This window comes from Streptomyces thermodiastaticus (assembly GCF_014656135.1).
Taxonomy (GTDB): domain Bacteria; phylum Actinomycetota; class Actinomycetes; order Streptomycetales; family Streptomycetaceae; genus Streptomyces; species Streptomyces thermodiastaticus.
In genome coordinates this window covers 228,959-285,620 of record NZ_BNBV01000002.1, presented here as the reverse complement: position 1 = coordinate 285,620, position 56,662 = coordinate 228,959, and the positions used below count along the sequence as shown (strand labels likewise).

Here is a 56,662-nt window from a genome sequence, read left to right as displayed (position 1 = left end):
GGGCAAGCTGGCCAAGGACCTCAACGAGGTCATCCGCTACACGCTGTGGTCCGTCTTCAAGCTGAAGGACGTGCTGCCCGATGACCGGGCGGGTTACGCCGACGAGGTCAAGGAGCTGTTCGACCAGCTCGCCGCCAAGGACGTGACCGTCCGCGGCACCTACGACATCTCGGGCATGCGCGCCGACGCCGACCTCATGATCTGGTGGCACTCCGCATCCAGCGACCAGCTGCAGGAGGCGTACAACCTCTTCCGCCGCACCAGGCTGGGCCGCGCGCTGGAGCCGGTGTGGTCGAACATGGCGCTGCACCGCCCTGCCGAGTTCAACCGCTCGCACATCCCGGCGTTCCTCGCCGAGGAAACGCCCCGCGCCTACGTCAGCGTCTACCCGTTCGTGCGCTCCTACGACTGGTACCTGCTGCCCGACGAGGACCGCCGCCGGATGCTCGCCGACCACGGCAAGATGGCCCGTGGTTTCCCGGACGTGCGCGCCAACACCGTCGCGTCGTTCGCCCTGGGCGACTACGAGTGGATCCTCGCCTTCGAGGCGGACGAGCTGCACCGCATCGTGGACCTCATGCGTCACCTGCGTGGTGCGGAGGCCCGCCGGCACGTGCGCGAGGAGGTGCCGTTCTTCACCGGGCGGCGCAAGGACATCGCCGAGCTGGTCGCCTCCCTGGCCTGAGCCGGGCTCTTTCGGGGCCGGCGCACGGACCGCGCCCGCGCCCCAGGGCTGCCCGCGCCGGTGCCGCGCTCCGGGCGGGCGGCCGGTCACTCGCGCCAGGGCTGGTCGCGGTGGGTGAAGGCCGCCCGCAGCTCCGGCTCGCCGATGGCGCGGATGCCGCGCACCGCGACCCGGGCCAGGTACGAGCGCTCGTCCCCGGCGTCCTTCGCCTGCCGGGACAGTGCGCTCAGCAGCGCCAGGCCGGCCGGGGACGCCCGGTGCCGGTACGGGGGCGCCTCGAACCGGGCGATGACCAGACAGCTCAGGGCGAGCGTCAGCGGCAGCGCGAACCACAGGGCGATCACCGGGCGCGACAGCCCGGTCGGTCCCGGCAGCAGCACGGCGGCCGCGCCGAGCACGGCGACCGCCCCCGCGGCGATCCGCACCCGGCGGATCCCCGCCGCGAGGGCCGACACCGTGCCCTCGGGGACGGCCAGGCCCGCGCGGACCAGACGGTCGGCGAGGCCGCGCACCACGTCCGCGGCGGCCGCGGCCGCCCTGAGCGGGGCGATCCGGGACTGTCCCCCGGGGCCGATCGCCCCGATCACCGATCGCTCCATCTCGTCCCGGCCGCGTGGATCGACGACCGTGGCCCAGCCGGTGTACGCCAGCAGCAGCCGGCGCTGACGCGCCATGGCCAGCAGGGTCACGTCCACGACCCGGACCGGGCCTCCGGACAGGAACGCCGCCTCGTACAGCGTCAGTTCGCGTATCTGCGCGGCCGCCGGGCCGCCCGTCTCCTCGGCGGCCGCACGGACGGCGGCCAGGCACAGTCCCGCGCATGCCGCACCGGCGACGACCCAGGCCGACAGCAGCAGAAGCACCCAGAACATGGTGTGTTTGTATGACTCTGGCGCCTGACATGCCACGCCTTTTCACATCCCGGACCGGCTCGGCCGGCAGACGCGCCGGCCGTCACCGGCGGACCCCGGCGAGGTGACCGTTGATCACGCCGCGCTCTGTTCGGTTCTGACGTCTCGAGCACGATCCGGGGCCGCGCAGTGCGTTCGGCCGATCGCTTCCGCAGCGAGCCGGCCGCCTCGCGGGATGCCTCCCGGGATGTCAGCGGCTCAGCGCCGCAGCAGGACCCGCCGGGCCGCGCGGGCCGCCCGGGCCGCCGGGGTGGGACGCCTCGGCGCGGGCCCCGACCGTTCCCGCCACCACGCGCGCAGCTTTCGGCGACAGGCCGCGTCCCGCGGCAGTCCGCCGTTCAGCAGCCACTCCACGAACTCCATGGCGTCACGGCGGTAGCCGCCCCGCATCGGATGCCCCTGGGCGTACGCGAGGAACGTCGCGCGGTACCCGCTCCCCAGGACGACCGGCAGTTCCGGCGCCACCTTGGCCACGGTGTCCGCCCGTTTGCCGGCCAGGGCCCGCGCCTGCACGCCCAGCCGTACCCGGTCGAAGCCCTCCGGTGCGGGGGTCCCGGCGACCAGCGCCGACAGCAGCGCGGTCTGGCCGAGCGCGAGCCGCTCCCGGGCGGGACGCGTGTCCGCGCCGGCCTGCCGTGCCCCCGGACGGCCGCCGCCCGACGCGGCGTCCTCCCTCCGGCCGGCGCTCCCTCGCGTGGTGCGGACCGCGCGGTGTGCGGCGCCCCTGCGTCCGGTGCCGCCCGCACCGCCCCGGCGCACCGCATCCCGGACGGCCGTCAGCTCGGCCTCCAGCTCGGCGGGGTCCGGGAAGTTGTCGTCGCGTTCCAGCAGCACTCCGGGCGGGCTGACCCGGGAGGCCAGGTCGGTGAGGAGGTCGAGGACCGGTCGCGGCACCGGGTGGGCGTGGCTGTCGTGCCAGACGCCGTCCCGTTCCACACCGCCCGCCACATGGACGTAGGCGATCGCCTCCAGGGGCAGCGCGTCCAGGGCCGCGGCGGGGTCCTCGCCCTGGTTGACGTGGTTGGTGTGCAGGTTGGCCACGTCGATCAGCAGCCGTACCCCGGTGCGGTCGGCCAGTTCGTACAGGAACTGTCCCTCGGTCATCTCCTCGCCGGGCCACGACAGCAGGGCGGCGATGTTCTCCACGGCGAGCGGCACCGGCAGCGCGTCCTGCGCGATCCGGATGTTCTCGCACAGCACGTCGAGGCTGTCGCGGGTGCGCGGCACGGGCAGCAGATGGCCGGCCTCCAAAGGGCCGGAGGCGGTGAGCGGTCCGCCCGCCCGCACGAACGCGATGTGCTCGGTCACCAGCGGCGCACCGAGGGCCTCGGCCCGTTCGGCGAGGGCACGCAGCCGGCCGGCGTCCGGCCGCTCGGCGCCGCCCAGCCCGAGCGAGACCCCGTGCGGGACGACGGTCACCCCGCGCTCGCGCAGCCGCAGCAGCGAGCCGGGCAGATGCACCGGACACACGTTCTCGGCCACGACCTCCACCCAGTCCACGCCGGGCATGCGCTCCACCGCGTCCGCGATCTGCGGTCGCCAGCCGATCCCCGTCCCCAGCCGCTGCATCGTGCCCTCGCTTCCCACGCCCCCGTGGCCGAGCGCGGACCCGCGACGGGCCCGCGGTATCGGGGTGATGACCCGGGCGCCGGCCGGTGAACCGCGCTGGGCGCATCCTCAGAGCAACATCTGAGGTTCGGGGCCGTCCCGTGTGGTCGCCGCAGCGGGAAGGGGCCTCGCAGGCGTGCTCGCCCGCAAGGCCCCTTGTGCTCGTCTGCCGGGCGGCTCAGTACAGGTCGGTGTACGTGTTCCAGCCGCTGCCCAGCTTCACGCGGGCCTTGAACTGCCCGTTCGCGTAGGAGGAGTAGCGCCACAGGACACCGCTGGAGTCGGCCGCGACCAGGTCGGCGCGGTTGTCGCCGTCCAGGTCACCGGGCGAGGCCATCGTGCTGTACTGCTGCCAGCCCTGGCCGAGCTCCACCCGGGCGGCGAACGGCGCCGAGGCCTTGCCGGTGCCGCGGTACAGGTACAGCGTGCCGGACGGGGTGCGGGCGACGATGTCGGTGCGTCCGTCACCGCTGAAGTCACCCGCGCCGACCAGCAGGTCGTAGGCGTTCCAGCCGCCGCCGATCTTGACGGGTGAGGCGAGGGACAGGCCGTCGCCGCTGCCCGGCACCAGGTACAGGTAGCCGGAGCCGTCGCGGGCGAGGAGGTCGCCCTTGCCGTCGCCGTTCAGGTCACCCGGGCCGAGGAACAGGGTGTACTTGCTCCAGCCGCTCGCCATGGACAGACCCGTGGCGGAGTTGTACAGAACCCCGTCGTACAGTTCGACCAGGTCGGCGTAGCTGTCGGTGTCCAGGGACGAGGCGAGGGCCAGGTCGGCACCGGCGAAGCCGCCGGTGGCGCTGGCCTGCTCGCGCGGTGTGAACTGGCCGTTGTTCATCACGCCGTACCAGAACAGCGTGCCCTTGGAGTCCCGCCCGAACAGCGAGTCCTTGCCGAACCGAGGGACGGCGCCGCTGCCCGCGAACAGGTCGACGAACTCGAAGCCCGAGCCGCTCAGCTGCCGGGCGAGGAAGTTCCCCGACCCGTTGGCCCGGTAGTAGTACAGGTCACCGGATGCGGTGCGGCCGAGCAGGTCGGCCAGGCCGTCGCCGTCCGCGTCGTGGGCCGCGACGATCTGGTTGTAGGTGTTCCAGCCGCTGCCGAGCTTGACCCGGGGCGCCAGCGGGGCGGTGGTGCTGCCCAGGCCGGCGTAGAAGTACAGGTCGCCGGCGGGAGTGCGGCCGACGACGTCGCCGATGCCGTCGCCGTTCATGTCGCCCATGCCGACCAGCTGGTCGAACATCGACCAGCCGCCGCCGACCAGGACCCGCGCGCGGAACGGGCTGGAGTCGTTGCCCGTCCCCTCGTACAGGTACAGCTCGCCGTCGTAGGTCCGGGCCAGCAGGTCCGGCCTGCCGTCGCCGGTCACGTCGCCGGGCGTGATGACCTTGTTGAACATCTGCCAGCCGGTGCCGTGCCAGACGCTCACCCCGGTGCCGTAGGTCCCCGTGCTGTGGTACATCGACAGGGTGCCCGTCGGGGTCAGGGTCAGGACCTCCGGCTCCGGGGTGGCGTCCAGGTTGCCGGGGGTGAGGATGTCCTTGGGCGTCGGGTCGGCGTAGTCGCCGTCCACCGTGTAGTCGCTGAACTCGCCGGTGCTGCTGAGCAAGGCGTAGGTGTTACCGTCCCAGCCGCGCAGAAGGATGTCGCTGGTGCCGTCGCCGTCGGCGTCGAAGTCCGGGTCGGCGGCGTTGCCTGCCTTGATCGAGCTGCGCACCCGGGGCGCGGACGGCGTCGGCAGGTCGAGCCGGGGCAGGGCGGAGGCCGAACGCTTCGGCACCTCCACCCGGGGTACCGGAGCGTCGGCGGCGAGCGCCGGGGTGCTGAGGAACATGCCCGCGGCCACCGCAAGGGCGGTGCAGCCGAGCAGACGCGGACGACGCGCCGTTCTGGGCATGCGTATGTTGACCATAGGCCCCCCTGTTCATGATGAGCGGGCGAGCTGATACCGTTTCAGCCGCCCGTGAGTGATCGGATTGTATGCCACCTGTGAGAGTTCTGTGCACGCAGATGTGCATGTGATCCGGAGACAGGGGGATGTCCGCGCCGCTCGCCTCCGCTGCCGCCCGCGGCCTGCCCGTTCGCGTGCCGGGGCGGACCGGTGCCGGCCCGCGGACGGACGGCTCAGCGCCCGGCCCGGCGGCCTCGCAGCGCCGGATGGTCGGCCACCACCGTGCACGAGCCGGGGGCGATCTCCGTGAAGCCGGCGTCGCGCACCAACGGCAGGGAGCCGTCGGCCAGTTCGCGCCACTGCTCAAGGCTTGCCGTGCGCACGGCCAGCGGGAAGCCGGCCTCGCGCCAGGCGGTGCGCTCCTGGTCGGTCAGATCCCACCAGGCCAGCTGGGCGCCGTGACCCGCCTGGGCCATCGCCTTGCCGGCGGACATGCTCAGGTCAGGGTTCAGCCACAGCACCGGCGTGTCCGGGCCGGGCTCGGCGGGCGGCTCCGGGTCGTCCAGTTCGGTGCCGGAGACCTGGAGCTTCGCCAGGTCCTTGGGCCAGCCGTCGAGCGGGACCGGCGGATAGACGCGTACCTCGGCGCTCTTGCCGGTGACCGTGATGCCGGGCAGCGCCTCGGCGCGCCGCCACTCCGCCCCGCGCACCCGCCGCACCACCTTGCGGATCCGTGCGTCCTGCCAGTCGCGCACGGCCTGCGCCCACTCGCCGGTTCCGGTGGCGCGCTCGTCGGAGAGCAGCACCAGCACCGCGCGGGCCGCGGTCTCCAGCGCGTCGGTGCGGGCCGGGGGACCGGCGCGCTCGATCCGTACCACCAGCGGCAGCACGAACTGCGGCGCCTGGTCCCGGGCGTCGGGCTCGGTGCGGAACGGACTCGTGGCGGCGGCGGTGCCACCGGCGGGAGAGGGGCTGTCGTACGTCACGACCCCCAGTGTGCCAACCGCGCCGCACACGGCAGGACCGCCCCCGGCGCACGCCCGAGGCGTGCGCCGCCCGAGGTCTTGCGGCGCCGGGCGCCGGCAGCGGAGACGAGTGTGCGCCAGTGTGCGGATCTCCGTGGCAGCGGGTGCGCCCGTCCGGTCACTGCATGCTGCCCTGCCGTACCTTGTGCCGGCGGTTCCCCGCCGCGTACGCAAGGAGGTTGATGCTCTCACGCCAGAGAAGGAGCTTGCGTGCACGATCGCGAGAAGACCGGCTCGCACACCGGGGCGGGCACCGGCCGCGCCCCTGCCCGTCGGCCCGCATCCGCCCCGCTCGAGCAGCACGGCCTGCTCGGTCTGCAGGCCGCTGCGGGCAATGCCGCGGTCGTCCAGATGCTCCGCGGCGCCGGCCGGCCCCGGGCGCGGGAACAGCACGAGCACGGTGCCGGCCGCGGCCACACGTCAGCCGTACAGACCGCGCCCGCGGACGGGAAAAGGAAGCCGCCGCCGGTACCGAAGAAACCCGACCGGCTGAGGGACGGCGGGACCGCGCGGACCTCCGGTGCCGAGCAGACCGTGCGGACCTCCGGTGCCGAGCAGGCCGCCTCGGCCGGGCAGACGCCGGCCGCCGCGGAGCCCGCGCGGGCGCAGTCCGACACCCCCGCGCACGGGTACACCCTCGCCGGACAGGCCGACCTGGTCTGCTACCGAGCCGACGGGCGTCCCCCCGAGGCCATCCGGCAGGCGAACGGGATGAGGTCCCGCGCCAACACGTCGGTCGCGGACGAGCTCGCCCTGTTCCTGCAGGACCCGAACGCCTACACCCAGGCCCATGTCAGAAGCCCCAAGCCGACCTTGGTCTCCACGGCGCTGGACGAGGAATGCGGCGGGTACGCCACCAACGACCGGCACGTCTACCGGATCCAGGTCAGCGGCTGGCACAGATTCGCTCCGCCGCCCGCGCGGAGCAGGATCCTGGCCAAGCCGACGGTCTACGCCAACAGCACGTCCCTGGAGACCGCGACCGCGGTCGTCATCGGACCTGTCGGCAGCACCCAGGAAATGGACTTCATCGGGGACATCCCCCTGGCCGCCATCACCGGCTGCCGTCGACCGGGGGAGAACGACTTCAGCCCGCTCTGACGTCCGCGACAGGGGCGGTGCCTGCGGGGTGGTGCCTGCGGGGTGGTGCCTGCGGAGGCGGTGCCCGCGCGGGCCGTCCGCTGGTCAAGGAGACCGGGGCGGAGAAAGGAGACCGGGGTGAAGGAGACGGCAGGCCGGGGTGAAGAGGACGGCAGGCCGGGGCTTCAGCCCGAGCAGGCCGTGCGCTGCGCCTCCTGCCACTCGCAGACGGGGCAGAGCGTGATGCCCTTGTACGACTCCGGGTACTCCGTCGGCTCCAGGCACAGCACGCACCGCGCGTACGGCGGACCCTCGGCCCGGGGCGGGCGGGCGGTGTCGATCAGGCAGTGGTCGCCGGTGGGCGCGTCGTCCTCGCTCATGACTCCAGGGTAGGACGGCCGCCTCAGGGGCCGTGGGTCATGCCGGACCGGCCGCCGCGATCATCTCGGAGATCCTCACGAAGCGGTAGCCCCGGGCGCGCAGCTGCGGCACCACCGCGCGCACCACCCGCTCGGTGGTCGGGGCGGCGCTGCGCGTGCAGTGCAGCACCACCACCGAGCCGGGCCGCACCCCGTCGAGCACCTGCCGGGCCACGGCGTCCGCGTCCGTCGCGAACGCGTCCCCGCCGACCACGTCCCACTGGACCGCGGTGAGCCCCAGCCGGCCCACCTCCCGCAGGGCCCGGTCGTCGTGGCAGCCGCCGGGGAAACGGAAGTACGGCATCGGGTGCGCGACGCCCGCCGCGCGGAACGCCGTGTACGCGCGCTCGACGTCCGCGCCCAGCCGGTCGGCGGAGAGCCGGGGCAGGCCGTAGCAGTCCGCGGTGAACGCGTAGTGGCTGTAGGAGTGGTTGGCCACTTCGAACAGCGGGTCCCGGCCGATGGAGCGCGCCTGGTCCGGGTACTGCTCGGCCCACCGACCCGTCATGAAGACGGTGGCCGGCACCTTCAGGGCGCGCAGGGCGGAGATGAGCCCTGGGTTGTCGAAGCGCTCGCCGGCGGCCGCGCGTCCGCCCTGGTCGGCGGTCATGTCGGCGTCGAAGGTGAACGCGACGATCATGCCCCTGTTCCGCGGCCCGTGGGTGAGGACGGGGGCGAGGCCGCCGGAAGCGGGGGAGAGCGTCGGCGGCGCCGGCGGACTGCCGGGGGAGGGGGAGTGCGGCGCGGATGCGGTGGTGGCATCGGGGACGGCGAACGCGTGATGGCCGAAGGTGGAGGTGGGGCGGGCGGCATCGCCGGAGGATGCGGTGGCCGGCCCGGAGGGGGAGACGGGCGCGGCGGGACGCGTGCCGCCGCAGGCGGCGAGGGCGGCGCTCAGGACACAGAGAGCGGCGATTCGTCGTACAAATCGGATCATCGAACGACATTAGGAATGCGGGCTGCTCCGGCGGGGACGGCGCGGCCGGGCTGTCACCCGCCCGGAGGCCGCCGGAGGGTGCGCCCGCCCGGCGGGCTCACTCCGGCGGAGTCACGGAGAGCGGCTCATTCCGGCCGGACAGCGGCTCTCTCCGAGGCGTCCCGGATATCGGCCGGCTCATGCCGGGGGCCCGGACAGCGGCTCACGACGGTGGTCTCCCCCGGCTGCCGATGGCTGCCGACGGGCCCCCGCCCTCACAGCTCCCGCCGCGGCAGCGGACGGGTCGCCGGGCCCTGCAGCAGGTCGCCGTCGGTGGAGAAGCGTGAGCCGTGGCAGGGGCACTCCCAGGTCCTCTCGGCCGCGTTGAACGCCACCAGACAGCCCAGGTGCGGGCAGCGGGCGGACAGCACGTGCAGAGCGCCCTCGTCGTCGCGGTGGACCGCGAGCCGGTCGGTGCCGGAGCGGATCACGGCGCCCTCGCCCGGCGGGATCGACTCCACGGGCGACGCGGGCCGCAACCGGTCGCCCACGAAGTGCCGGGCCACCTCCGCCTGGGTCTTCAGCAGCGCCGGCGCCTGGCGTACGGCCGTGCGCAGCCGCCGCGGGTCGTACAGCTCCTGCCAGGGGCAGTCCCGCCCGGTGATCAGCGCGGTGAGCAGACGGCCGGCCATGATGCCGCCGCTCATGCCCCAGCCGCCGAAACCGGTTGCCACGTACGTGTTCCGGGCCCCCGGGTGCAGCAGGCCCACCATCGGGACGGTGTCGGTGGGGTCGATGTCCTGGGTGGCCCAGGACAGGGTCAGGTCGACGCCGGGGAAGTGCTCGCGCGCCCACGCCGACAGGCGGTCGAAGCGGCCGGGTGTGTCCCCGGTGCCCGGCGTGAAGTGCTCACCGGTCACGATCAGCAGCCGCCGCCCGTCCTCGCCGTACGGCGCGGTCCGCACCGACCGGGTGTTCTCCTCGGGCGTGATGTACATGCCGTCCGGGTCCAGGCCGGCGTCGACCGGACCGGCGACGACCAGTTCCCGTCGCGGGGACAACCGGGTGAACAGCAACGCCCGGTCGAAGACCGGGTAGTGCGTGGCGACCACGACATGCCGGGCCCGCACGGTCGCCCCCGTCTGCGTCGTCACCCGGCACGGCTCGCCCTCCGCCAGCCCGTCCACCAGAGTCCCCTCGTACAGCTGCGCGCCGCGCTCCACCATGTCCGCGGTCAGCGCCAGCAGGAACCGGCGCGGATGGAACTGCGCCTGGTCGGCGACCCGAACCGCACCCGCGACCGGGAACGGCAGCGGGATCTCGGTGAGGAACTTCGCCGGCAGGCCCGCCTCCCGCGCGGCCTCGGCCTCGGCCCGCACCTCGTCCACCCGGCCCGGATCCCGCACATAGGTGTAGGCGCTGCGCCGCTCCCAGCCGCAGTCGATCTCCAGCTCGTCCATCAGCTCCTCGGCGCGCTCGATCGCCTCCGACTGCGAGCGGGCGTACAGCCGGGCCGCCTCCGCGTCGCGGGTGCGCCGCAGCGTGTCGTAGACCAGGGTGTGCAGCGCGGTCAGTTTGGCGGTGGTGTGCCCGGTGACGCCCTCGGCCACCCGGCGCGCCTCCAGAACGGCCACGCCCAGTCCCGCCCGGGTCAGCTCGTAGGCGGTGCACAAACCGGCGATGCCGGCGCCGATCACGGCCACGTCCACGTCCAGGTCCTGGGCGAGCGCGGGACGGGGCGGCGGTCCGGGAGCCGTCTCGACCCAGTACGAACCGCTGATGCGCTGCCGCACACGCTGCCGCGTGTGCCGCTGCTCCTGCTGCTGTTCGGTCATGCCCGCCGGGTACCCCGGCGGCACCGGCCCGATCGCGGACACACCGCACCCGCCGGGGCACACGCACGGACCGGGGCGAAGCCGTTCCTGCCGGCCCTGCCCCGGTCCGTGCTGTCGGGCCTGTCAGGTGCGCGGACAGTCCGCCGGGGAGGCGTGCGAGACCGCGTCGGCGGCGGCGCGGACCGGGGTGACGGAGACGGGATCGCAGGGCGGGCCGGGGTCGGCGCCGTCGGCCGGGGCCCCGCCCGCCGCGGACGGCGCGCTCGCCGGCGCGGACTCCTCCAGCCGCCGGGGCGGCTGCGGACGGCCGCGCTCCTCCGCCGGCTGCTGGGCCCTCTCCAGGAAGCGCAGCAGCTCCACCGGGAACGGCAGGACCAGCGTGGAGTTCTTCTCGGTCGCCACGGCCGTCACCGTCTGCAGCAGCCGCAGCTGCAGCGCCGCGGGGGTGTCGGCCATCTGCTGGGCGGCCTCGGCCAGCTTCCTGGACGCCTGCAGCTCGGCGTCGGCGTTGATGATCCGGGCCCGGCGCTCCCGGTCGGCCTCCGCCTGGCGGGCCATGGACCGCTTCATCGTGTCCGGCAGCGACACGTCCTTGATCTCCACCCGGTCGACATGCACACCCCACCCGACGGCCGGGCTGTCGATCATCAGCTCCAGGCCCTGGTTGAGCCTCTCCCGGTTGGACAGCAGGTCGTCCAGGTCGCTCTTGCCTATGATCGACCGCAGGGACGTCTGCGCCATCTGGGAGACGGCGAACCGGTAGTCCTCCACCTGGATGATCGCATTCGCCGCGTCGACGACCTTGAAGTAGACGACCGCGTCGACCCGCACCGTCACGTTGTCCTTGGTGATGCCCTCCTGGGCGGGCACGGGCAGCGTGACGATCTGCATGTTGACCTTGTTCATCCGGTCCACGAACGGGACGATCGTCGTGAAACCGGGGGGCCGCACACCGATGTACCGCCCGAGACGCAGGACCACCCCGCGTTCGTACTGCTTGACGACCCGCGCCGCCGCCGCGAGATACACCAGTCCCGCACAGCCCGCGGCGATCACGGCGGTCAGCACGTCCTGAAGCATGACGACTCCTCACAGTCGTCGGATGCGCCCCGAAGTGCGCCTGCTTCCCACCATAGGCCCGGCACGAGAAAGCGGTCGAGCCCTGGGACCGGGCCGCCGGGCGGAGAACGTGTGGGCCATCGGGTGAGGCGGTGCGTGCGGGCCACGGCGGGGCGGTCCGCCCGCCGCACACCGGCGGCGGGCGGGACGGTGCGGGCAGGGCCTACGGCGCCGGTTCCATGACCTTGACCGGCGTGGTGCCGGCGGCGCTGTGCCGCTCGGCCCAGTTCAGCAGGGCCGTGCGGCAGGCGTGGTCCAGGTGGTGCAGCCCGGACAGGTGCAGCTCCACGGGCCGGTCGCGGGGCAGCGCCTCCAGGCTGTCCAGGATGCGCGGCAGCCGCAGGAAGGTGGCGTTGCCCGTCAGATGGGCCTGGATCGGGCCCGCCCCCTTGTCGACGATCTCCAGCTGCACATGGGAGGCCTGCCAGGCGGTCTTGACCACCGACAGGGCCAGCCCGATCAGGACTCCTTCGAACATGTTCACCGCGACGATGGACACCGCCGTGACCACCAGGATCAGGGCCTCACCGCGGTGGCTGCGCCACAGCGCGGCCACCTGCCGGAAAGGGATCAGCTTCCACCCGGCGTGCAGCAGCACACCGGCGAGGGCGGGCAGCGGGATCAGCGCCAGCGCCTGCGGCAGCAGGGCCGCGAACAGCAGCAGCCACACGCCGTGCAGGAACCGGGAGGCCTTGGTACGGGCACCCGCCTGGACGTTGGCCGAGCTGCGGACGATCACCGCGGTCATCGGCAGCGCGCCCAGCAGGCCGCACACGGCGTTCCCCGCGCCCTGAGCCATCAGCTCCTGGTCGTAGCGGGTGCGCGGACCGTCGTGCAGCCGGTCCACGGCCGCCGCGCTGAACAGGCTCTCCGCGGAGGCGATCAGCGTGAAGGCGACGATCGTGCCGTAGAACGCCGGGTGCGCCAGCCCGCCGAAGGCGTCGGCGTCGGGCGGCTGGATCGCGTCGAGCAGCCCTTCCACCCGCACCGTCTCCACCGGCAGGTCGAGCAGGAGGGTGACGGGCGTGACCAGCAGCACCGCCGCCAGCGCGCCGGGCACGGCACGCACCTGCCGCGGCAGCCGCGGCCACAGTGCCAGGAGGGCGACCGTGACCGCGCCGACCGCGACCGAGGCCTGCGCCGTGGGGCTGCCTAGGACGTCGGCGACCGCCTTCGGCAGCCCCGCGATCTTGCCGAGGCCGGAGGCCGGGGCGGACAGACCGGCCGCCGCGTACATCTGGCCCGCCATGATCACCAGACCGATGCCGGCCAGCATGCCCTCGACCACGGAGACCGAGATGGCCCGGAACCAGCGGCCCAGCCGCAGGGCGCCCATGGCCAGCTGCAGCAGCCCGGTGCCCAGCACCAGGACGCCGAGCGCCGGCAGCCCGTAGCGGTCCACGGCCTCCATCACGAGCACCGTCAGACCGGCCGCCGGGCCGGAGACCTGCAGGCTGCTGCCGGGCAGCAGCCCGGCGACCATGCCGCCCACGATGCCGGTGACCAGCCCGAGCTCGGCCGGCACGCCGGAGGCGACGGCCACGCCGACGCACAGCGGCAGCGCGACGAGGAAGACGACGAACGAGGCGGCGACGTCACGCTTGAGGTGCGGGAACCTGGATATGGCGGTCGTCATGGCTGGGCTCACCGGACCGTGACGGTGCGGGACGGGGTGCCGGGAACGCACCGCCTCGGCGGGCTCGGGACCCAGGCGGGCCGGGACCGGTCCGCGGTGCGGCGCCCTGATCCGCGGGCGTGATCGACGAGTGGTCGCATACGGGTGTCTCCTCCTGGCACGCGCCGGCGCGTGCCGTCGTGCAGGTCGTGCGGAACTACGGATGGGAACCACGGCGCGCCCGGGGCCGGAGAACGCGAACGCGGATCCCCCGGACGAGGTGCCATGGCGGTGAGGGCGCTCGGCAGCGGAGCGCCGGCGGAATGCGGCTGTCAGAAGCCGTCGGGGGGTCTGCAGAAACGGGCGTACCCGGTGCCCGGCACGGCGGGCCGGGGGCGCGTCGTGGCCTGCGCCTGACCGGGCGTGTACGCGGTTGCGAAAAAAGCGGTCGGTGCGAAGAGACGCAGAGGGAAGGGCAGGGTGAGCACGGGCGCGAGAAGAGGCGCGAGTCGCGCCCTGGCGCGCGGACCTCGGCTCATGCGCTCCCCTTCCCTATCCGGCGCACCTCTACGGCGAACCAACAATTGGTCAAGGATTGGTCAAGCATGACGGTAGCGGCACTGAGCGATTTGCAGGGTCAACGATGTGTTGATGGGGTGAAGACGCCCGAAAAACGCCCCCGAATGGCGCGAACGCGCGCATGACGGACGCCGGATCGTCCGCCCGGTCGGACTCCTCGGCTGCCCGTACGGGCAGCAACGGAACGCACCGGTCCGCCGGGCCTTCGGACCTTCGCGGGTCAACCGCCCTCGGCGAGACTCTTCGCGTCGCGGGCGAGCGCGGTGAGACGGGATATCGCGCGGAAGTACTTCTTCCGGTATCCGCCGGTGAGCATCTCCTCGCTGAACAGCTGGTCGAAGGGGAGCCCGGAGGCCAGCACGGGCACCTCGCGGTCGTAGAGCCGGTCCGCGAGCACGACCAGACGCAGCGCCGTCGACTGGTCCGGCACGGGCCGCACCCCGGTCAGGCAGACGGCCGAGATTCCCTCGGTGAGCGCGCCGTAGCGGCTGGGGTGCACCGTGGCCAGATGGTCCAGCAGGTCGGAGAAGGAGTCGAGGGAGGCGTTGGCCGTGGTGTGCGCCGCCTTGGTCACCTGTTCGTCGGTGAACGGTGCCGGTGCCTCGGGCAGACCCCGGTGGCGGTAGTCCTCGCCGTCGATGCGCAGCGTGCGGAAGTGCGCGGACAGCCCCTGGATCTCGCGCAGGAAGTCGGCGGCGGCGAAACGGCCCTCGCCGAGCTTGCCCGGCAGCGTGTTGGAGGTGGCGGCCAGCGCCACGCCCGCGTCCACCAGCCGGCCCAGCAGGGTGGAGACGAGCACCGTGTCGCCGGGGTCGTCCAGCTCGAACTCGTCGATGCACAGCAGGCGGTGACCGGAGAGGGTCTCCACCGTCTTCTGGAAGCCGAGGGCGCCGACCAGGTTCGTCAGCTCCACGAACGTGCCGAACGCCTTGCGTGCGGGCTCGGCCGGGGCGGCGTGCCACAGGGAGGCCAGCAGGTGGGTCTTGCCGACGCCGTAACCGCCGTCGAGGTAGATGCCCCGGGGACCGGCGGCAGCCCTGGCGGCCTTGGCCCGGCCCTTGCCGAACCCGAAGAAACCGCGCCGGCCCGAGGGGGCGGCGTCCGCGCCGAGCCCGGCGGCGAAGTCCTCCAGCACACGCACCGCCTCGGCCTGACTGGGCTGGTTCGCGTCGGGAATGTACGTCGCGAAGCGCACCGCGTCGAAGCGCGGCGGCGGCACCAGCTCGGCGACGAGCCGGTCGGCGGGGACATGCGGCTCGCGGGCGCACAGGGACAGGGGACCGGCGCCGGTCAGGGGGCTCAGCCCGGAGGCGGCTGTGGAGGACGACACGATGGTCCATGGTAAGCGGCGTGGAACACTGCACGGCATGCGACGCCTGTTCCCTGTGACCGACGAAACAGCAGCCCACGCGGCGCCGGACACCCTTCAGGCCCCTGGTACCCGGCTGCCCGGCGCGCTCGACGACCGGGAGTGGTCCCTCGCCGAGCTGGCCGCCGCCTACGCCTACCCGGAGCCGCAGGTCACGGGCGGCCGGCCGTGGCTGCGCGCCAACATGGTGTCCACGCTGGACGGAGCGGCCCAGCACGAGGGCCGCTCGCAGCCCATCTCCAGCGCCGCCGACATGCGGATCTTCGGCACGCTGCGGGCGCTGGCGGACGTGGTCGTGGTCGGCGCGGAGACGGTGCGCCGGGAGGGATACCGGCCGGCCCGCGCCCGCACGGAGTTCGCCGAGCTGCGCGCGGCGGCCGGACAGGGGCCGGCTCCGGCGATCGCCGTCGTCACCGCGAGCCTGGACCTGGACTTCTCCCTGCCGCTGTTCACTTCGCCCCTGGTCCCCACGGTGATCCTCACCGGTGCCGGGGCGCCCGCACAGCGCGTCGCGGAGGCGGAACGGGCAGGGGCCCGCGTGCTGGTCGCCGGTGACGGCGCGGGCGTCGACCCGGCGCGCGCCGTGCGGGCCCTGGCCGACGCCGGCCACACCCGGCTGCTCACCGAGGGCGGCCCCCGCCTGCTGGGCCGGCTGGCCGCCGCCGACGTCCTCGACGAGCTGTGCCTGACGATCTCCCCGATGCTCACCGCGGGCGACGCCCAGCGCATCGCCGGCGGCCCGCCGGTCGAGGACCCGCACCGCTTCACCCTGGCCTGCCTGCTGGAGGAGGACGGCTTCCTGTTCACCCGCTACCGGCGGGCAGCCTGAAGACGCCGGTGCCGTCCATCCGGTGCCGGCGGATCCGGTCGTGCATCCGTCCGGCGGCGGATCCGGTCACGCATCCGCCGCCGTGGGGCCCGGTCACGCATGCGCCGGCGGCGGGGCCGGCCGGGCCGGCGGCCCAGGGCGGCGGCCGCGAGGCAGGTCGGAACGCCCCGGGGACACCCCGGGGCACCCGACCCGAACACCGGAACGGGTACGGAAGCGCCCGTTCCAGCTCCGTCGCGGCACCTGTGCGAATCCCGGCCACCGCTGGGCGCTCGCGGGGCAGGATGGTTTCTGCGGGGGCTCGTCCGGCCCACGGAGGTAGCGAGAGGGCGCGGCCCTCACTGCAGAAAGGGCGCCTGGTGTTCACAAGCGTTTTGATGATCGAGAAGGCCCTGACGTCCGCCGACGTGGAATTCGTCACCACCTTGCACGGTGACGAGCCGGTCGCCTTCCACGTACTGCTCCAGCCGCGGGGTGAGCAGGCCGACCGCCTGCTGCGAGCCATCGACGACATCGCGCTCGGCGAGATCGACGAGGCCGCCCGCGAGGGCGAGACCCCCGAGGGCGAGGCGGCCAGGAGCGAGGGCGAACGAGCCCTGGACGTGTCGCTGCGGGCGCTGCACGCCGCGGGCAGCCGGGCGGAGGGGCGGCTGGTGGAGGACCATCCGCTGGACGCCCTGAAGTCCCTGGTCGCCGAGGTCGACGCGGACGAGGTGATCGTGCTGACCGACCCGCACTACGTGGAGGAGTTCTTCCACCGCGACTGGGCCTCGCGGGCCCGTCACAAGGTCGGCGTACCGGTGTTGAAGCTCTTCTCCCACAGCAAGGCATAGGCTGGGGCGGCGCCCCGCGCGAGCGGTGCGCGACCGAGTCGTATCCGAGCCGTACCACCTGGGAGAAAAGCGCATGGCACCCGGTCTTCCCACCGCCATGGACCGACCGCACTTCATCGGCATCGGCGGCGCCGGAATGTCGGGCATCGCCAAGATCCTCGCTCAGCGCGGCGCGCGGGTGGCCGGCAGCGACATGAAGGACTCCGCGACCGCGGGGGCGCTGCGAGCGGTGGGGGCCACCGTGCACATCGGGCACGCGGCCGAGCACCTCGCCGAGGACGCCTCCTGCGTGGTGGTCTCCTCGGCCATCCGGCAGGACAACCCGGAGCTGGTCCGCGCGAAGGAGCTGGGCATCCCGGTCGTGCACCGCTCCGACGCGCTGGCCGCGCTGATGCGAGGCTTGCGGCCGCTCGCGGTGGCCGGCACCCACGGCAAGACCACGACCACCTCCATGCTGGCGGTGGCGCTGACCGAGCTGGGCCTGAAGCCGTCGTACGCCATCGGCGGCGACCTGGACGCGCCCGGCTCCAACGCGCACCACGGCGAGGGCGAGATCTTCGTCGCGGAGGCCGACGAGTCCGACCGCAGCTTCCACACATACGCCCCCGAGGTCGCCGTCGTTCTCAACGTCGAGCTGGACCACCACGCCAACTACGCCTCGATGGACGAGATCTACGAGTCCTTCGAGACCTTCGCCGGCAAGATCGTGCCCGGCGGCACCCTGGTGATCTCGGCCGACCACGACGGTGCGCGCGAGCTGACCCGGCGCCTGGCCGGCCGGGTGAGGACGGTGACCTACGGCGAGGCAGAGGACGCCGGCGTGCGGATCGTGTCGTTGGTGCCGCAGGGGCTGAAGAGCGAGGTGACCGTCCTGCTGGACGGCGTGGAGCTGACGTTCACGGTCTCGGTGCCCGGCCGCCACTACGCGCACAACGCCGTGGCGGCGCTCGCCGCCGGCGCCGCCCTCGGCGTCCCGGCCGCCGAGCTCGCCCCCGCGCTGGCCGCGTACACCGGGGTCAAGCGGCGCCTGCAGCTCAAGGGCGAGGCCGCGGGCGTGCAGGTGATCGACTCCTACGCCCACCACCCGACCGAGATGACCGCCGACCTGGAGGCGATGCGCGGCGCCGCGGACGGCTCCCGGATCCTGGTGGTCTTCCAGCCGCACCTGTTCTCCCGCACCCAGGAACTGGGCAAGGAGATGGGGGAAGCCCTCGCGCTCGCCGACGCCTGCGCCGTGCTGGACATCTACCCGGCCCGCGAGGACCCGATCCCGGGCGTGACCAGCGATCTGATCATCGAGGCGGCCCGGGCGGCCGGCGCCGACGTCACGGCCGTCCACGACAAGGCCGAGGTGCCCGATGTGATCGCGGGAATGGCGAAGACCGGTGATCTCGTTCTCACCATGGGCGCCGGTGATGTCACGGACCTCGGTCCGCGCATCCTCGACCGCCTGAACGAGAACTGAGACGACACCTGAGGGGCTGAGGGCTCATGCCGTACGACGTCGAGAAGCCGGACGAGCAGTGGCGCGAGGAGCTGACCCCGGCGGAGTACGCGGTGCTGCGCCAGGCCGCGACCGAGCCCGCCTTCACCGGTGAGTACACGGATACCAAGACCAAGGGTGTCTACTCCTGCCGGGCCTGCGGCGCGGAGCTGTTCACCTCGGAGACCAAGTTCGAGTCCCACTGCGGCTGGCCGTCCTTCTACGACCCGAAGGACACCGACGCCGTGGAGCTGGTGGAGGACCGCTCGCACGGCATGGTGCGCACCGAGGTGCGGTGCGCCCGTTGCGGTTCACACCTCGGACACGTGTTCGAGGGCGAAGGGTTCCCCACGCCGACCGACCAGCGGTACTGCATCAACAGCATCTCGCTGCGGCTGACGCCGGCCGAGGACTGAGCGGAGCGGGGCCGCACGGCGGTCGCGCAGGGTGAGCGCGGGGATGCGGCCGGCGTTTTGCGGGCCGCATCCACGGTGGGACAATAAGGGACACAGGTGACGTCGTGGACGTCACCGTGTCATCGGCAGTTCTGCCGTAACTCCGCAGAGGCGGGTGGAAGACATGATCACAGCCTCGAACGTCGTCCTGGCCGCGGAGCCGCATGCCTGGGGCACCCTGATCGCCTTCATCGTCGGACTCGTCGTCGTGGTGGGCGGTCTGATATGGGCTGTCGGGATGGGCATCGGCGTGATGCGCCGGGAGCCGGACCGGCCCGAACCCGAGGAACAGCCGCACCTGCCCGTCACGGGTGCGATCGAGGAGATCAGCGAGGTGCGCGAGCCGGACGAGGTGCACTGCGACGACGGGGTGCGGCTCATGCCCTACGAGATCCACCGTGCCGGTACCCGGCGCAAAGGCGACCAGCACCGTGAACGCTGGGCGCCGGGCGGCAGCGGAGCCTTCGGCAGCGGCGGTCCCGGCCGGACCTGACCTGCGGCCGGGCATCCGACCCACGGGGCGGGCCCCTCGGGGCTCGCCCCGTCGCGCACCCGCCGCGTGCCGCACGCCCGCCCACGGGGCGGGACGCGCGGCCCTGCCGCCGCTGATGCGGCCGTCTAGACTCTCTGCGCGGCAGCCCGCGTGCACTGGCCGGGGAGCGGGCGGCCACTGCCAGACCCGAAGGGGTATACGGCGTCTTGATACGCATCGACACAGTCACCAAGCGGTACCCGGACGGTACCGTGGCGGTCGACCGCCTCTCGCTGGACATCCCGGACCGTTCGATCACCGTCCTGGTCGGGCCGTCCGGCTGCGGCAAGACCACCACGCTCCGCATGATCAACCGGATGGTGGAGCCCACCGAGGGCACCATCCTCCTCGACGGCGCCGACATCCGGGACCAGCCCGTCACCGCGCTGCGCCGCTCGATGGGATACGTCATCCAGAACGCCGGGCTGTTCCAGCACCGCACCGTCGTCGACAACATCGCCACCGTGCCCCGGCTGCTGGGCTGGAGCAAGCAGAAGGCCCGGGCGCGCGCGGCGGAGCTGATGGAACGCGTCGGCCTGGACGCGTCGCTGGCCAAGCGTTACCCCTACCAGCTCTCCGGCGGCCAGCAGCAGCGCGTCGGTGTGGCCCGGGCGCTCGCGGCCGATCCGCCGGTGCTGCTGATGGACGAGCCGTTCTCGGCCGTCGACCCGGTGGTGCGCAAGGGCCTGCAGGACGAACTGCTGCGGCTGCAGGAGGAACTCGGCAAGACGATCGTCTTCGTCACCCACGACATCGACGAGGCGGTCACACTCGGCACGATGGTCGCGGTGCTGCGCACCGGCGGACGGCTCGCCCAGTACGCGCCGCCCGCCGAACTGCTCAGCGCCCCCGCCGACGCCTTCGTGGAGGACTTTCTCGGCACCGACCGGGGCTTCCGCCGGCTGTCCTTCTTCGGCTCCGCGACGCTGCGGCTGCGCACCGCCCCGGTCGTCACCGCCGACGCCACCGCCGAGCAGATCGCGGCCGGCGCCGCCGAGGCGCCTTACGTGCTGGTCACCGACGCCGACGGCACGCCCCTCGGCTGGGCGGAACCGCGGGATCTGACGGCGGGCCGGATCGATCCCGCCCGGCTGCTGCCGCACGGCCGGCCCTTCGTCCACGGCACCGGGTCCCTGCGCGCCGCCCTCGACTGCGCGGTGCTCTCCCCGACCGGCTGGGCCGTCGCGGTGGACGAGGCCGGGCGCGCGGTCGGGGTCGTCTCGCAGCAGGCCATCGGCGAGGCGATCCGCGCCGCGCACGGCACGCACCGCGCCGAGGCCGCCGAAGAGGCCGGGGTCACCGGATGAACGGTTTCTTCGACATCCCGAGCGACCTGCAGCACAGCTGGTTCGGCCTGATCGGGCTGCATCTGCGCGAGGCCCTGCTGCCGGTGCTGGCCGGACTGCTCGCCGCCCTGCCCATCGCCCAGCTGTGCGTGCGCTTCCGCTGGCTGTACCCGCCCGTGCTGGGGGTGACCACGGTCTTCTACGCCATCCCGTCGCTGGCGTTCTTCGTCGTCCTCATCGACTACACCGGCCAGACCGAACTGACGGTGATGATCCCGCTGGCCGTCTACAGCCTGGTGGTGCTCGTCCCGGCGATCGTCGACGGCGTGCGCTCGGTGCCGCAGGAGACACTGGCCGCGGCCACCGCCCTGGGCCTCGGCCCGCTGCGGCGCTATCTGCAGGTGCAGCTGCCGATCGCGGTGCCCGCCATCGTCGCGGGTCTGCGGGTGGCCGCCGTCTCCAGCATCTCCCTGGTCAGCGTCGGCATGCTGATCGGCAATCAGGGCGCGCTCGGCAACCTGCTGCAGGACGCGCGCAACTACCACCGTCCCGAACTGGCGGTGAACTCCGTGGTGACCACGGCGGCGCTGGCCATCTGCGTGGACGCGGCCCTGGTCGGCGTCCGCCGGCTGCTGACCCCCTGGATGCCGCGCACCGCACGCCACGGCGGCCGGCCCTCCGCCGCCCGCCCGGCCGGTGCGGCCGCGCCCGAGGCGGAGGAGGCCGCCCGGTGAACGTCCTGCACTACATCGCCTCCTTCTTCGCAGACGCCGCCCACTGGCACGGCTACGACGGAATTCCCGCACGCCTGGCCGAACACGTCCGGTACTCCCTGCTGGCGCTCGCCCTCGCCACCGCCGTGGCGCTGCCGCTCGGGCTGCTCACCGGCCACTACGGGCGCGGCGGCAACGTCCTCGCCCTGGTCGCCACGGCCGGGCGGGCGCTGCCCAGCTTCGGCCTGCTGGTGCTGATGTTCATCCTGCTCGGCTTCGGCCTGGTCCCGGTGATGGTGCCGCTGGTGGTGCTCGCCCTGCCGCCGGTCCTGGTGACCACCTACGAGGCGATGCGCTCGGTCGATCCCTCGCCGGTGGACGCCGCCCGGGGCATGGGGATGGGGGAGGCCCGCGTGCTGTTCCAGGTGGAACTGCCCGTGGCGCTGCCGCTGATCCTCAGCGGGGTGCGCTCGGCGGCGATCCAGATCGTCTCCACCGCCACCATCGCCGCGTACGTCAGCTTCGGCGGGCTGGGCCGGTACATCGTCGACGGCCTCTACCAGCTCGACTACGAGAAGGTCGTGGGCGGTGCCGCACTGGTCGCCGCGCTGGCCCTGGTCACGCTGGGCGTGTTCTGGGCGGCGGGACGGTTCGCGGTCTCGCCCGGAGTGCGCCACGCGGGCCGCCGGACGTGACCGGTCCCGCGACGCGGCGACCGGCCGCCGGAAAGCTCTTGACCGACCGGGACATGGCTGGATTGGATCAGGACGCACGAGGTGCTCACCCCTCGTGCGTCCCTGCCCGTGTTCCGCTCCCCGCCTCCCTCGACCCTGGAACGCAGTTGTGACCTTTTCCGTGAAGAACCCCAGGCCGCTCAAGCGACGTGTCGGTGTGACGGCCGTCGCGCTCGCCGCGACGGCGGCCCTGCTGGCAGGATGCTCGTCCTCCGGAGACTCCTCCGGCAACCCGCTCACCGGCAAGAAGAGCAACGGCGGCACCGTGGTCGTGGGCTCCAACAACTTCCCCGAGAGCACCCTGCTCGCCGACCTGTACGGGGAGGCGCTGAAGGCCAAGGGCATCAAGGTCGCCTACAAGCCCAACATCGGCAGTCGGGAGACCACCTACAAGCTGATCAAGAACGGCTCCCTGACGATGCTCCCCGAGTACAACGGGGCGCTGCTGGCCTACCTCGACAAGAAGGCCGCCCCGACGTCGGTGGCGGACACCACGGCCGCGATCACCCAGCACCTCGACCCCGGGCTGACCCTGCTCAAGCCCTCTCCCGCCGAGGACAAGGACTCCGTCACCGTCAACCAGCAGACGGCACGGAAGTACCACCTCACCACCGAGTCCTCCATCGAGGACCTCAAGGACGTCGCGGGGGAGCTGGTCATCGGCGGCTCCCCGGAGTTCCAGACCCGGCAGCAGGGCCTGGTGGGCCTGGAGTCCGTGTACGGGCTGCGGTTCACGTCGTTCAAGGCGCTGGACGCCGGCGGCCCGCTGACCCAGACGGCGCTGCGGAAGAACGTCGTGCAGGTGGCGGACCTGTTCACCACGGACCCGACCATCGCCGAGGAGAAGTTCGTCACCCTGCGGGACACCAAGAACCTCTTCGGGTTCCAGAACGTCCAGCCCCTGGTCCGCAAGGGCGCCCTGTCGCAGCAGGGCGTCGACGCGCTCGACGCCGTCTCCGCCGAGCTCGACACCGCGACCCTGCTGGATCTGAACAAGCAGGTGCAGCTGCAGAAGAAGGACCCGCTGCAGGTGGCGCGGGCCTGGCTGAAGTCGGCGGGACTGAGCTGACCTGACGTCATATGCACGCGGCAGGAGCAACGCATGGCGACACGCGCGGTACGGCGCAGGGCACGGAAGATCCTGGGGCGGGACCCGGTGGCTCTGGTGTGGTGCGAGCTGCCCCGGCGCATCCCCCGGCCGCCGAAGGACGTCCACCGGGCGGCGGGAGGCGGACGGCTGACGTCGGGGCACCACTGGCTGGTGTACGTCGGCGCCGTCGTCTTCTGCGTCGTGGTCGTGCCCTGGATGCTGATCGACATGTTCCTGGACCGGCTGGCGGGCACCGGCGAGCGCAGCACCCGGCAGGCGTCCGGTGGCAGCACGTCCTCGCCCCGGCGGACCGAGGCGCCCTTCTTCGACGGTGACTGGACCCTGACCGCCGGTCAGCTGCTGCTGCGCTGGTACAGCCAGTCGCCCAGCCGCAAACGGCTGGTGCTGCTGACCGAGGACGAGGTGTGCCTGGCCGCCTCGCCGCGCCGCCGGCTGTCCCCGACGAAGGCGGGCGACTTCGACGTCGTGGCGCGGTTCCCGGCGGACCAGGCACGCATCGAGGGCGAGTCGGGGCAGCCGCGCGGTTTCGCCACCTTCCGGCTGTGCTTCGCCGACGGCTCCTGGCTGGAGGCCGGACGGCTGGGCGAGCCGGAGGACGCGGACCACTTCCTGCGCACGGTGCCCGACCCGGCGTGAGGACGCCCCGTGCCGGTGGTGGTGGCGAGGACGCCCCTCGTGCCACCACCGGCACGCGGCCATGGGGCCGGGCGCGCCTGCCTCCGCCCGGCCTGACGGCGTCTCACGCCCATTCGGTGCCGGCCGCCGCCTTCCGCTCCCGTGCTGCCCGTGCGGCCCGTTCCTGCCGGCGCCGCTGCCGCCGGACGCGCCGGGGCTCCTGGTCGGGCAGCCAGCCGAAGGCCAGGCAGCAGCCGGCGGCCCCGAGGAGCAGCCCCACGAAGAAGCCGCCCAGGTTCGAGGTGATCCAGGTGCCCAGGGTCAGCAGGATGCCGGTGAGCGAGTAGAACAGGCGCTGGGCGGGGTTGAACAGGATCAGCAGACCGCACAGCACCATCAGCGCGGGCAGCAGATACCCGGCCACCCCCTGCATCCCGACGTGCAGGACGACCTTCAGGGACGCCTTCTCGGTGAGCAGGATCTCCGCCCCGCCCAGGGTGAGCAGCAGCCCGCCCCAGAAGGGGCGGCGGGAGCGCCACCGGCGGAAGGCGGCCCGTGGCCCCGGCCGGCGCGTGCCCGGCCGTGCCGGGACCGTGTGCGTGTCGTGCGTCATCGGTTCAGCAGCCCGTGTCGCTGAAGCGCAGCCTCAGGCCCGGCAGCTTGAACACGCCCGCCGTGGTGGCGTAGTTGGTCTGCCGCAGGTTGGCGATGTGCACCGTGTCGGCCTGCTGGCTGAACACGCCCTTGGGGCCCTGGACCCCGGCCTTGGTGAGGGTGCTGGCGTCGTTGCCGATCTCGATCTTGTTGAACGCGGCGTCGCCCGACAGCTCGGTCGAGTCGGTCGTCAGGTCGGTCGCCTGCACCTTCTTCGCCCCGCCGCCGGCGGTGATCAGCAGGTTGGTGCCGCCCAGGTCCACGCTCTGGCACAGCTTGGTCAGCGTGGCGTTCTTGATCGCCGAGGTCACCACGAGCACCTGCCCGCCGGTGTCGCCCGCGTTGGGGCTGTCCTCGGCCATGTTGTCCAGGGAGCCGAACTGCTCGAAGCCGGTGCCGTTCAGCTCGGTCGCCGTGACGGTGAAGGGCATGCCGGAGATGGCGAACTGCACGCCCAGCGCGCCCTCGGCGGTGAGGATCGCCAGGCCCGCGGCGGCGAGGGCGGCGGGCACCGCCATCACAGCGGCGCGGCGCAGCCGGACCCGGCCGCGTCGTTCCGTGCCGCCGGCGGCGGGGGGTGCGGCTGCCGCGGAGGTGTCGCCGGCGGCAGCGCTGTGCGGGTGGTCGGGGGTGTGGTCGGCGGACGGGGGGAGGTCCGAGGACGAGGCCATGTCTGCTCCCGTGTACGTGTGGCTGCTCGTGGAGTTCAGCGGCCCGTTGCCCTGGCGCGGACAGCGGCTGCGGCGCACCGGCGGATGGAGCGACACCTTCCGCGGGTACGGGAGATGTCCGGTTACGCGGCAGTAGGTGTCCAGGAAGTTACCGGTGGTTACAGTCACGGGTCAAGGGATCTGTGAAAGAAAGGTGTTCGCCGTGTGGTGCCGGGGTCAGCGCGGCGCCGCCGGTGCGGCATTCCACTCCCGCGGTGCGCCGCTGACCGGGGCCGGAGCGCCGGCACAGCGGGGTGCGAGCCGCCTCGGGTGGCACGGCTCACTTCTCAACTTCCGTACGGCGCATTGACGTTGACGACGCGGCGGGTCTACAAAGTGGCTGACTCGACCGCGGATCCGTGGCGCCGGATCCGCCCGCGCGGCGCACCGGCCGCGCTTCGTTCACGCATCGTTCCACCCCGGCGGTTCTTCCCGGCGTCTTCACGTCTTCTTCACGGCCGGACGGTCGAACCTGCCGGACAGGGCGCTGCCCGGCGCGTTCGCAGGGCGCCGGAACGCCGTCAGGGCGCGCCGTCATCTTCGCACTCCCCCCACTCAGAAGCGAGGTATCCGCATGCGTACGCGTTCCGTCCTCACCCTGGCCGCCGCCGTCGCCGCGCTGTCGCTCCCGGCGGTCGCCCCCGCCTCCGCCGCCGACTCCGCGGTGCTCACCACCGGCGGCACCGGTGGCACAGCGGTCGCGGTCGGCGACCAGCTCACGGCCTCGCTGAAGGCCGGCACCAGCGCCACGCTCTACTCCAGCGCGTCCGGCAGCAGCGGTGTGGCCTGCACCTCGTCCACCTTCACCGCCACCGTCACCGACAACCCGGCGGCCCCGGGCACGGCGAGGGAGTCGGTGACCGGGCACACCTTCGACCCGAGCAGCTGCACCAGCAACGTCGTCGGCGTGCTCGGCGTCAACAGCATCCGGATCGACAACCTGCCCTACGACGCCACCGTGACCTCCGACGGCACCCTCACCGTCACCCCGCCCGCCGGCTCGGTCATCCAGACCACGGTCCAGCTGCGCACCCTGCTCGGCAGCGTCACCTGCGTCTACCGGGCGCCCCAGCTGACCGGCAAGGCCGACAACGCCGACAACAGCATCACCTTCACCAACCAGCAGTTCACCAAGGCGTCCGGGTCGTCGCTGTGCTTCTCCAACGGCTACTTCACCGCCCGGTACGCCCCGGTGACCGACGGCGGTTCCGCCGTGTTCGTCAACTGACCGCGACCGCCGCCCGCGCCGGCCGGACCGCGGCTTCCCCGGCCGGCACGGGCGGCGGCGCACCCACCGGTGACAAGAGGCGCGCGCACGCTCGCACGCCTGGCACCGAGCCGCCGCGCCCCGGCGCACGACGGGCTCCGCCGTGCGCCGACACGCGGTGGACGGCCCGCCGTTCACGCGATGGTGTGATCGAATACCGGCCGGAGGATGGCCGCACGGTGCCCCGGGTAGGCCCCGGCCATGACGCAGCAGCCGTTCGAGCTCCCCGCCTTCTACCTGCCGCACCCCGCGCGGCTGAACCCGCACGTCGACGAGGCCCGCGCCCACTCGACACGCTGGGCCCGCGAGACGGGCATGCTGGACGGCTCCGGGATCTGGACACGGGCCGACCTCGACGCGCACGACTACGGCCTGCTCTGCGCGTACACCCACCCCGACTGCGACGCGGACGCCCTGTCGCTGATCACGGACTGGTACGTGTGGGTCTTCTTCTTCGACGACCACTTCCTCGAGATCTTCAAACGCACCCAGGACCGCGCCGGCGGCAAGGCCCACCTGGACCGGCTGCCCCTGTTCATGCCGCTCGACCCGGCCGCCGCCGTCCCCGGCCCCGAGAACCCGGTGGAGGCCGGGCTCGCCGACCTGTGGGCGCGCACGGTGCCGGCGATGTCGGAGAACTGGCGCCGCCGGTTCGCCCGGGCCACCGAGCACCTGCTCAACGAGTCCCTGTGGGAGCTGTCCAACATCAACGAGGGGCGCATCGCCAACCCCGTCGAGTACATCGAGATGCGCCGCAAGGTCGGCGGCGCCCCCTGGTCGGCCGGGCTCGTGGAGTACGCCACCGCCGAGGTGCCCGCCGAGGTCGCCGGGACCCGGCCGCTGAGGGTGCTCATGGAGACGTTCTCCGACGCCGTGCACCTGCGCAACGACCTGTTCTCCTACCAGCGCGAGGTCGAGGAGGAGGGCGAGCTGAGCAACGGCGTGCTCGTCCTGGAGCACTTCTTCGGCTGCACCACCCAGGAGGCCGCCGACCTCGTCAACGACGTCCTCACCTCCCGGCTGCACCAGTTCGAGCACACCGCCTTCACCGAGGTCCCCGCGCTCGCCGCGGACAAGGGCCTGACCCCGGACCGGCTCGCCGCGGTGGCCGCCTACACCAAGGGCCTGCAGGACTGGCAGTCCGGCGGCCACGAATGGCACATGCGCTCCGGCCGGTACATGAACGAAAAGGCCCGCCCCGGCACACCCTGGCAGCGGCTCACCGGCCTCGGTACGGCCGGCACCGACGTGCGCGCCCTGACGGCGGGCACGGGCGGCCTCGCCGGCACATCCGCACCGTCGAGGCAGTGGGAACGGAGGCTGCGCGCCTGCACGCATGTGCCGTTCCAGAAGGTCGGCCCCTCCCGCATCCCCGAGCTGTACATGCCCTTCCCGTGCCGGCTCAGCGAGCACCTCGGCACCGCCCGGAACCACCTCACCGACTGGTGCCGCCGCATGGGCCTGCTCACCGAGGGTGTGTGGGACGAGGACAAGCTCGCCTCCTGCGACCTCGCCGTGTGCGCCGCCGGCCTCGACCCCGACGCCACGCCCGAGGCACTCGACCTCAGCACCCAGTGGCTCGCCTGGGGCACCTACGCCGACGACTACTACCCGCTGGTCCACGGCCACCGCCGCGACCTCGCCGGGGCCCGGATCACCACCGCCCGCCTGTCCGGCTGCATGCCCCTCGACGGCGAGGAGGCCACCGTCCCCGCCAACGCCATGGAACGCGGCCTGAGCGACCTGTGGGCGCGCACCACCGCCACGATGACCCCCGAGCAGAGCCGCAGCCTCAAACAGGCCGTCGACCGCATGACCGAGAGCTGGCTGTGGGAGCTGTCCAACCAGCTGCAGAACCGCATCCCCGACCCCGTCGACTACCTGGAGATGCGCCGTGCCACCTTCGGCGCCGACCTCACCCTCCACCTGTGCCGGGCGGGTCGCGGCCCCGCGATCCCGCCCGAGGTCTACCGCAGCGGCCCGGTCCGCTCCCTGGAGAACGCGGCCGTGGACTACGCCTGCCTGCTGAACGACGTCTTCTCGTACCAGAAGGAGATCGAGTACGAGGGCGAGATCCACAACGCGATCCTCGTCGTGCAGAACTTCTTCGGTATCGGCTACCCGGCGGCCCTCGGCGTCGTCCACGATCTGATGACCCAGCGCATGCGGCAGTTCGAGCACGTGATCGCGCACGAACTCCCGGTCGTCGCCGAGGACTTCGAGCTGTCCGGGCAGGCCCGCGCCGCCCTGGACGGCTATGTCGGCGACCTGCGCAACTATGTGGCGGCCATCCTCAACTGGCACCGCTCGGTCGACCGTTACCGGGCCGAGTGGCTGGCCGGCCGGATCCACACCTTCCTCCCGGGCCGCCCGCCCGCCCTCGCCCTGCCGGCCGCCGCCGGCTGAACAGGACCGCTCCCGGCTCGCACGGCGGCGGGAGCGGCAGCAGGAAGAACCACCCGGAGACCATCCGGAGACCGAGACAAGGACCCGATGGAACGCACCGCGCTGCGCCCCCGGCCGCTGCCCGGCCGGGACCCCGCCGCCGACCGCCCGGACGAACAGGACACCGGGCAGCCTCCGCCCGCCGCCCGCCCCCGGCGGCTCACGTCCGCGCTGTGCGGGCTGTGCGCCGGCCTGGTGGTGCTGCTGGCAGGCGCCGGCGTGGGCGCCGCCGGGGCCGCGGTGGTCGGCCTGAGCCGTATTCCCGCACAGCAGCACCGGGCGGACGGACCGCCGGGGACGCCCGCCGCCTCCGGCCCGGCCTCCGCGGCGCCCCCGGCGCCCGCCGCGCACGACGCCCGCCCCGCCCTGGGCGTCGAGGCCGTGGACGACGACGCCGGCCCCGGCGCCCGGATCGTCGCCGTGCACGTCCCCGGCCCCGGCGCCCGGGCCGGCCTGACCGCCGGCGACGTCCTGCTGGCCTTCGACGGCACCCGGATCGACTCGGCGGCCGGCCTCGCCCGGGCCGTGGCCCGGGCCCGCCCCGGCGAGCAGGTCGTCCTGACGGTGCGGCACCGGGGCGGGTACCGGCAGCTGACCGTCACGCCCGCCGTCGTCACCTGAGACCTCACCTGAGACGACAGCCCCCGCGCACCCTCCGGTGCGGCCCGCGCCGCCGGGTGCCCCCGCACGCGCAGCGGCGGCGCCACTACCATGGGTGCGGAAACCACCGGTCCCACGGACGTCCGGCAGGCCGGGACGCGACGGCGCGCCCTGCCGTCGTGCTCCGGGCCGACCGGCTCGCGCGGCCCCGCGCGGACGGGCAGCATGCTGCCCGTGGTCCACCCCGTCTCGCCCACGGAGGCCCGGATGACCGGTACCGCACCCGCGCCCTTCACGGCCGACGTCCACCGGGCCAGGATGGCGCGCGCCGCCGGGACGGCGGCCGAGGCCGGACTGGCCGGCCTGCTGGTGGCGCCGGGCCCCGACCTGGTGTGGCTCACCGGCTACGCACCCCCCGCGGAGACCGAACGGCTCACCCTGCTCGTCCTGGCCCCCGGACAGGACCCCGTCCTCGTCGTCCCCGCCCTGGAGGCGCCGGACGCCGCCCGCGCCGCCGGGGCCGGTGCCCTGACCCTGCGCGACTGGACCGACGGCAAGGACCCCTACGCGATCACCGCGGAGCTGCTCGAACCCCGCGGCACCTACGGCGTCAGCGACAACACCTGGGCCCTGCACCTGCTCGCCCTGCAGAAGGCGCTGCCGGACGTCTCCTGTGCCGCCCTCACCGAGGCGCTGCCGATGCTGCGCGCCGTGAAGGACCCCGCCGAGGTGGAGCTGCTGGCCGCCGCCGCGGCCGCCGCGGACGCCGCCTTCGAGGAGATCCGCACCATGCGCTTCTCGGGCCGCCGCGAGCGCGAGGTCGGCGCGGACCTCGCCGAGCTGCTGCGGCGCTTCGGGCACTCCCAGGTCGACTTCACCATCGTCGGTTCCGGCCCCAACGGCGCCAACCCGCACCACGAGACGGGCGACCGCGTCATCGAGCCCGGCGACATGGTGGTCCTCGACTTCGGCGGCCTGAAGGACGGCTACGGTTCCGACACCACCCGCACCGTGCACGTCGGCGAGCCCACCGAGGAGGAACGCCGGGTGCACGACGTGGTGCGCGCCGCCCAGCAGGCCGGGTTCGAGGCCGTACGGCCCGGCGCCGCCTGCCAGGACGTCGACCGGGCCGCCCGCGAGGTGATCACCGAGGCAGGGTACGGCGAGTACTTCATCCACCGCACCGGCCACGGCATCGGCGTCACCACCCACGAGCCGCCGTACATGATCGAGGGCGAGGAGCAGCCCCTCGTGCCCGGGATGTGCTTCTCCGTGGAACCCGGCATCTACCTGCCCGGCCGCTTCGGTGTCCGTATCGAGGACATCGTCACGGTCACCGAGGACGGCGGCCGCCGCCTCAACGACACCACCCGCGAGATGGTCCTGGTGGACTGACCGGCGGCAGCCCACACCCCCGACTGGAACGACACGGCGCACCGATGACCCAGGCACCGACACCCACCGCGGACAGCGTCCGCCGGCTGGCCCGCACCCTGCTGCAGAAGGCCGGCACCAGCACGACGAGCACGGACCCGGCCGCACCCGAGGTCCGGCCCGTCGACGCAGGCGGCGGACACTCCACCTGGTGGGTCGGCACCCGCCATGTGCTGCGCCTGGCCACCGACCGGGACGCCTCCCTGCGCCGCCGCCGCGAGATGCGGCTGCGCGACCTGGTCCGCCCCCACCTTCCCGTCGCCGTGCCGTCGGCGGTCGCGCACGGCGAATGGGCGCCCGGACTGACCTGCACCCTGGACACCCGGATCCCCGGCGGCACCGCCGACGAGCACGACGTGTCCGCCGTGGGCGAGGACGACCTGGCCGGACTGCTGGCCGGGCTGCGTCAGGTGCCCGTCCGCCAGGCCGAGGCCCTCGGCGTGCCCCGCCTGGCGCCCCGCTCCCTGGAGGCGCTGCGCCGCATGGCCGTGCACGCCGCCGAGACCCTCGGCAAGGCCGACGAGTTCGACCCGGCCCGCCTCGCCCAGCTCACCGCGCCCGCTGCGGCCCAGCTCACCGCGCAGCACGGCACCGCCGTCCTGGTCCACCACGCGCTGCGGGGCGAGCACGTGATGGTGAGCGGCGACGGCCGGGTCCGGGGCGTGCTCGACTGGACCGACGCGGTGGTCGGCGACCCCGCCGAGGACATCGCGGGGCTCGCCGTCGCCGTCGGCGCCCCGCCGGCCGTCCGTGCCGCGACGCTCGCCGGGTACGGTGCCCGCACCTGCCTGCGCGGCCTGTGGCTGGCCCGCTGCGAGACCGTCGTCCGTCTCGCGGACCGGCTCCAGGGCCGCGGCGACACCCCCCTGCCGCTGCTGCGCACCCAGCTGCGCCGCGCCTGGGAGGCGATCCTGATGGAACGGGTCGCCGACGTCCGCTAGGACGGCGGGGCCGAGGATGCCTGACACCCGTCCCGTCCCTGACTCCGGCGACCACCCGTCCCGCGGCCCGTCAGGGCTGCAGCAGCACCGCGCAGGACTGCCCGGGCAGATGCAGCAGCCCGTCTCCGCCGGGCGGCCGCACCGGGTCCCACGCGGCGAGCACCCGGGCCGGGCGGGACCCGAGCGGGACCGCCGCCGGACCGGTGCCGAGATTCACCGCCACCCGCACGTCCCCGCGCCGGAACGCCAGCCAGCGGGCCTGCTCGTCGAAGGCGACCCTGGTGTCGGCGAGATGGGGATCGGTGAGGTCCGGCTGCTCGTGCCGCAGGGCGATCAGCCGCCGGTACCACTCCAGCATCCGGGCGTGCGGCTCGCGCTCCCGCTCGGAGAAGTCCAGGCAGGAACGCTCCCGGGTGGCCGGGTCCTGCGGGTCGGGCACCTCCTCGGCCGTCCAGCCGTGCGCGGCGAACTCCCGGCGCCGGCCCTGCCTCACCGCCTCGGCCAGCTCCGGATCGGTGTGGTCGGTGAAGAACTGCCACGGTGTGCTCGCCGCCCACTCCTCGCCCATGAACAGCATCGGCGTGAACGGCGCGGTCAGTGTCAGCACGGCCGCGCAGGCCAGCAGCCCGGGGGAGTCCTTCAGCAGCAGCGACAGCCGCTCGCCCCGCGCCCGGTTGCCGATCTGGTCGTGGGTCTGGGCGTAGCCGAGCAGCCGGTGCGCGGGCACCCGGGTGCGGTCCAGCGGCCGGCCGTGCCGCCGGCCCCGGAAGCCGGAGTACGTGCCGTCGTGGAAGAAACCGCCGGTGAGGGTCTTGGCCAGCGCGGCGAGCGGAGCGCGCGCGAAGTCGGCGTAGTAGCCCTGCGACTCGCCGGTCAGGGCGGTGTGCAGGGCGTGATGGAAGTCGTCGTTCCACTGGGCGTGCAGCCCGAGGCCGCCCTCGGCGCGCGGGGTGATCAGCCGAGGGTCGTTCAGGTCCGACTCGGCGATCAGGAACAGCGGCCTTCCCATACGGGCGGCCAGGGCGTCCACCGCCGCGGACAGTTCCTCCAGGAAGTGCCGGGCCCGCGTGTCCACCAGCGCGTGCACCGCGTCCAGGCGCAGCCCGTCGATCCGGTAGTCGCGCAGCCACGCCAGCGCGCTGCCGATGAGGAAGTCGCGCACCTCGTCCGAGCCCGGCGCGTCCAGATTGACGGCCGCGCCCCACGGGGTGTGGTGGGTGTCGGTGAAGTACGGCCCGAAGCGCGGCAGGTGATTGCCCGACGGGCCCAGGTGGTTGTGCACCACGTCCAGCACCACGCCCAGACCCAGCTCGTGCGCCCGGTCCACGAACCGTTTCAGGCCGAGCGGCCCGCCGTACGGCTCGTGCACCGCCCACAGGGACACCCCCTCGTACCCCCAGCCGTGCCGGCCCGGGAACGGGCACACCGGCATCAGCTCCACATGGGTGACGCCCAAGTCCGCGAGCTGCTCCAGCCGTTCGGCGGCCGCGTCGAAGGTGCCCTCGCGGGTGAAGGTGCCCACGTGCAGCTCGTACAGCACCGCGCCCGGCAGCGGCCGCCCCGCCCAGCCGGTGCTGCGCCAGGCGTACCGCGCGTGGTCGACGACCGCGCTCGGCCCGTCCGGGCCGTCCGGCTGACGGCGCGAGCGCGGATCGGGCAGCACCGGTCCGTCGTCCAGCGCGAAGCCGTAGCGCGAGCCGTCCCGCGCGGCGGCCTCGCCGGTCCACCAGCCCGGGCGCTGCGGATCGGGTTCCAGCGCGTGCCGGGCGCCGTCGCACACGAGCGTCACCCGGCCTGCCTGCGGTGCCCACACCTCGAACTGCACGGACGGTTCCCTTTCGTTCGCCCACGGTGACGGAGTGCGTCCATCGTCCCCGACCGGCGATCGTCCGGCCGACGAACGGCGCTCTTCGGTCACCTCCGGTCCCCTTCCGTGCGTGGCGCGGACACCGGTGATCACCCGGACGGCGTCTGCGGCGCTCGCCCCGCCCGGCAGGGGACCGTACCCCCCGGGTGCTGCCGTTCGGACGAGTCCGGGTGGAGCCGGACGGGCAACGGGGCGATAAATCCGTCATGACCCATTACACCTCGGCGTCGACGACCCGGCTGCGACGCGTGACGACCACGGCGGCGGCCCTGCTCCTGGCCTGCGCGGCATCCGTCCCGGCGGCCCGCGCCGTGACGGGACCGGACACGGACCCGGCTCCCGCCGCCCACGGACGCACCGACGAGGGGAACGACTGGCTCTTCGTCACGGTCACCCGCGGCGACGCCCGCGCCGGCGACACCCGCGGCACACTGCTGCGCTGCGACCCGCCCCAGGGCCACCCCCACGCCGCCCAGGCCTGCGACCAGCTGCGCGCCGTGTCCGGCGACCTCACCGCCATCCCGCGCCGCGACGCGCTCTGCTCGATGATCTACGCGCCCGTGACCGCACGGGCCGAGGGCCGGTGGCAGGGGCGGACGGTCACGTACACGCAGACCTTCGCCAACGCCTGCGTGATGCGCGCCCGCACGGGTGAGATCTTCGCCCTGGACGAGTGATCAGCCGGCGGCCCCTCAGCCCGACAGCTCGCGGGCGTACCGCGCCGCCGCCAGCACCGTACGGCTCTGATGCTCCACCTGGTGCTCCACGGGCACCCAGCGGGCCCGGAAACGGCCGGCGAAGGCCGCACACCAGGCCGCCACGAGCCGTTCCAGGCCCGGTGCCGCCGGGTCGCCGGCCTGCCGCAGCACCCGCAGCAGCATCGCCGCGGCCCGCAGCGGCAGCCGGCGGCCGAAGGCCTCCACACTGCCCACGTACGCCATCGTGGTGTCGGCGGGCGGGGTGTGCACCCAGTCCGAGGCCAGGCCCGGCGCCAGCCGGAGCCCCCACTGCGCCGCCCGCAGCAGGGGCCCCTCGCGGTCCCGCAGCCGGGGCAGCGCCTCGGCGAGCACCAGCTCCACCCGGCGGGTGTCCCGCAGCAGCCGGGCGGCCAGCTTCCGGATCGCCGATGCCGGGTCCGGGTGCGGGGCCGGGTCGTCCACCAGGTCGCTCGCCCACATCGGCACCTCCACCACCGCGGTCAGCCCGCCGTAACGGTGGGCGTGGTACCAGGTGGAGTGCCGCGCGTCGTCGGGCATGCTCGGATACGCCAGATCCGTGCCGGGCTCCGGCATCACCCGCACCCCGGGGCCGGAGGCCGGCCAGCCGGCCGCGTCGCAGGCCCCCGTCTCGACCGGGATGCGCAGCTGGGCGGCGGACTTGCCGAACGGCTCCGCCAGACCCGGCACGTCACGGGTCAACTGAACCCAGCTGCCGCCCAGTTCGGTGCCGTGCAGGGTGACCTGCAGATAGGGGCGCACCGCGTCGATGACACCGAGCAGTGCGCGCGTCTCCGGCGGCAGCCGGTCGGGGGAGAGCACCGACGGCGACCACTCCGGCTGCTCGTCCCCGGCGGGCCGGAAGAACCCCAGGTGGTAGTCGAACAGGCTGCGCGGCGCCGGTGTGACGTGCAGACTCGCCCCGTCCGGGTCCGCGCACAGCAGGAAGTGCCAGGAGCTGTCCTCACGCAGCCGCCGGTCGCGCACCACACGGCCGGCGAGGGAGAGCAGAGTGGACCCGCCGGCCGGCTCGTTGGCGTGGGCACCGGCCACCACCAGCACCGCCCGCCGGGCGTGCCCCACGGACAGCAGATACAGCGGGCGGCCCGCGCGGGAGACACCGACCACGTCCAGGGTGCACAGCCCGGGCCGGTGCGCGGCCAGCGCGCGAGCAGCTGCGACCAGCTCGGGAACCCCGGGATAGCGCTGCTCCGGCACGGGACTCACCCCCGTACTCGTCCGCCCGGCCTCGCACCCCGAGTACCCCACGGACCGGGGCGGGTGTCAAGGCACGGGGCCGAGCATCCCCGGCGGGCCCCCGGCCGGCGCGGCGCCTCACGCCTCCGTCACGCGCTCCAGCAGGGCCACCGGCAGCGGGGAGAACAGCTCCGCCAGAGGCACCCGTCCGGTGAACGCGCGCCCGGGGGTCAGCACGTCGGCCCACCGGCCCGCCGGCAGCTCCAGACTCGTCCCGCCCCAGCCGCCGGACGTGGCCAGCCGCAGCGACAGCCGGGTCACCGCGGTGACCACCTGTCCGGAGCGGGCGAAGGCCGTGCAGTGGGCGGCCGCCGGACCCTCGGCGTACAGCGGGGTGTACGTGGCGCCGGTGCCGAACGCCTCCGGCCGGCGCGCCCGCAGCCGCAGCGCGGCCGCCGTCACCGCGGTCTTGGTGCCGGTGCGGGCCGGCGGGAGGTCCACCGGGCGCCGGTTGTCCGGGTCCACCAGGGCCCGGTACTCGCCCTCCGTGCCCTGGTAGAGGTCGGGCACCCCCGGCATGGTCAGGTGGAGCAATGCCGTGCCCAGCACGTTGGCCCGGATGTGCGGCTCCAGCGCGGCGCGGAAGGCGGCCATCCGCTCGCCCGGTGCCCCGCACGGCCCCTCGGCGACGTAGCGCTCCACCGCCTCCTCGTACGCCGGGTCCTGCTCGGTCCAGCTGGTGTGCAGGCCCGCCTCCCTGACGTGCTTCAGCAGCGCCGACGTCACCCGGCCGGGCTCGGCCGGCCCCAGCCCGAACACCGTCTGCCAGGCGGCCCACGCCGGCTGCGCGTCCGGCAGGTCCGCGGCGGGCCCGGCCACCTCGTCCAGCACCCGTGCCCACCGCCGCGGACACTCGGTCAGCACCGCCAGCGCGGCCCGTACATCGGCGCTGCGCTTGGTGTCGTGGGTGGTCACCACCGTCCCGGTGGCCGGCCAGTCGCGCTGGATGCGCGCGCAGTGGGTGTGGAAGTCCTCCGGGCTCACGGCCGGGTGCCCGGGGTCGCCGCCGACCTCGCAGGCCGACAGCAGCGGCACGTACCGGTAGTAGGCGGTGTCCTCCACGGACTTCGCCCGCAGCGCGGAGGCGGCCTGTGCGAAACGGGTGCGCAGCTCCACGGCGCCGGGCCCCTCGCCGGCACGGCCGAGCAGCAGGTCGCGCACCACGTCCACCGCCTCGGCCTCCTCGGGCACCGCGAAGGCCCGCCGGGCCTCGGCGGCGGCCTCCTCGGTGAGCACGGCGGCCGCGTCGGTGGAGGCGTAGGGGCGGTACACCTCCAGGCGGACCAGCAGCTCCTCCAGCGCGGTGCGCAGCGCCCAGGGTGCGCGGTCGCGCAGCGCGGGGTCGGGCGAGGCGGTGCACAGCCGGCTCGCCACGCGGGTCAGCCGGGCCGTCTCGGCGGCCAGCTCGTGCCGGATCACCTCAAGGGCCGCGCGGCGCACGGTGGCCGCCCAGTCGCCGCCGAGGTCGCCGTGCGGGGCAGCGAAACGCCGGTAATGGGCGGTGAGTTCCGCGGCGCCGTCCGGGTCGGTGAACAGGCCGTCGACATGGCGCAGGGCGTCGTAGCCGGTGGTGCCGGCCACGGGCCAGCCGGGCGGCAGCCGCTCGCCGTCGGCGAGAATCTTCTCCACGACCGTCCAGCGTCCGCCGGTCGCCGCGTGCAGCCGGGCGAGGTAGCCGTCCGGGTCGGCCAGGCCGTCGGGGTGGTCGACGCGCAGCCCGTCGATCACGCCCTCGCGCAGCAGCCGCAGGATCGTGGCGTGGGTGGCGTCGAAGACCTCCGGGTCCTCCACCCGCAGTGCGATCAGCTCGGAGACGGAGAAGAAGCGCCGGTAGTTCAGTTCGGTGCGGGCCAGCCGCCACCACACGGGCCGGTACCACTGGGCCTGGAGCAGCTCGGGCAGCGGCAGCCGTTCGGTGCCCGCGCGCAGCGGGAAGACGTGGTCGTGGTAGTGCAGCACGTCGCCGTCCACCTTCAGGGCGGCCAGCTCCCGGCCCACCGGCCGGCCGAGCACCGGCAGCAGCACCTTGCCGTCCTGGGCCTCCCAGTCGATGTCGAACCAGCGCGCGTACGGCGACGCGGGCCCCTCCCGCAGCACCTCCCACAGGGCGCGGTTGTGCCGGGGCGCCATGGCCATGTGGTTGGGCACGATGTCCACGATCAGGCCGAGCCCGTGCTCGCGCGCGGTGCGGGCCAGGGCGCGCAGACCCGCCTCGCCGCCGAGTTCGTCGCGCACCCGGGAGTGGTCGGTGACGTCGTAGCCGTGCCGGGAGCCGGGTACGGCCTGCAGGACGGGGGACAGGTGCAGGTGCGAGACGCCGAGCGAGGCCAGGTGGGGCACGGCGGCCTCGGCGGCCGCGAACGGGAACTCGGGCTGCAGCTGCAGCCGGTAGGTGGCGGTCGGCACGTCGGGGACGGGGCGCTCGGATGTCTCGGATGTCATGGAATGCTACGTACCCGCCCGGCCCGGCGCCGTGTCACCGGGCCGCCGGACCGGGCGCCCCGGTTCCCCGGCCGGAGGACGCAGGCCGGCACCGCCGTGCCCCTCGCCGAGGCACGGCCGGCCGCCGTACTGCCGGCCGCGGGGGCCGCCCCGGCGACGTGGTCGCCGTCCGCCCGGCAAGACGCCCGGCCGGCCCTGGTGACCCGCTGGTGACGACGGCCGCGGCTATGAATCATCTCACGTCCTGAGCCCGGGAAAGCCGCAGAACCGGCTCACAGACGGGGGAAGTTGGGAGAGGAGCGGTCCATCCGGCTGCACCGCGCGCCCCTCGCGGAGTACCCTTCCTTGATCGTTGGGACGGGGATGGCTCGGGGGATCGGAAGGCGGTGCACGGGTGGGCTCGGGAGGCCTGGAGCTGCCCCCTGGTGACGGCGGTCACGAGGGGAACTCCGCAGACGTCCCGCCCGGCGCGGTGTCCCTGGCCAGGCCGATGGACGCCGGGGCGATCGGCCCGGAGCTGGACTGGGACGCGGACGCCTGGCACGAGGTGCGCACGCGCGCTCAGCGCGCCGGCCGGGCCTACATCTGGCTGAACCTGGTCGAGCAGCGGCTGCGCGCCGTCGTGGCCGCGGTGCTGCGGCCGGTGTACGAGCCGGTGCACGGCGACGACTGGGTGGTCGCCGCCGCCGGCCCGGCCGGCCAGGAGTGGGTGCAGCGCGCCGTGGCGGTCCGCGAGGTCAGCCGTCGCAAGGGCTACCTGCTCGACCCTGCCGACGACAACGTCATCAGCTTCCTGACGCTGCCGCAGCTGCGCGAGCTGATGGTGCAGCACTGGCCGTGCTTCGAGCCGTACCTGGAGGAGCGCCGCGAGGTGGAGCTCGCCCTCGACGAGCTGGAGGTCGCCCGCAACGTCGTCTCCCGCAACCGGGCCCTGTCCGAGGCAGTGCTCGCCCAGGCCGAACGCGCCTCGGCACGGCTGCTGCAGATCCTCGGCATCGGCGGCGACGTCCCCTCGGCCCGGCGGCTGCCCGTCGACGCGGTGGAGGACCTGGTCGGTGACCGGTACGCGGACGTGGTCGCGGTGCACCCGGACCGGGTGCGGCTGCTGCGCCAGTTCCCGGCCGAGGACATCTTCGGCGGCGCCCGGCGGCTCGACGCCATGGGCATCGGCCTGAACCTGCTCGTGCAGAACTTCTCCGGCCGCCGTCTGGTGCGGCTGGCCGAGTCCGGCTGCCGGGTGCGGCTGCTGTTCCTGAACCCCGCCTCCAGCGCCGTCAAGCGGCGTGAGCGCGAACTCGGGCTCAAGCGGGGCGAGCTGAGCCGCTCGGTGGAGATGAACATCCTGCACATGCGCCGGGTGCGGTCCCGGCTGCGCGACCCGGGCGCCTTCGAGATCCAGGTCTACGACGAGACCCCGCGCGTGACGGCCTATCTGGTGGACAGCGACGGCTCCGACGGCGTCGCGGTGGTGCAGTCCTATCTGCGGCACAGCCGGGGCATGGAGGCGCCGGTGCTGGTGCTGCGGGGCGGCAGCAGGGTCGTCCGCTCGGGCGAGGCCGACGAGGGCGGGCTGTTCGCCACCTACCGCGAGGAGTTCGAGCTGATGTGGACGGATTCACGCCCGGTGTCCTGAAAAGGCGCTGAAAGATCCTCGCTGTCCGGTTCTCCGGCCGTGCGGAGCGGACGCGGTCCCCGGACTGTCAGTGGCGCATGCGATCGTGAGGAGCGCTGGGGGAAGCACCACCGAGAAGGGGGCCGCCATGGGCTGGCACCGGGAGCTGCTGATCGGCTTCGACCTGGAGACGACCGGGACGGATCCGTTCGAGGCGCGTATCGTCACCGCCGCCGTCGTCGAGGTCCGGGACGGGGAGATCGCGGGCCGCCGGGAGTGGCTGGCCGATCCGGGGGTGCCGATCCCGCCGGACGCCTCCGCCGTGCACGGCATCAGCGACGAGCGGGCCGCCGCCGAGGGCCTGCCCGCGGACCGGGTCGCCGACGCCGTCGCGGACGCGCTGACCGGGTACTGGGCGGCGGGCGTGCCGGTCGTGGCGTACAACGCCTCCTTCGACCTGACCCTGCTGGCCGCCGAACTGCGGCGGCACGGTCTGCCGTCGCTCGGCGACCGCATGGGCGGGGCAGCACCGGCCCCCGTCGTCGACCCGTACACCATCGACCGCCGGGTCGACCGCTACCGGCGCGGCAAGCGCACCCTGGAGGCGGTGTGCGCGGAGTACGGCGTCGTGCTGGAGACCGCCCACGACGCCGTCGCGGACGCGCTCGCGGCGGCCCGGCTGGCCCGCGCGATAGCCGGCCGCCACCCGAAGGTGGCGGCCCTCGGCCCGGCGGAGCTGCACCGCCGTCAGATCGAGTGGCACGCCGCCTGGGCGGCGGACTTCCAGAGCTTCCTGCGCCGCAAGGGCAACGCGGACGCGGTGGTGGACGGGGCCTGGCCGCTGCGCGAACCCGAGGGCACGCGCGTCTGACCCGGCCGGGAGCGGGACACGGCGCCGGCCGGGGAGCAGGACCGCCGGCTCAGAAGGGGTACCAGCGGATTGTGGCGTCCCTGTCGCGCAGGGACGCCACCCGGCGCTCGAACTCCGCCAGCGCCTTGGGGTTGCCCGGCGCGTGCTGGGCCACCCAGGCGCAGCTGGCGGTCTCGCGGGCGCCGCGCAGCACCGCACAGCCCTCCCACTCCCGCACGTCCCAGCCGTAGGTCTCGGTGAACGCGTCGTAGGCCTCGGCGGGCAGGCCGTAGCGGTCCCGGGACAGGGCCATCACCACCAGGTCGTGCTCGCGCAGGTCGGTGGAGAAGGTCTCCAGGTCCACCAGGACCGGCCCGTCGGGGCCGATGTGCACATTGCGCGGCAGCGCGTCGCCGTGGATGGGGCCCCGCGGCAGATGCGGGGTGAGCCGGGCGGCGGCCTGTGCGAAACCGTCGCGGCGCTCGCGCAGATACGCCGCGTCCGCCGGGTCGATCGCGTCGCCGGCGAGCCGCAGCCAGCGCTCCACGCCGCTGAGCAGGTCGCGCGGCGGCAGCGCGAAGCCGGGCTCGGGCAGGGCGTGGACGATCCGCAGCAGCCGGGCCAGATCCCGGGGTTCGGCGGGACGGACCGGGTCGGGCAGCCGGTGCCAGACGGTGACGGGGTGTCCGTCGACCAGCAGCGGCTCGGACTCGGCGGCGCGCACCGCGGGCACCTGGGCCTCGGCGAGCCAGCCGGCGATCCGCAGCTCGCGCCGTGCCCGCTCCACCAGTTCGGCGTCGCGGCGGCCCACCTTGACGACGACGTCGCCGGCGGCGAAGACCGCGTTCTCGCCCAGCGCGATCAGCCGTGCCTCGCCCGCCCGGCCGGGCAGTACGTCCGCCCGGGCCAGCAGCTCCCGCGCCCGCGCCTCGTCCATCCTCCGCCTCCGTGTCCGTCGTCGTGCCCTGCCGGGCGCGTCCGCTGTCTCGTTGCGACGGCCAGTGTCGCATCCGCCCTGGTGAGACCCACCGGCCGGGCGGCGGCACGGTCACGGGACGGCACGGTCACACCGACGGGCAGCGGCACAGGGCGCGGTTCCCCGGCCCTCGCGGACAATCGAATTGAACGATACGTATCGTCTCGTCCAGCGTCGGAGACATGACCCCTGACGCGCACATCGCCATGTTCTCCATCGCCGCCCACGGCCACGTCCGCCCCAGCCTGGAGGTGATCCGTGAACTCGTCGCACGCGGCCACCGCGTCACCTGCGCGATCCCGCCCGCGCTCGCGGACACGGTGGCCGCGACCGGCGCCGAGGTGAAGCTCTGGCACTCCACGCTCCCCGGACCCGACGACGACCCGTCCGCCTGGGGCACCACCCTGCTGGACAACGTCGAACCCTTCCTCGACGACGCCATTCAGGCCCTGCCCCAGCTCCGTGCCGCCTACGCCGGGGACGAGCCCGACCTCGTCCTGTACGACATCGCCGCCTACCCGGCCCGCGTCCTCGCCCACCGATGGGGCGTGCCCGCCGTCTGCCTCTCGCCGTGCCATGTCGCCTGGGACGGCTACGAGGAGGAGGTCGCCGCACCGCTGTGGGCCGAGCCGAAGAAGACCGAACGGGGCAAGGCGTACTACGCCCGGTTCACCCGGTGGCTCACCGACAACGGGATCACCCAGCACCCGGACCCCTTCGCCGGCCGCCCCGACCGCGCCCTCGTGCTGATCCCGCGGGCGCTCCAGCCGCACGCCGACCGGGTGGACGAGCGGGTGTACAGCTTCGTCGGCACCTGCCAGGGCGAGGGGACCGGCCATGAGGACTGGCAGCGGCCCGCCGGGGCCCAGAAGGTGGTGCTGGTCTCGCTCGGGTCCACCTTCACCGACCGGCCCGCCTTCTACCGGGCCTGCGCCGAGGCCTTCGGCGGGCTGCCCGGCTGGCATCTGGTGCTGCAGATCGGCAAGCACGTCGACCCGGCCGAGCTCGGCGAGCTCCCGGCGGACGTCGAGGTGCACTCGTGGGTGCCGCAGCAGGCCATCCTGCGCCGGGCCGACCTGTTCGTCACCCACGCCGGTGCCGGCGGCAGCCAGGAGGGCCTGGCCACCGCGACACCCATGATCGCGGTCCCGCAGGCCGCGGACCAGTTCGGCAACGCCGACATGCTGCAGAGCCTCGGTGTCGCCCGGCGCATCGACACCGCCGAGGCCACCCCCGAGGCCCTGCGCGCCGCCGCCCTCGCCCTCGTCGACGATCCCGACGTGGCCCGCCGGCTCAAGAAGCTGCGGGCCGGCACCTTGCAGGAGGGAGGGACCCGCCGGGCCGCCGACCTCATCGAGGCCGAACTGCCCGCCTTGCGCCCGGCGTCGTCCGCGGCCGGCGCATGACACCGGACACGGCACCGCCGCACGGAGCCGACGGTTCCGGAGTGTGAGAAGAGACAGGACGGACCGGTGACCCGGGCGCAGCCGGCGTGTCAGGCTGCTCCCATGCGCTACATCATCATCGGGGCAGGAGCGGTCGGCGGCGTGATCGGAGGGCGGCTGGCGCAGAGCGGCCACGAGGTCGTGCTGGTCGCACGCGGCGCCCACCTGGCGGCACTGCGCGCCGGCGGGCTGCGGCTGAAGGTGCCCGACGGCGATCTGACGTACCGTCTGCCCGCGGTGGAACGGCCCGAGGAGCTGGGCGAGCTGCGCGCCGACGACGTCCTGGTCCTGGCGGTCAAGACCCAGGACGCTGAGGCGGCACTCGCGCAGTGGGGCCCCGCTCCCGTGGCCGGCGGCACCACCGCCGCCGAGAGCCTGCCCCTGCTGTGCGCGCAGAACGGAGTGGAGGGCCGGCGGATCGCGCTGCGCCGCTTTCGCCGGGTGTATGGCGTCTGCGTCTGGCTGCCCGCCACCCACCTCGAACCCGGCGTCGTCTCCGCGGCCGGCAGCCCGCTCACCGGCATCCTGCACCTCGGCCGGTACCCGCACGGCACCGACGACACCCTGCACCGCATCGCCGCCGACCTGGAACGATCCGCCTTCGAGGCACCCGTCGTCGCGGACGTGGCGCGCTGGCAGTACGCCAAGCTGCTCACCAACCTCGCCAACGCGATCGAGGCGGTCAGCGGGCCGCTGGAGAGCGAGGCCGCCCGCGAGCTCTACGCCAGGGTGCGCGCCGAGGGCGAGGCGGTGCTGCACGCCGCGGGGATCGCCTTCGCCGGGGAGGAGGAACAGAAGCAGGCACGCGGCGACAAGATCACGCAGGTGCCGCTGCCCGGCACGGTGCGCGCCGGTTCGTCCTGGCAGTCCCTCAGCCGCGGCACCGGCAGCATCGAGGCCGACCATCTCAACGGGGAGATCGTGCTGCTGGGCCGGCTGCACGGTGTCGCCACCCCGCTGAACGAGCTGCTGCAGCGCCTGGCCAACACCTTCGCACGGGAACGCCGGGCCGCGGGCTCGCTGCCCGTGGCCGAACTGGTGCGGCTGGCCGACGAGACGGAACGCCGGGCGGCCGCGGCCTGAACCGTCCGGCCGCCCGCGAAGCGCCCGAAGCCGCACCGCCGGTCGATCCGGGCGAAGCCCGCCTCAGGCGCCGGCCGCCGCCACCCTCGGCAGCAGGGCCGCGTCGTACCGCTCCAGCAGCACCCGCGCCACCTCCGGGGCGGGGCCGAGGACGTCGGCGAGGACGTCCGCGCCGGCCGCGCCCCGGGCGATGCGGTCCGGCAGGCGGCCGGGGGCCAGCACGTACGGGGCCACGGCGACCTTCGCGCAGCCCAGGGCGCGCAGTTCCCGCACCGCGTCCTCGGTGCGGGGAAGGGATGCGGAGGCGAACGCGGGCCGCACGGCGCACCATCCGGTGTGCCGCCACTCCCGCGCGATGTCTGCGATCACCGCGATCGCCTCCGGGTCGGAGGATCCCGCCGAGGCCAGCACCACCCCGGTCGAGGACCTGTCGGCCGGGGACAGCCCGGCCTCGTGCAGCCGCCGCTCCAGAGCCTGCGTCAGCAGAGGGGAGGGGCCGAGGACGTCGGCCTGCCGGATGCGCAGCCGGGCCGGGGCCCGGCGCAGCACCGACGGGATGTCCGACTTGGCGTGGAAGGCGCGGGTCAGCAGCAGCGGCAGCGCCACCACCTCCCGCACCCTCTCGGCGGCCAGCGACTCCAGCACGCCCGGCACGGACGGCACGTTGAAGTCCAGGAAGCCGGTCTCCACCCGAAGACCGGGCCGCATCGCCCGCACGCGGCGCACCAGCGTGTGCACCGTCGCGGCGTGCCGCGGATCGCGGCTGCCGTGGGCGATGACCAGCAGGACGGGCTGGAGGGACACAGGCGTCAGCCCTTCACGTACAGGCCGCGGCTGCGCAGCACCCACCGCTCCAGCGGACTGAAGATCAGCAGGTCGATGGCGATGCCGACGAACAGGATCAGGATGATGGCCTGGAACACCATGGACATCGAGCTGGCGTTGCGGCCGTTCTCCAGCAGCGCGCCCAGACCGATGCCCAGGTCGGGCGAGGAGGCGATGATCTCCGCCGCCATCAGCGAGCGCCAGGAGAAGGCCCAGCCCTGCTTCAGACCGGCCAGGTAGCCGGGCAGCGCGGCCGGCAGCACGATGTGCCACGCGCCCCGCAGCCCGGTCGCGCCCATGGTGCGGCCCGCCCGCAGGAACAGCGGCGGCACCTGGTCCACACCGGAGACCAGACCGTTGGCGATGGACGGGACCGCGCCGAGCAGGATCACCGCGTACATCATCGAGTTGTCCAGGCCCAGCCAGATCACCGCCGGCGGCACCCAGGCCACGCTCGGCAGCGACTGCAGCCCGGACAGCACCGGACCGATGGCCGCCCGGACGAACTTCACCCGGGCCACCAGCAGCCCCAGCGGGGTGCCGATGGCGAGGGCGAACAGGAAGCCCAGCAGGCCGCGGGAGACGGACGTCCATATGAAGCCGAGCAGCGTGCCCTGCAGCCAGGCGTCCTTGAACTCCCCGGCCACGTCGGCCGGCGAGGGCAGCTTGGTCGGGTCGTCGACGACACGGAAGGTGATCAGCGACTGCCACAGCACCAGCACCACCACGATCGCCGTGATCGGCGGCAGCACCTTGCGGACCAGGGTCTGCCGCAGCGGAGGACGCCCCGTGTCGGCGGACTCCAGTGCGTCGAGGCCCGCCTCGACGCCGTCCAGGCCGGCGCCCCGCGCCTCGGTGCCCTCGGCGCTGTGCGCCGTCTTCGTCTCAGTGCCGGCCATGACGGCGGATCTCCCCCCGCAGTATGTCGGTGATCTCCAAGGACAGCTCCGCGACGGGCGCGTCCTCGATACGGCGCGGGTGCGGGATGTCCACGGTCCACTCGCGGGCCACCCGTCCCGGCCGGGACGACAGCAGCACCACACGCTGCGCGAGCCGCACCGCCTCGCGCACGTTGTGGGTGACGAACAGCACCGACAGGCCGGTCTCCTGCCAGATCCGGGTCAGCTCCTCGTGCAGCACGTCCCGGGTGATGGCGTCCAGCGCCGCGAACGGCTCGTCCATCAGCAGCAGCTTGCTCTCCTGGGCGAGCGCGCGGGCCATCGCCACCCGCTGGCGCATGCCGCCGGACAGCTCGTGCACCCGCTTGCCGTACGCGCCGCCCAACCGGACCAGTTCGAGCAGCTCCTCGGCCCGGCCGCGCCGCTGGGGCTTGGGCACGCCCTGCAGTTTCAGGGCCAGCTCGATGTTCTTGCCCGCGGTCAGCCACGGGAACAGGGCGTGCTCCTGGAACATCAGGGCGGGCCGGCCGTCGGTCGTGATGGACCCGGCGGTGGGCCGGTCCAGGCCGGCCACCAGGTTCAGCAGCGTGGACTTGCCGCAGCCCGAGGCCCCGAGGAGCGTGACGAACTCGCCCGGGGCGACGTCGAGGCTGATGTCGTCCAGGACGAGCTGCTGCCCGCCCGGCCCCGCGAAGGACTTCGAGACATGCGCCAGGCGTGCGGCGTGCTCGACGGACTCGGCCGCCTCGGCGAGGGGTGTGGCCATGGTCGTCACCTCTTGGGAACGTGTTCGGCTACGGGCTCTTACCGGACGCCGAGCCCGGCGTCGCTGACGGTGGGCTCGCCCTCGGCCTTGAGAACCTTGTTCAGCAGGGTGAGGTCGTAGATGCCGTCCAGCTTCGGCTTCTCCAGCAGGCCGGCCTTGACCGCGTGCTGAGCCTCGGCGTCCAGGGTGGCGGCCAGCGGATCGTCCGTGACGGTGATGGACTTCCACGCCGGGTCCAGGATGCCGGCGGGCAGGGGCTTGCCGGTGTCGATCGCCAGCTGCTTGTTGGCCGCGGCCTTCGCCTCGTCCGGGTGGGCGTTGATCCACTTGTTGGTCTCGACGGAGGCCTTCAGCACGGCCTCGACGGCCTTGGGGTGCTCTGTGAGGAACTTCTGCGACACGATGACGTTCGTGATCACGAACTTCTTGTCCGGCCACAGCGTGGACTCGTCGAGCAGCACCTTCGCGCCCTCGGCGACCAGCCTGGACGCGGTCGGCTCCGGCACCCAGGCGCCGTCGATGGAACCGGAGCTGTAGGCGTCCGGGGTGACCTTGTTGTCGGTGCGGATCACCGACACGTCGCCCTTGCCGCTGAGCGGGTCGACCTTCCAGCCCTGCTCGGCGATCCAGTTCAGCAGGGCCACGTCCTGGGTGTTGCCCAGCTGCGGGGTGGCGATCCGCTTGCCCTTGACGTCCTTCAGCGTCTTGATCTTCTTCGGGTTCACCACCAGCTTCACTCCGCCGGAGACGGACCCGGCGATGATCCGCAGGCTCTTGCCGGCGGACTGGGTGTAGCCGTTGATCGCGGGGGAGGGGCCGATCCAGCCGATGTCGATGGACCCGGAGTTGAGCGCCTCGATCTCGGACGGCCCGGCGTTGAAGATCTGGTACTTGGCCTGGGTGCCGCCCAGCGCCTTCTGGAAGAAGCCTTTCTGGTGACCGACGAGCGCGGTCGCGTGGGTGACGTTGCCGAAGTAGCCGATCCGGACGGAGTCCAGTCCGTCGGTCTTCTGCGCGTCGGCGGCGATCTTCTGATCGGAGTCGTCCTTGGCGGCCTGGGAACCGTAGCCGCACGCCGCCAGGGACAGCAGGGGCAGGACGATGAGCGCGGCAACGCCGCGGCGGAGCCGGGAGCGGGGCTCACCCCCGCCGGCGCGGCGGCGGGACGGGGGAAGGCTGGCAGGCACGGGAGGCGGTCCTCTCGTCGGCCCGGCGGTCACGGCGGTGTCAGGCCGTGGCCGGGAGGTCGGCAGGTCTTCGTCTGTGTCGGTGAGGGGCGGTGAGGGTGCGCGCACGGCGCGGGCGGGTCAGCACGCACATCGCGCCACTCCGCCCTGCCCGCTGCCGAGGGCGCCGCTGCCGACGCGGCCGCCCTCCTTGGCGAACGTCGAGTAGAAGTCGGAGGAACGCATGGTCAGAAGTCCCACCCGTCCTGGTCGGCGGCGTCCCGGACCGGCTCGGGGTCCGCGAAGGACTCGCCCACCATGCCGGCGGTCAGCGTGGTGCCGTCCGCGGGGTCGATGAGGATGAACGAGCCGGTGCGGCGCGAGTCGGCGTAGGAGTCGAGCGGCAGCGGCTCCGCGGTGCGGATCGTCACCCGGCCGATGTCGTTGGCGACGAGCTGCCCCGGGTCCGGGTGATGGGACAGGTCGTCCAGGGCGAGCCGCGAGGGGATGTCCTTCACGATCGCCTTGACGGTGCGGGTGCCGTGCTTGAGCAGCACCCGGTGGCCGACCGTCAGCGGGGCGTCGGCGACATGGCAGACGGTCGCCTCCACGTCCTGCGTGGTGGCGGGCGCGTCCGCGGCCGGCACGATCAGATCTCCGCGCGAGACGTCGATGTCGTCCTCCAGCAGCACGGTCACCGACTGCGGCGTGAAGGCCTCCTGGACCGGGGTGCCCAGCAGGTCGATGCCGCTGATCCGGCTGGTGCGGCCGGAGGGCAGCACGGTGACCTCGTCGCCGACCCGGAAGGCGCCGGCCGCGATCTGGCCGGCGTAGCCCCGGTAGTCGGGGTGCTCGGCGGTGCGCGGACGGATCACGTACTGCACCGGCAGCCGGGCGTGGGCGTGCGTCAGGTCCTGGCCGACCGGCACGGTCTCCAGGTGCTCCAGCACCGTCGGACCGCCGTACCAGTCCATGTGGGCGCTCGGCTCCACCACGTTGTCCCCGACGAGCGCCGAGACGGGGATCGCGGTGACCTCCGGGACGCCGAGGCCGGTGGCGTACGCGGTGAACTCCTCGGCGATCGCCGCGAACACCTTCTCGTCGTAGCCGACGAGGTCCATCTTGTTGACCGCCAGCACCACGTGCGGCACCCGCAGCAGCGCCGCGATGGCCGCGTGCCGGCGGGTCTGCTCGACCACGCCGTTGCGGGCGTCCACCAGGATCACGGTCAGCTCGGCGGTGGAGGCGCCGGTCACCATGTTCCGCGTGTACTGCACGTGCCCCGGGGTGTCGGCGAGGATGAACCGGCGGCGGGGCGTGGCGAAGTAGCGGTAGGCGACGTCGATGGTGATGCCCTGCTCTCGCTCGGCGCGCAGGCCGTCGGTGAGCAGCGCCAGGTCCACCTCGTCCTGTCCGCGCGAGGCAGAGGCCCGCTGCACCGCCTCCAGCTGGTCGGCGAGGACCGACTTGGAGTCGTGCAGCAGCCGGCCCACCAGCGTGGACTTGCCGTCGTCGACGGAACCGGCGGTGGCGAACCGCAGCAGGGTGGTGGCCGCGAGTTCTTCGGGCGTGATCGTGCTCATGTCTAGAAGTACCCCTCGCGCTTGCGGTCTTCCATCGCGGCCTCGGAGAGCTTGTCGTCGGCGCGGGTGGCGCCGCGCTCGGTCAGCCGGGAGGAGGCGATCTCGCGGATCACCTGGTCCAGGGTCACCGCGTCGGAGTCGACGGCGCCCGTGCAGGACATGTCGCCGACGGTGCGGTAGCGCACCATGCGCCGTTCCACCGGCTCGCCGTCCTTCGGGCCGCCCCACTCGCCGGCCGTCAGCCACATGCCGTTGCGCCGGAAGACCTCGCGCTCGTGCGCGAAGTAGATCGACGGCAGTTCGATGCCCTCCCGCGCGATGTACTGCCACACGTCCAGCTCGGTCCAGTTGGACAGCGGGAAGACCCGCACATGCTCGCCCGGCGCGTGCCGGCCGTTGTACAGGTTCCACAGCTCGGGGCGCTGGCGGCGCGGGTCCCACTGGGAGAACTCGTCGCGCAGCGAGAACACCCGCTCCTTGGCCCGGGCCTTCTCCTCGTCGCGGCGTCCGCCGCCGAAGACCGCGTCGAACCGCTCGGACTGGATCTTCTCCGTCAGCGGCAGCGTCTGCAGCGGGTTGCGGGTGCCGTCCGGGCGCTCCTTGAGCACGCCCCGGTCGATGTAGTCCTGCACCGAGGCCACGTGCAGCCGCAACCGGTGCCGGGCCACCGTCCGGTCCCGGAACTGAAGCACCTCGGGGAAGTTGTGCCCGGTGTCCACGTGCAGCAGCGCGAACGGGACGGGCGCCGGCGCGAACGCCTTGAGTGCCAGGTGCAGCATGACGATGGAGTCCTTGCCCCCGGAGAACAGGATCACCGGGTTCTCGAACTCTCCCGCGACCTCACGGAAGATGTGCACCGCCTCGGACTCCAGTGCGTCCAGGTGGGACAGGGCGTACGGGCTGCCCGTGCCCTCCCCGGCCTCGGCGACGGTCGTCGTCATGCCAGTCCCCTTTCGCTGAGCAGGGCGTACACCGAGGCGGCGGACTCCTCGACGGTCTGGTGCTGCGACTCGATCCGCAGATCCGGTGCCTCGGGCTCCTCGTACGGATCGTCCACGCCGGTCAGGCCGGTCAGCTCGCCCGCGGCCTGCTTGGCGTACAGCCCCTTCACATCGCGCCGGGAGCACACCTCGACCGGGGTGGCCACGTGCACCTCGACGTACGGGGTGCCGTTCGCCTCGTGCCGCTTGCGCACCGCGTCCCGGCTGTCGGCGTACGGGGCGATCACCGGGACCAGGGCGAGCACGCCGTTGCGGGCGAGCAGTTCGGCGACGAAGCCGATGCGCTGGACGTTGGTGTGCCGGTCCTCGCGGCTGAAGCCGAGGCCCGCGGAGAGGAACTCGCGGATCTCGTCGCCGTCGAGCACCTCCACCCGGCGGCCCTCGGCGCGCAGCCGGCCTGCCAGCTCGTGCGCGATGGTGGTCTTGCCGGCGCTCGGCAGACCCGTGAGCCAGACGGTGGCTCCGGTCGTCACGTGTGTCTCCTGAAGGTCCGTCATCGTCAGGTGTGCAGCCCGCACTCGGTCTTGGCCCGGCCCGCCCAGCGGCCGGCCCGCGCGTCCTCGCCCGCGAGCACCCGGCGGGTGCACGGGGCGCAGCCGATGGAGGCGTAGCCGTCCGTCAGCAGCGGGTTGGTGAGGACGCCGTGCTCGGCGACGTAGGCATCCACGTCGTCCTGAGTCCACCGGGCGATGGGGGCGATCTTCACCTTCCGCCGCTTGGCGTCCCAGCCGACGACCGGGGTGTTCGCCCGGGTCGGGGACTCGTCGCGGCGCAGCCCGGTCGCCCAGGCGTCGTAGTCCTTCAGGCCCTCCTGCAGGGGCTGGACCTTGCGCAGGGCGCAGCACAGGTCGGGGTCGCGGTCGTGCAGCTTCGGGCCGTACTCGGCGTCCTGCTCGGCGACCGTCTGCCGCGGGGTGAGCGTGATGACGTTCACGTCCATCACGGCCTGCACGGCGTCGCGGGTGCCGATGGTCTCGGGGAAGTGGTAGCCGGTGTCGAGGAACACCACGTCCACGCCGGGCATCGCCCGGGAGGCGAGGTGGGCGACGACCGCGTCCTCCATGGAGGAGGTGACGCAGAACCGCTTGCCGAAGGTGTCGGCGGCCCACCGCAGGATGTCCAGCGCGGAGGCGTCCTCCAGGTCCCGTCCGGCCTGCTCGGCCAGTGCCTTCAGTTCCTCGGTGGTGCGTTCCGGGTGAGCCGTGCTCATGTTGGCTGGTCCCCTTCGTCGTGTGCCCCGAGTCCCCGGGCCAGCAGCCCGAGGAACGTCAGCTGGAAGGCCCGGTTGCAGCCGGCGCACTCCCAGGCGCCGCGGCCCTGCTCGCCGGGGCGCAGGTCCTCCTCGCCGCAGTAGGGGCAGTAGAACGGCGCCGCCCGCTCGCTCATGACAGCGCCTCCTCACAGGCACGTGCCGCCCAGGCGGCGAACCGCTCGCCGTCCTCGCGCTCGGCGAGGTAGCGGCGCAGGACCCGCTCGATGTAGTCGGGCAGTTCGGCGGAGGTCACCTTCAGGCCGCGCACCTTGCGGCCGAACGACGGCTCCAGGCCGAGCGAGCCGCCCAGGTGGACCTGGAAGCCGGGGACCTGGTTGCCCTCGGCGTCCGTGACCAGCTGGCCCTTGAGACCGATGTCGGCGGTCTGGATGCGGGCGCAGGCGTTCGGGCAGCCGTTGACGTTGATGGTGATCGGCTCGTCGAAGTCCGGCAGGCGGCGCTCGAGTTCGTCGATGAGGTCGCTGCCGCGCGCCTTGGTCTCCACGATGGCCAGCTTGCAGAACTCGATGCCGGTGCAGGCCATGGTGCCGCGGCGGAACGGCGAGGGCTTGACCTTGAGGTCCAGCGCCTCCAGACCGTCGACGAGCGAGGACACCCGGTCCTCCGGCACGTCGAGGATGATCATCTTCTGCTCGACGGTGGTGGACACCCGCCCAGAGCCGTGCTCCTCGGCCAGCGCGGCGATCTTGGTGAGCAGCGAGCCGTCCAGGCGGCCCACGCGCGGGGCGAAGCCGACGTAGAACCGGCCGTCCTTCTGCCGGTGCACGCCGATGTGGTCGCGCCAGCCCTGCGCGGGCATCTCGGGGGCCGGACCGTCGATGAGCTTGCGGCCCAGGTACTCGTCCTCCACGACCTGGCGGAACTTCTGAGCACCCCAGTCGGCGACGAGGAACTTCAGCCGGGCCCGGTGACGCAGCCGCCGGTAGCCGTAGTCGCGGAAGACGGAGGTGACGGCCTCCCACACGTCCGGCACCTCCGCCTCAGGCACCCAGGCGCCCAGACGCACACCGAAACGCGGGTTGGTGGACAGGCCGCCGCCGACCCACAGGTCGAAGCCGGGGCCGTGCTCGGGGTGGACCACGCCGACGAAGGAGATGTCGTTGATCTCGTGCGCGACGTCCATGAGCGGCGAGCCGGACACGGCCGTCTTGAACTTGCGCGGCAGGTTGGAGAAGCGCGGGTCGCCGATGTAGCGGCGCACGATCTCGTCGAGCGCCCAGGTGCCGTCGATGATCTCGTCCTCGGCGACACCGGCGACGGGGGAGCCGAGCATGCCGCGCGGGCAGTCGCCGCACGCCTCGGTGGTGGACAGGTCCACCGCCTCCAGGCGTTCCCAGATGGCGGGCACGTCCTCGACGCGCACCCAGTGGAACTGGATGTTCTGCCGGTCGGTGATGTCCGCGGTGCCGCGCGCGTACTGCTCGGAGACCTCGCCGATCACCCGCAGCTGTTCGGTGGTGAGACGCCCGCCCGTGATGCGGACGCGCATCATGAAGTACTCGTCCTCCAGCTCCTCCGGCTCCAGCAGGCCGGTGCGGCCGCCGTCGATCCCGGGCCGGCGCTGGGTGTACAGACCCCACCAGCGGAAGCGTCCGCGCAGGTCGTTGGGGTCGATGCCGTGGAAGCCGCGCTTGGCGTAGATCGTCTCAATGCGTGTCCGCGCATTGAGACCATCGTCGTCCTTCTTCATCTGCTCGTTGCCGTTGAGCGGGGTCAGATGCCCCACGGCCCACTGTCCCTCGCCGCGGTGGCGGCTCACCTTGCGGCGGGGCGCGACGGAGTTCTGGGGAGTGGTGGCCATGGTGATACGTCCTTCGGGACAACGAGGGGTGCGGCTCTGACCAGCGCGTGGGCGATACGCGCGGACAAGTGGGCAAACGTGCGCGTCGTTGCGCTGGGCAGGGAAGAAGGAGGAAACCGGCGGTGCTCGGCCCGCGACTCTCAGGCCACCGTCGGGCGTCAGTGAGCCGGACAGATGGCGCTGGACATGCGGCCGTGGTCGACGTGCCGTCGGCTCACCAAGGCGGTTCCGGTTCCAGGCATGGACGCAGCGTCGCACGGCGATTCGGACGCAGTCCAGCATGGTCCGTCATGCGGACGCCCATGTCTCGTTTAACGAGACAAGGGTGTCGTTGCTCACAGGGCTCCGCAGTTCTGGTTTCTGCCCAGGTCAGGCGGGGTATGCCCCCGGCCAGGGTCCCGGAGTGGCCACCTCCGCCTCCTCCTCGACCCGGGTGTCGAACAGCGTGAAACCGCGCCGGAGATAGTTGTCCATCGCGTACTCCCCGTCCTTGCTGCAGGTGTGCAGCCACACCCGCTTGGTCGTCGCCAGCCCCGGCCAGCGGTCGGCGAGGTCCCAGGCGCGGGCGGTGCCGTACGACAGCAGATGCCCGCCGATGCCCTGGCCGCGGAAGGCCGGGAGCAGCCCGAAGTAGACGATCTCCACCACGCCGTCGTCCTGGGCCTGGAGTTCCATGTACCCGGCCGGGGTGCCCTTCTCGTAGGCCACCCATGTCTCGACACCCGGACGCTCCAGGTACTCTTGCCACTGCGCGTACGTCCAGCCGAGCCGGTCCGTCCAGCGGATGTCGCCGCCCACCGCGGTGTACAGGAACCGGCTGAACTCGGGCGAGGGCACCTCGGAGCGGACGATCCTCACCTCCCCCTCCGGCGCGGCGGCCGGAAGCAGGTCGGTGGGGGCGGTCTGCTCCAGGGACCAGGTGGTCACGGCGATGGTCGTCATGCCGGCCAGGGAATCATCCGGGGCGCGCCCGTGTCGATCGGCGCTCCCCGGGGAGCGCGGGTTGCCGAAGCGTCAGCCCAGTTCCCGCTCCACGTCCGGCAGCGGGACCGCGAACAGCATCCGCCCGGACAGCGACCACACCTCGCCGGTCTGCCGCCAGTAGGTGAGCGAGCCCCGGCCGTCGCCCCAGCAGTGCCGGGTGTCGTCGGACGTGCCGCACTCCGTCGTCCGGGAGCCGTGCACGTTCTGCCGCCACAGGGTGCCGTGCTCGCCGTGCGGGCCGGCGGGCCGGCCCAGGTACCAGTCGGTGGGGCCGGCCGGGCCGGTGCGGAGCGCGAGCACCCCCCGCACCCCGTCGGTCTTCGTCTCGTACGCCTCCGTCGCGGTGACCGTCCCGGTGGCGTCGGCGGCCAGCAGGCCGAAGCGGGCGGGGTCGGCGCTGAAGGCGTAGCGCCACAGCAGCGTGTGCCGGCCGCTGCCCCGGGGCGTGCTCTCGCTCAGCACCAGGCTCGCCGACGCCGAACCGGTGTCCAGCGACAGACCGGTCGGGCAGGCCGGACGGGACGGGTCGCCGCCGGGCGGCCCGGCGTCGGCCCGCGCACAGCTGCCGGTCACCGGACGGTAGGCGGCGACGGCCGGCAGCACCCAGTGGTAGCCGTGCGCCGACCAGCCGCCCGGCACCCGGCCGATCGCGTCGGAGTCGACCGTGGCGCGCTGGATGCGGTCCAGGTCGTAGACGTACAGCGCCTCCCGCTCGCCGCCGGAGGTGGTCACCAGCAGCTTGTTCCGGTACCAGACCATCCCCGTCACATGGGCGGTCAGTCCCCGGTAGTCGCGTCCGCCGTCGACCGGCACGGCCAGCAGCGCCCAGCTGTAGGCGGGGCGTTCCGGGTCGTCGGCGTCCACGAACGCCACCCGGGCCAGGCCGTGGTAGGGGCCGCCGCCGTGGTGCGTCCAGCCGGACAGCAGCACCCGGCGGGCGCTGCCGCGGCCGTCGGTGCCGCCGTCCGCGGAGGTGGCCACCGACTCCGGCTGCCAGGCGGAGTCGTCGGCGTCGGCGGACGCCCAGCAGTACGCCCGGGTGGCGGCCGGACTCACCGGCAGCGCCTCGGTCTCCTCGGCCGGGCAGTCGTCCGCGGGGCGCAGCGTCCGGTCGGCGCGCTCCAGCACCGCCTCCACGCCCACCGGACGGCCCATCCGCGAGGCCAGGCGGTCCAGCGTGCTCGCCGGCACGGGTTCCTCCCGCAGGCTGAGCCGGTCCAGATCGGCGCGGGAGGTGAGCGGCTTCAGCGCGCCGGGGTCGTCGGCGACCTCGGCCTGCGAGGTGCTGATCAGGGTGGCGGCGGCGGTCAGCGCCAGACCGGCGCCGGCCAGGACGGCCCGCAGCGCCCTGCCCCGCCTGCGCCGGCGGTGTCTGCCGCGATGCTGCATCCAACCCCCCTGCTCCAGGGCTCGGTCCGTCCGCGGGACGCCCGCCTGCCGGGCGGGTCAACTGCTCCGGAGCATCCGAGCGTTGACCGGTGTGCAGCGGGGCGACCCGGAGGCGATGCTACGGCAGAGCACTGCGGCGCACGACGAAGACCCTGCAAATATGCGAGAAGTTGTCACCCACGGGCGATGCCGTGCCCTCCGGCGCACGACCGGGGCTCGGGCCCGCCTCTCGCGCGCCGGTCAGGACGCGGCGCACCCCGTGCGTCCCCGCCGTATCGCCGGAGCCGTGGAGTGCGGCAGCAGATCGCGCGGATCCTCCGGCAGGACCACCCGCACCTCGGTGTCCTCCGGGAAACGGTAGGGCCGGTGCTCCAGCAGCGCCCCCAGATAGCGCCGCATCCGCGACATCTCGGCGCGCACGGTCACCGTCCTGGCCGGGTCGCCGAACACCTCGGCGGCCAGGTCCGCGGCGGTGCGGCCGGATCGGTGCACGGCCAGCAGATAGAGCAGTTCGGCGTGGCGCGGCGTCAGATGCTGCGACCAGCTGCCCAGGTCCGAGGTGACCGCCACCGAGCAGCGGCGCGGCCGCGCCAGGTCCAGCACGATGCGGGTGTCGCAGCGCGGATCGGTCTCCTTGCCCGCGCGGACCAGCCAGCCGTCCGCCAGTGGCTGAAGGGAGCACAGGCCGAGCGAGGGAAGCCACCGCCGGCCCGCGGCCGGCGGCGCGGGCAGCGCGATCCGCGGGGTGTACGGCATCCCGGTCACCGCCGCGGTCCAGCCGTCCCGGTCCACCACCGCCGCCCGGCCCCCGACCCGGGCCAGCACCGGCGCGCCCACCGCGCGCAGCCGCTCCAGCGACGCCAGGTGCAGCTCCCGCAGCCGCGCCTCGGCCAGCTTCGCCACCGAGTCCACCCAGGCCACGGTCGCCGGGTGCATGGTGTCCAGCGGTCCGCTGACGTCCACCACCCCCAGCAGCCGGCCGTCGCGCGGGTCGGTGACGGGTGCGCCGGTGCAGGTCCAGGTGGTGTGGGAGCGC

51 protein-coding genes and 1 pseudogene (2 of these 52 cut by a window edge) are annotated in these 56,662 nt (G+C 73.6%); 23 read left to right on the top strand and 29 right to left on the bottom strand.

Translation table 11 applies throughout. The features are described 5' to 3' along the window. A protein-coding gene (hemQ, locus tag IE286_RS03255) for a hydrogen peroxide-dependent heme synthase (protein ID WP_189795037.1) crosses the window boundary here: on the top strand, positions 1-685 show its 3' portion. 47 nt of this gene lie to the left of the window's left edge; the window shows 685 of its 732 coding nt (coding positions 48-732); its start codon lies beyond the left edge, outside the window; the stop codon is at positions 683-685. An 86-nt stretch (positions 686-771) separates the two neighbouring features. Here the strand turns inward: hemQ and IE286_RS03250 are convergent, their stop codons facing one another. From IE286_RS03250 to IE286_RS03235, 4 genes are all read right to left on the bottom strand, one after another. Next, a complete protein-coding gene (locus IE286_RS03250) occupies positions 772-1,557 on the bottom strand; it encodes a TIGR04222 domain-containing membrane protein (protein ID WP_189795036.1) in 786 nt (261 codons plus the stop codon). A 237-nt stretch (positions 1,558-1,794) separates the two neighbouring features. Continuing rightward, entirely contained in the window at positions 1,795-3,165 is a 1,371-nt protein-coding gene (locus tag IE286_RS03245; protein WP_189795035.1) for an MbnB/TglH/ChrH family RiPP precursor modification enzyme, read from the bottom strand. A 217-nt stretch (positions 3,166-3,382) separates the two neighbouring features. Continuing rightward, entirely contained in the window at positions 3,383-5,098 is a 1,716-nt protein-coding gene (locus IE286_RS03240) for an FG-GAP repeat domain-containing protein (protein WP_229861928.1), read from the bottom strand. Positions 5,099-5,325: 227 nt separating this feature from the next. After that, the gene (locus tag IE286_RS03235; protein ID WP_189795034.1) at positions 5,326-6,078 is read right to left on the bottom strand and encodes a peptidyl-tRNA hydrolase; all 753 of its coding nucleotides are present in this window, start codon (positions 6,076-6,078) and stop codon (positions 5,326-5,328) included. 249 nt (positions 6,079-6,327) lie between these two features. On the opposite strand from IE286_RS03235, the gene IE286_RS27010 reads away from it, so the two are divergent. Next, positions 6,328-7,218, top strand: a complete 891-nt coding sequence (locus tag IE286_RS27010; protein WP_229861927.1) for a hypothetical protein — start codon at positions 6,328-6,330, stop codon at positions 7,216-7,218. A 164-nt stretch (positions 7,219-7,382) separates the two neighbouring features. Here the strand turns inward: IE286_RS27010 and IE286_RS03225 are convergent, their stop codons facing one another. The 6 genes from IE286_RS03225 to zapE form a co-directional block, all read right to left on the bottom strand. Continuing rightward, on the bottom strand, positions 7,383-7,577 hold the full coding sequence (locus IE286_RS03225; protein WP_189795033.1) for a hypothetical protein: 195 nt from the start codon (positions 7,575-7,577) through the stop codon (positions 7,383-7,385). Between the two features lie 37 nt (positions 7,578-7,614). After that, positions 7,615-8,553 carry a polysaccharide deacetylase family protein gene (locus IE286_RS03220; protein WP_189795032.1) on the bottom strand — a complete coding sequence of 313 codons (939 nt, stop codon included), beginning with the start codon at positions 8,551-8,553 and terminating at the stop codon, positions 7,615-7,617. A gap of 254 nt (positions 8,554-8,807) precedes the next feature. Further along, positions 8,808-10,367: an FAD-dependent oxidoreductase gene (locus IE286_RS03215; protein ID WP_189795031.1), complete on the bottom strand. Its 1,560-nt coding sequence runs from the start codon at positions 10,365-10,367 to the stop codon at positions 8,808-8,810. A 123-nt stretch (positions 10,368-10,490) separates the two neighbouring features. Next, positions 10,491-11,447: a slipin family protein gene (locus IE286_RS03210; protein ID WP_189795030.1), complete on the bottom strand. Its 957-nt coding sequence runs from the start codon at positions 11,445-11,447 to the stop codon at positions 10,491-10,493. 202 nt (positions 11,448-11,649) lie between these two features. After that, positions 11,650-13,122, bottom strand: coding sequence for a SulP family inorganic anion transporter (locus tag IE286_RS03205; protein WP_189795029.1), 1,473 nt, complete (start codon positions 13,120-13,122; stop codon positions 11,650-11,652). A 778-nt stretch (positions 13,123-13,900) separates the two neighbouring features. Beyond that, a complete protein-coding gene (zapE, locus tag IE286_RS03200) occupies positions 13,901-15,010 on the bottom strand; it encodes a cell division protein ZapE (RefSeq protein ID WP_189795028.1) in 1,110 nt (369 codons plus the stop codon). A 37-nt stretch (positions 15,011-15,047) separates the two neighbouring features. On the opposite strand from zapE, the gene IE286_RS03195 reads away from it, so the two are divergent. From IE286_RS03195 to IE286_RS03150, 10 genes are all read left to right on the top strand, one after another. After that, positions 15,048-15,878, top strand: coding sequence for a pyrimidine reductase family protein (locus tag IE286_RS03195; RefSeq protein ID WP_189795027.1), 831 nt, complete (start codon positions 15,048-15,050; stop codon positions 15,876-15,878). Between the two features lie 377 nt (positions 15,879-16,255). After that, entirely contained in the window at positions 16,256-16,711 is a 456-nt protein-coding gene (locus IE286_RS03190) for a putative universal stress family protein (RefSeq protein WP_189795026.1), read from the top strand. Positions 16,712-16,784: 73 nt separating this feature from the next. Continuing rightward, the gene (gene murC / locus IE286_RS03185) at positions 16,785-18,176 is read left to right on the top strand and encodes a UDP-N-acetylmuramate--L-alanine ligase (protein ID WP_189795025.1); all 1,392 of its coding nucleotides are present in this window, start codon (positions 16,785-16,787) and stop codon (positions 18,174-18,176) included. Positions 18,177-18,202: 26 nt separating this feature from the next. Further along, positions 18,203-18,610 (top strand): peptide-methionine (R)-S-oxide reductase MsrB, encoded by a 408-nt coding sequence (msrB, locus tag IE286_RS03180; protein WP_189795024.1) that lies wholly within the window; start codon positions 18,203-18,205, stop codon positions 18,608-18,610. 163 nt (positions 18,611-18,773) lie between these two features. Continuing rightward, on the top strand, positions 18,774-19,142 hold the full coding sequence (locus IE286_RS03175; protein WP_189795023.1) for a DUF6479 family protein: 369 nt from the start codon (positions 18,774-18,776) through the stop codon (positions 19,140-19,142). A 206-nt stretch (positions 19,143-19,348) separates the two neighbouring features. Beyond that, positions 19,349-20,488, top strand: a complete 1,140-nt coding sequence (locus IE286_RS03170) for an ABC transporter ATP-binding protein (protein ID WP_189795022.1) — start codon at positions 19,349-19,351, stop codon at positions 20,486-20,488. After that, positions 20,485-21,201, top strand: coding sequence for an ABC transporter permease (locus IE286_RS03165; protein WP_189795021.1), 717 nt, complete (start codon positions 20,485-20,487; stop codon positions 21,199-21,201). The genes IE286_RS03170 and IE286_RS03165 overlap by 4 nt, the downstream gene beginning before the upstream one ends. Further along, positions 21,198-21,875 carry an ABC transporter permease gene (locus tag IE286_RS03160; protein WP_189795020.1) on the top strand — a complete coding sequence of 226 codons (678 nt, stop codon included), beginning with the start codon at positions 21,198-21,200 and terminating at the stop codon, positions 21,873-21,875. Before IE286_RS03165 ends, IE286_RS03160 begins: the two co-directional genes overlap by 4 nt. A gap of 148 nt (positions 21,876-22,023) precedes the next feature. Further along, the gene (locus tag IE286_RS03155; protein ID WP_189795019.1) at positions 22,024-22,983 is read left to right on the top strand and encodes an ABC transporter substrate-binding protein; all 960 of its coding nucleotides are present in this window, start codon (positions 22,024-22,026) and stop codon (positions 22,981-22,983) included. Positions 22,984-23,016: 33 nt separating this feature from the next. After that, positions 23,017-23,661 (top strand): hypothetical protein, encoded by a 645-nt coding sequence (locus IE286_RS03150; protein ID WP_189795018.1) that lies wholly within the window; start codon positions 23,017-23,019, stop codon positions 23,659-23,661. 103 nt (positions 23,662-23,764) lie between these two features. Here the strand turns inward: IE286_RS03150 and IE286_RS03145 are convergent, their stop codons facing one another. Together IE286_RS03145 and IE286_RS03140 are read right to left on the bottom strand one after the other, a co-directional pair. Continuing rightward, on the bottom strand, positions 23,765-24,253 hold the full coding sequence (locus IE286_RS03145; RefSeq protein WP_189795017.1) for a DUF6114 domain-containing protein: 489 nt from the start codon (positions 24,251-24,253) through the stop codon (positions 23,765-23,767). 4 nt (positions 24,254-24,257) lie between these two features. Next, the gene (locus tag IE286_RS03140; protein ID WP_189795016.1) at positions 24,258-24,965 is read right to left on the bottom strand and encodes a DUF6230 family protein; all 708 of its coding nucleotides are present in this window, start codon (positions 24,963-24,965) and stop codon (positions 24,258-24,260) included. Here IE286_RS03140 and IE286_RS03135 point away from each other — a divergent pair. From IE286_RS03135 to IE286_RS03110, 6 genes are all read left to right on the top strand, one after another. Then, positions 24,964-25,101: a hypothetical protein gene (locus IE286_RS03135; RefSeq protein ID WP_189795015.1), complete on the top strand. Its 138-nt coding sequence runs from the start codon at positions 24,964-24,966 to the stop codon at positions 25,099-25,101. The two genes, IE286_RS03140 and IE286_RS03135, sit on opposite strands and share 2 nt — an antisense overlap. A 477-nt stretch (positions 25,102-25,578) precedes the next feature. Then, positions 25,579-26,232: a Tat pathway signal sequence domain protein gene (locus IE286_RS03130; RefSeq protein WP_189795014.1), complete on the top strand. Its 654-nt coding sequence runs from the start codon at positions 25,579-25,581 to the stop codon at positions 26,230-26,232. A 240-nt stretch (positions 26,233-26,472) separates the two neighbouring features. Then, a complete protein-coding gene (gene cyc2, locus IE286_RS03125; RefSeq protein ID WP_189795013.1) occupies positions 26,473-28,677 on the top strand; it encodes a germacradienol/geosmin synthase Cyc2 in 2,205 nt (734 codons plus the stop codon). Positions 28,678-28,764: 87 nt separating this feature from the next. Continuing rightward, the gene (locus tag IE286_RS03120; protein ID WP_189795012.1) at positions 28,765-29,337 is read left to right on the top strand and encodes a PDZ domain-containing protein; all 573 of its coding nucleotides are present in this window, start codon (positions 28,765-28,767) and stop codon (positions 29,335-29,337) included. Between the two features lie 246 nt (positions 29,338-29,583). Next, positions 29,584-30,711: an aminopeptidase P family protein gene (locus IE286_RS03115; protein ID WP_189795011.1), complete on the top strand. Its 1,128-nt coding sequence runs from the start codon at positions 29,584-29,586 to the stop codon at positions 30,709-30,711. 44 nt (positions 30,712-30,755) lie between these two features. Then, positions 30,756-31,691 (top strand): aminoglycoside phosphotransferase family protein, encoded by a 936-nt coding sequence (locus tag IE286_RS03110; protein WP_189795010.1) that lies wholly within the window; start codon positions 30,756-30,758, stop codon positions 31,689-31,691. A 70-nt stretch (positions 31,692-31,761) separates the two neighbouring features. On the opposite strand, the gene treZ is transcribed toward IE286_RS03110, so the two are convergent. Then, a complete protein-coding gene (treZ, locus tag IE286_RS03105) occupies positions 31,762-33,516 on the bottom strand; it encodes a malto-oligosyltrehalose trehalohydrolase (protein ID WP_189795009.1) in 1,755 nt (584 codons plus the stop codon). Between the two features lie 248 nt (positions 33,517-33,764). On the opposite strand from treZ, the gene IE286_RS03100 reads away from it, so the two are divergent. Continuing rightward, on the top strand, positions 33,765-34,235 hold the full coding sequence (locus IE286_RS03100; protein WP_189795008.1) for an SSI family serine proteinase inhibitor: 471 nt from the start codon (positions 33,765-33,767) through the stop codon (positions 34,233-34,235). A gap of 15 nt (positions 34,236-34,250) precedes the next feature. Here IE286_RS03100 and IE286_RS03095 read toward each other — a convergent pair whose 3' ends face one another. Next, positions 34,251-35,501 (bottom strand): M14 family zinc carboxypeptidase, encoded by a 1,251-nt coding sequence (locus IE286_RS03095; protein WP_189795007.1) that lies wholly within the window; start codon positions 35,499-35,501, stop codon positions 34,251-34,253. Positions 35,502-35,609: 108 nt separating this feature from the next. Then, positions 35,610-37,973, bottom strand: coding sequence for a malto-oligosyltrehalose synthase (gene treY, locus IE286_RS03090; RefSeq protein ID WP_189795006.1), 2,364 nt, complete (start codon positions 37,971-37,973; stop codon positions 35,610-35,612). 394 nt (positions 37,974-38,367) lie between these two features. On the opposite strand from treY, the gene IE286_RS03085 reads away from it, so the two are divergent. Next, positions 38,368-39,606, top strand: a complete 1,239-nt coding sequence (locus tag IE286_RS03085; protein ID WP_189795005.1) for a DUF5919 domain-containing protein — start codon at positions 38,368-38,370, stop codon at positions 39,604-39,606. A gap of 127 nt (positions 39,607-39,733) precedes the next feature. Next, a complete protein-coding gene (locus IE286_RS03080) occupies positions 39,734-40,456 on the top strand; it encodes a 3'-5' exonuclease (protein ID WP_189795004.1) in 723 nt (240 codons plus the stop codon). Positions 40,457-40,505: 49 nt separating this feature from the next. Here the strand turns inward: IE286_RS03080 and IE286_RS03075 are convergent, their stop codons facing one another. After that, a complete protein-coding gene (locus tag IE286_RS03075) occupies positions 40,506-41,372 on the bottom strand; it encodes a phosphotransferase enzyme family protein (protein WP_189795003.1) in 867 nt (288 codons plus the stop codon). 178 nt (positions 41,373-41,550) lie between these two features. On the opposite strand from IE286_RS03075, the pseudogene mgt reads away from it, so the two are divergent. Next, positions 41,551-42,817: pseudogene (mgt, locus tag IE286_RS03070) on the top strand (macrolide-inactivating glycosyltransferase). Positions 42,818-42,919: 102 nt separating this feature from the next. Next, positions 42,920-43,939, top strand: coding sequence for a ketopantoate reductase family protein (locus tag IE286_RS03065; protein ID WP_189795001.1), 1,020 nt, complete (start codon positions 42,920-42,922; stop codon positions 43,937-43,939). A 63-nt stretch (positions 43,940-44,002) separates the two neighbouring features. Here IE286_RS03065 and IE286_RS03060 read toward each other — a convergent pair whose 3' ends face one another. The 13 genes from IE286_RS03060 to IE286_RS02995 all read right to left on the bottom strand — a co-directional run. Then, positions 44,003-44,743 carry a sirohydrochlorin chelatase gene (locus IE286_RS03060; RefSeq protein WP_189795000.1) on the bottom strand — a complete coding sequence of 247 codons (741 nt, stop codon included), beginning with the start codon at positions 44,741-44,743 and terminating at the stop codon, positions 44,003-44,005. Between the two features lie 5 nt (positions 44,744-44,748). Next, positions 44,749-45,663 carry an ABC transporter permease gene (locus IE286_RS03055; RefSeq protein WP_189794999.1) on the bottom strand — a complete coding sequence of 305 codons (915 nt, stop codon included), beginning with the start codon at positions 45,661-45,663 and terminating at the stop codon, positions 44,749-44,751. After that, positions 45,650-46,429: an ABC transporter ATP-binding protein gene (locus tag IE286_RS03050; RefSeq protein ID WP_189794998.1), complete on the bottom strand. Its 780-nt coding sequence runs from the start codon at positions 46,427-46,429 to the stop codon at positions 45,650-45,652. The genes IE286_RS03055 and IE286_RS03050 overlap by 14 nt, the downstream gene beginning before the upstream one ends. Before the next feature lie 38 nt (positions 46,430-46,467). Continuing rightward, positions 46,468-47,616: an aliphatic sulfonate ABC transporter substrate-binding protein gene (locus tag IE286_RS03045; protein WP_372462505.1), complete on the bottom strand. Its 1,149-nt coding sequence runs from the start codon at positions 47,614-47,616 to the stop codon at positions 46,468-46,470. Positions 47,617-47,843: 227 nt separating this feature from the next. Beyond that, positions 47,844-49,178 (bottom strand): sulfate adenylyltransferase subunit 1, encoded by a 1,335-nt coding sequence (locus IE286_RS03035; protein WP_189794995.1) that lies wholly within the window; start codon positions 49,176-49,178, stop codon positions 47,844-47,846. A 2-nt stretch (positions 49,179-49,180) separates the two neighbouring features. Beyond that, a complete protein-coding gene (gene cysD, locus IE286_RS03030; RefSeq protein WP_189794994.1) occupies positions 49,181-50,119 on the bottom strand; it encodes a sulfate adenylyltransferase subunit CysD in 939 nt (312 codons plus the stop codon). Then, on the bottom strand, positions 50,116-50,652 hold the full coding sequence (gene cysC, locus IE286_RS03025; protein WP_229861925.1) for an adenylyl-sulfate kinase: 537 nt from the start codon (positions 50,650-50,652) through the stop codon (positions 50,116-50,118). The genes cysD and cysC overlap by 4 nt, the downstream gene beginning before the upstream one ends. Before the next feature lie 26 nt (positions 50,653-50,678). Continuing rightward, positions 50,679-51,389 carry a phosphoadenylyl-sulfate reductase gene (locus IE286_RS03020; RefSeq protein WP_189794992.1) on the bottom strand — a complete coding sequence of 237 codons (711 nt, stop codon included), beginning with the start codon at positions 51,387-51,389 and terminating at the stop codon, positions 50,679-50,681. Next, positions 51,386-51,565, bottom strand: coding sequence for a hypothetical protein (locus IE286_RS03015; RefSeq protein ID WP_189794991.1), 180 nt, complete (start codon positions 51,563-51,565; stop codon positions 51,386-51,388). Before IE286_RS03015 ends, IE286_RS03020 begins: the two co-directional genes overlap by 4 nt. Further along, the gene (locus tag IE286_RS03010; RefSeq protein WP_189794990.1) at positions 51,562-53,253 is read right to left on the bottom strand and encodes a nitrite/sulfite reductase; all 1,692 of its coding nucleotides are present in this window, start codon (positions 53,251-53,253) and stop codon (positions 51,562-51,564) included. The genes IE286_RS03015 and IE286_RS03010 overlap by 4 nt, the downstream gene beginning before the upstream one ends. 369 nt (positions 53,254-53,622) lie before the next feature. Continuing rightward, on the bottom strand, positions 53,623-54,195 hold the full coding sequence (locus tag IE286_RS03005; protein ID WP_189794989.1) for a GNAT family N-acetyltransferase: 573 nt from the start codon (positions 54,193-54,195) through the stop codon (positions 53,623-53,625). A 72-nt stretch (positions 54,196-54,267) separates the two neighbouring features. Continuing rightward, on the bottom strand, positions 54,268-55,626 hold the full coding sequence (locus IE286_RS03000) for a hypothetical protein (RefSeq protein WP_189794988.1): 1,359 nt from the start codon (positions 55,624-55,626) through the stop codon (positions 54,268-54,270). A 240-nt stretch (positions 55,627-55,866) separates the two neighbouring features. Further along, positions 55,867-56,662, bottom strand: partial view of a helix-turn-helix domain-containing protein gene (locus IE286_RS02995; RefSeq protein WP_189795114.1) — the 3' portion only. 479 nt of this gene lie beyond the right edge of the window; 796 of the gene's 1,275 nt are visible here — the last part of the coding sequence; its start codon lies beyond the right edge, outside the window — the gene reads right to left on this strand; its stop codon occupies positions 55,867-55,869.

Excerpts from the sequence above, each read along its gene's own strand:
- IE286_RS03210 (WP_189795030.1), bottom strand. The coding sequence starts at position 11,447 with ATGCTTCAGGACGTGCTGACCGCCGTGATCGCCGCGGGCTGTGCGGGA.
- murC (WP_189795025.1), top strand. The coding sequence starts at position 16,785 with ATGGCACCCGGTCTTCCCACCGCCATGGACCGACCGCACTTCATCGGC.
- IE286_RS03120 (WP_189795012.1), top strand. The coding sequence starts at position 28,765 with ATGGAACGCACCGCGCTGCGCCCCCGGCCGCTGCCCGGCCGGGACCCC.
- IE286_RS03240 (WP_229861928.1), bottom strand. The coding sequence starts at position 5,098 with ATGCCCAGAACGGCGCGTCGTCCGCGTCTGCTCGGCTGCACCGCCCTT.
- IE286_RS03075 (WP_189795003.1), bottom strand. The coding sequence starts at position 41,372 with ATGGACGAGGCGCGGGCGCGGGAGCTGCTGGCCCGGGCGGACGTACTG.
- IE286_RS03050 (WP_189794998.1), bottom strand. The coding sequence starts at position 46,429 with ATGGCCACACCCCTCGCCGAGGCGGCCGAGTCCGTCGAGCACGCCGCA.
- IE286_RS03100 (WP_189795008.1), top strand. The coding sequence starts at position 33,765 with ATGACCCATTACACCTCGGCGTCGACGACCCGGCTGCGACGCGTGACG.
- IE286_RS03195 (WP_189795027.1), top strand. The coding sequence starts at position 15,048 with ATGCGACGCCTGTTCCCTGTGACCGACGAAACAGCAGCCCACGCGGCG.
- IE286_RS03215 (WP_189795031.1), bottom strand. The coding sequence starts at position 10,367 with ATGACCGAACAGCAGCAGGAGCAGCGGCACACGCGGCAGCGTGTGCGG.
- IE286_RS03145 (WP_189795017.1), bottom strand. The coding sequence starts at position 24,253 with ATGACGCACGACACGCACACGGTCCCGGCACGGCCGGGCACGCGCCGG.
- treY (WP_189795006.1), bottom strand. The coding sequence starts at position 37,973 with ATGACATCCGAGACATCCGAGCGCCCCGTCCCCGACGTGCCGACCGCC.
- IE286_RS03190 (WP_189795026.1), top strand. The coding sequence starts at position 16,256 with ATGATCGAGAAGGCCCTGACGTCCGCCGACGTGGAATTCGTCACCACC.
- IE286_RS03015 (WP_189794991.1), bottom strand. The coding sequence starts at position 51,565 with ATGAGCGAGCGGGCGGCGCCGTTCTACTGCCCCTACTGCGGCGAGGAG.
- IE286_RS03250 (WP_189795036.1), bottom strand. The coding sequence starts at position 1,557 with ATGTTCTGGGTGCTTCTGCTGCTGTCGGCCTGGGTCGTCGCCGGTGCG.
- IE286_RS03115 (WP_189795011.1), top strand. The coding sequence starts at position 29,584 with ATGACCGGTACCGCACCCGCGCCCTTCACGGCCGACGTCCACCGGGCC.
- IE286_RS03000 (WP_189794988.1), bottom strand. The coding sequence starts at position 55,626 with ATGCAGCATCGCGGCAGACACCGCCGGCGCAGGCGGGGCAGGGCGCTG.
- IE286_RS03220 (WP_189795032.1), bottom strand. The coding sequence starts at position 8,553 with ATGATCCGATTTGTACGACGAATCGCCGCTCTCTGTGTCCTGAGCGCC.
- IE286_RS03055 (WP_189794999.1), bottom strand. The coding sequence starts at position 45,663 with ATGGCCGGCACTGAGACGAAGACGGCGCACAGCGCCGAGGGCACCGAG.
- IE286_RS03205 (WP_189795029.1), bottom strand. The coding sequence starts at position 13,122 with ATGACGACCGCCATATCCAGGTTCCCGCACCTCAAGCGTGACGTCGCC.
- IE286_RS03130 (WP_189795014.1), top strand. The coding sequence starts at position 25,579 with ATGCGTACGCGTTCCGTCCTCACCCTGGCCGCCGCCGTCGCCGCGCTG.
- IE286_RS03175 (WP_189795023.1), top strand. The coding sequence starts at position 18,774 with ATGATCACAGCCTCGAACGTCGTCCTGGCCGCGGAGCCGCATGCCTGG.
- IE286_RS03225 (WP_189795033.1), bottom strand. The coding sequence starts at position 7,577 with ATGAGCGAGGACGACGCGCCCACCGGCGACCACTGCCTGATCGACACC.
- IE286_RS03080 (WP_189795004.1), top strand. The coding sequence starts at position 39,734 with ATGGGCTGGCACCGGGAGCTGCTGATCGGCTTCGACCTGGAGACGACC.
- IE286_RS03020 (WP_189794992.1), bottom strand. The coding sequence starts at position 51,389 with ATGAGCACGGCTCACCCGGAACGCACCACCGAGGAACTGAAGGCACTG.
- IE286_RS03245 (WP_189795035.1), bottom strand. The coding sequence starts at position 3,165 with ATGCAGCGGCTGGGGACGGGGATCGGCTGGCGACCGCAGATCGCGGAC.
- IE286_RS03035 (WP_189794995.1), bottom strand. The coding sequence starts at position 49,178 with ATGAGCACGATCACGCCCGAAGAACTCGCGGCCACCACCCTGCTGCGG.
- IE286_RS03165 (WP_189795021.1), top strand. The coding sequence starts at position 20,485 with ATGAACGGTTTCTTCGACATCCCGAGCGACCTGCAGCACAGCTGGTTC.
- cysD (WP_189794994.1), bottom strand. The coding sequence starts at position 50,119 with ATGACGACGACCGTCGCCGAGGCCGGGGAGGGCACGGGCAGCCCGTAC.
- IE286_RS03065 (WP_189795001.1), top strand. The coding sequence starts at position 42,920 with ATGCGCTACATCATCATCGGGGCAGGAGCGGTCGGCGGCGTGATCGGA.
- msrB (WP_189795024.1), top strand. The coding sequence starts at position 18,203 with ATGCCGTACGACGTCGAGAAGCCGGACGAGCAGTGGCGCGAGGAGCTG.
- IE286_RS03140 (WP_189795016.1), bottom strand. The coding sequence starts at position 24,965 with ATGGCCTCGTCCTCGGACCTCCCCCCGTCCGCCGACCACACCCCCGAC.
- IE286_RS03110 (WP_189795010.1), top strand. The coding sequence starts at position 30,756 with ATGACCCAGGCACCGACACCCACCGCGGACAGCGTCCGCCGGCTGGCC.
- IE286_RS03010 (WP_189794990.1), bottom strand. The coding sequence starts at position 53,253 with ATGGCCACCACTCCCCAGAACTCCGTCGCGCCCCGCCGCAAGGTGAGC.
- cyc2 (WP_189795013.1), top strand. The coding sequence starts at position 26,473 with ATGACGCAGCAGCCGTTCGAGCTCCCCGCCTTCTACCTGCCGCACCCC.
- IE286_RS03150 (WP_189795018.1), top strand. The coding sequence starts at position 23,017 with ATGGCGACACGCGCGGTACGGCGCAGGGCACGGAAGATCCTGGGGCGG.
- IE286_RS03135 (WP_189795015.1), top strand. The coding sequence starts at position 24,964 with ATGTCTGCTCCCGTGTACGTGTGGCTGCTCGTGGAGTTCAGCGGCCCG.
- IE286_RS03005 (WP_189794989.1), bottom strand. The coding sequence starts at position 54,195 with ATGACGACCATCGCCGTGACCACCTGGTCCCTGGAGCAGACCGCCCCC.